The organism is Thermobifida sp. (assembly GCF_017577275.1).
In the GTDB taxonomy this organism is placed as follows: domain Bacteria; phylum Actinomycetota; class Actinomycetes; order Streptosporangiales; family Streptosporangiaceae; genus Thermobifida; species Thermobifida fusca.
The window spans coordinates 1-54,585 of the sequence record NZ_PITY01000035.1 but is presented as its reverse complement, the minus strand read 5'-3'; the positions used below and the strand labels follow the sequence as shown (position 1 = coordinate 54,585).

General features: G+C 68.5%; 47 protein-coding genes and 3 pseudogenes. 21 read left to right on the top strand and 29 right to left on the bottom strand.

Annotated features, from left to right (window positions below):
* The 10 genes from CW348_RS15660 to CW348_RS15615 all read right to left on the bottom strand — a co-directional run.
* The coding region (locus CW348_RS15660) for a non-ribosomal peptide synthetase (protein WP_287464180.1) at window positions 1–6,034 on the bottom strand (6,034 nt) is incomplete at its 3' end.
* 30 nt (window positions 6,035–6,064) lie between these two features.
* Window positions 6,065–6,319, bottom strand: coding sequence for a phosphopantetheine-binding protein (locus tag CW348_RS15655; RefSeq protein WP_011292292.1), 255 nt, complete (start codon window positions 6,317–6,319; stop codon window positions 6,065–6,067).
* A gap of 30 nt (window positions 6,320–6,349) precedes the next feature.
* Window positions 6,350–7,666, bottom strand: a complete 1,317-nt coding sequence (locus CW348_RS15650; protein WP_011292293.1) for a lysine N(6)-hydroxylase/L-ornithine N(5)-oxygenase family protein — start codon at window positions 7,664–7,666, stop codon at window positions 6,350–6,352.
* A 3-nt stretch (window positions 7,667–7,669) separates the two neighbouring features.
* Window positions 7,670–8,335, bottom strand: coding sequence for an isochorismatase family protein (locus CW348_RS15645; RefSeq protein ID WP_011292294.1), 666 nt, complete (start codon window positions 8,333–8,335; stop codon window positions 7,670–7,672).
* Window positions 8,332–9,963 carry a (2,3-dihydroxybenzoyl)adenylate synthase gene (locus tag CW348_RS15640; protein WP_011292295.1) on the bottom strand — a complete coding sequence of 544 codons (1,632 nt, stop codon included), beginning with the start codon at window positions 9,961–9,963 and terminating at the stop codon, window positions 8,332–8,334. The genes CW348_RS15645 and CW348_RS15640 overlap by 4 nt, the downstream gene beginning before the upstream one ends.
* A 20-nt stretch (window positions 9,964–9,983) precedes the next feature.
* Window positions 9,984–11,165 carry an isochorismate synthase gene (locus CW348_RS15635; protein ID WP_011292296.1) on the bottom strand — a complete coding sequence of 394 codons (1,182 nt, stop codon included), beginning with the start codon at window positions 11,163–11,165 and terminating at the stop codon, window positions 9,984–9,986.
* A gap of 75 nt (window positions 11,166–11,240) precedes the next feature.
* A complete protein-coding gene (locus tag CW348_RS15630; RefSeq protein ID WP_011292297.1) occupies window positions 11,241–12,023 on the bottom strand; it encodes a 2,3-dihydro-2,3-dihydroxybenzoate dehydrogenase in 783 nt (260 codons plus the stop codon).
* Between the two features lie 449 nt (window positions 12,024–12,472).
* The gene (locus CW348_RS15625) at window positions 12,473–13,207 is read right to left on the bottom strand and encodes a TIGR03943 family putative permease subunit (RefSeq protein ID WP_016188870.1); all 735 of its coding nucleotides are present in this window, start codon (window positions 13,205–13,207) and stop codon (window positions 12,473–12,475) included.
* Window positions 13,204–14,277, bottom strand: a complete 1,074-nt coding sequence (locus CW348_RS15620) for a permease (RefSeq protein ID WP_011292299.1) — start codon at window positions 14,275–14,277, stop codon at window positions 13,204–13,206. The genes CW348_RS15625 and CW348_RS15620 overlap by 4 nt, the downstream gene beginning before the upstream one ends.
* Before the next feature lie 286 nt (window positions 14,278–14,563).
* Window positions 14,564–15,577 (bottom strand): NADP-dependent oxidoreductase, encoded by a 1,014-nt coding sequence (locus CW348_RS15615; RefSeq protein ID WP_011292300.1) that lies wholly within the window; start codon window positions 15,575–15,577, stop codon window positions 14,564–14,566.
* A gap of 155 nt (window positions 15,578–15,732) precedes the next feature.
* Here CW348_RS15615 and CW348_RS15610 point away from each other — a divergent pair, with 155 nt between their 5' ends.
* Entirely contained in the window at window positions 15,733–16,077 is a 345-nt protein-coding gene (locus CW348_RS15610; protein ID WP_011292301.1) for an HGxxPAAW family protein, read from the top strand.
* A 157-nt stretch (window positions 16,078–16,234) separates the two neighbouring features.
* Here CW348_RS15610 and CW348_RS15605 read toward each other — a convergent pair whose 3' ends face one another.
* The 5 genes from CW348_RS15605 to CW348_RS15585 all read right to left on the bottom strand — a co-directional run bounded on the left by CW348_RS15605 (window position 16,235) and on the right by CW348_RS15585 (window position 21,096).
* Entirely contained in the window at window positions 16,235–17,062 is an 828-nt protein-coding gene (locus CW348_RS15605) for an enoyl-CoA hydratase/isomerase family protein (RefSeq protein ID WP_011292302.1), read from the bottom strand.
* A gap of 88 nt (window positions 17,063–17,150) precedes the next feature.
* Entirely contained in the window at window positions 17,151–17,363 is a 213-nt protein-coding gene (locus tag CW348_RS15600; protein ID WP_061783715.1) for a helix-turn-helix domain-containing protein, read from the bottom strand.
* Between the two features lie 153 nt (window positions 17,364–17,516).
* Complete coding sequence (locus CW348_RS15595; protein ID WP_011292304.1) at window positions 17,517–19,115, bottom strand: ABC-F family ATP-binding cassette domain-containing protein; 1,599 nt, start codon at window positions 19,113–19,115, stop codon at window positions 17,517–17,519.
* A gap of 165 nt (window positions 19,116–19,280) precedes the next feature.
* Window positions 19,281–20,537, bottom strand: a complete 1,257-nt coding sequence (locus tag CW348_RS15590) for an AI-2E family transporter (RefSeq protein WP_234351658.1) — start codon at window positions 20,535–20,537, stop codon at window positions 19,281–19,283.
* A gap of 151 nt (window positions 20,538–20,688) precedes the next feature.
* Window positions 20,689–21,096, bottom strand: a complete 408-nt coding sequence (locus CW348_RS15585; RefSeq protein ID WP_011292306.1) for a YccF domain-containing protein — start codon at window positions 21,094–21,096, stop codon at window positions 20,689–20,691.
* A 603-nt stretch (window positions 21,097–21,699) separates the two neighbouring features.
* Between CW348_RS15585 and CW348_RS15580 the strand changes: the two genes are divergently transcribed.
* Window positions 21,700–21,999, top strand: a complete 300-nt coding sequence (locus CW348_RS15580) for a WhiB family transcriptional regulator (protein ID WP_011292307.1) — start codon at window positions 21,700–21,702, stop codon at window positions 21,997–21,999.
* Window positions 22,000–22,156: 157 nt separating this feature from the next.
* Here the strand turns inward: CW348_RS15580 and CW348_RS15575 are convergent, their stop codons facing one another.
* Window positions 22,157–23,449 carry a phosphoribosyltransferase family protein gene (locus CW348_RS15575; RefSeq protein ID WP_181140036.1) on the bottom strand — a complete coding sequence of 431 codons (1,293 nt, stop codon included), beginning with the start codon at window positions 23,447–23,449 and terminating at the stop codon, window positions 22,157–22,159.
* Between the two features lie 309 nt (window positions 23,450–23,758).
* On the opposite strand from CW348_RS15575, the gene CW348_RS15570 reads away from it, so the two are divergent.
* Window positions 23,759–24,970, top strand: coding sequence for an MFS transporter (locus CW348_RS15570; RefSeq protein WP_104612806.1), 1,212 nt, complete (start codon window positions 23,759–23,761; stop codon window positions 24,968–24,970).
* A gap of 82 nt (window positions 24,971–25,052) precedes the next feature.
* Here CW348_RS15570 and CW348_RS15565 read toward each other — a convergent pair whose 3' ends face one another.
* Window positions 25,053–25,772: an HNH endonuclease family protein gene (locus CW348_RS15565; RefSeq protein WP_104612807.1), complete on the bottom strand. Its 720-nt coding sequence runs from the start codon at window positions 25,770–25,772 to the stop codon at window positions 25,053–25,055.
* Window positions 25,773–25,825: 53 nt separating this feature from the next.
* The gene (locus CW348_RS15560; protein ID WP_104612808.1) at window positions 25,826–26,971 is read right to left on the bottom strand and encodes a YihY/virulence factor BrkB family protein; all 1,146 of its coding nucleotides are present in this window, start codon (window positions 26,969–26,971) and stop codon (window positions 25,826–25,828) included.
* Window positions 26,972–27,428: 457 nt separating this feature from the next.
* Here CW348_RS15560 and CW348_RS15555 point away from each other — a divergent pair, with 457 nt between their 5' ends.
* The 5 genes from CW348_RS15555 to glgX all read left to right on the top strand — a co-directional run bounded on the left by CW348_RS15555 (window position 27,429) and on the right by glgX (window position 33,294).
* Window positions 27,429–29,123 (top strand): nitrite/sulfite reductase, encoded by a 1,695-nt coding sequence (locus CW348_RS15555; RefSeq protein ID WP_104612809.1) that lies wholly within the window; start codon window positions 27,429–27,431, stop codon window positions 29,121–29,123.
* Window positions 29,124–29,160: 37 nt separating this feature from the next.
* A complete protein-coding gene (locus tag CW348_RS15550) occupies window positions 29,161–29,364 on the top strand; it encodes a hypothetical protein (protein ID WP_016188877.1) in 204 nt (67 codons plus the stop codon).
* Window positions 29,361–30,053 (top strand): phosphoadenylyl-sulfate reductase, encoded by a 693-nt coding sequence (locus CW348_RS15545; RefSeq protein ID WP_016188878.1) that lies wholly within the window; start codon window positions 29,361–29,363, stop codon window positions 30,051–30,053. The genes CW348_RS15550 and CW348_RS15545 overlap by 4 nt, the downstream gene beginning before the upstream one ends.
* Window positions 30,035–30,817 (top strand): sirohydrochlorin chelatase, encoded by a 783-nt coding sequence (locus CW348_RS15540; RefSeq protein ID WP_227480889.1) that lies wholly within the window; start codon window positions 30,035–30,037, stop codon window positions 30,815–30,817. Before CW348_RS15545 ends, CW348_RS15540 begins: the two co-directional genes overlap by 19 nt.
* Before the next feature lie 359 nt (window positions 30,818–31,176).
* A complete protein-coding gene (glgX, locus tag CW348_RS15535; RefSeq protein WP_173668163.1) occupies window positions 31,177–33,294 on the top strand; it encodes a glycogen debranching protein GlgX in 2,118 nt (705 codons plus the stop codon).
* A gap of 130 nt (window positions 33,295–33,424) precedes the next feature.
* Here the strand turns inward: glgX and CW348_RS15530 are convergent, their stop codons facing one another.
* A complete protein-coding gene (locus CW348_RS15530; RefSeq protein ID WP_016188881.1) occupies window positions 33,425–33,820 on the bottom strand; it encodes a hypothetical protein in 396 nt (131 codons plus the stop codon).
* A gap of 161 nt (window positions 33,821–33,981) precedes the next feature.
* On the opposite strand from CW348_RS15530, the gene msrB reads away from it, so the two are divergent.
* The 3 genes from msrB (at window position 33,982) to pssA (ending at window position 35,879) form a co-directional block, all read left to right on the top strand.
* Complete coding sequence (msrB, locus tag CW348_RS15525) at window positions 33,982–34,404, top strand: peptide-methionine (R)-S-oxide reductase MsrB (protein WP_011292317.1); 423 nt, start codon at window positions 33,982–33,984, stop codon at window positions 34,402–34,404.
* A gap of 64 nt (window positions 34,405–34,468) precedes the next feature.
* On the top strand, window positions 34,469–35,122 hold the full coding sequence (locus CW348_RS15520) for a phosphatidylserine decarboxylase (protein ID WP_011292318.1): 654 nt from the start codon (window positions 34,469–34,471) through the stop codon (window positions 35,120–35,122).
* 4 nt (window positions 35,123–35,126) lie between these two features.
* Complete coding sequence (pssA, locus tag CW348_RS15515; protein WP_081430420.1) at window positions 35,127–35,879, top strand: CDP-diacylglycerol--serine O-phosphatidyltransferase; 753 nt, start codon at window positions 35,127–35,129, stop codon at window positions 35,877–35,879.
* An 84-nt stretch (window positions 35,880–35,963) separates the two neighbouring features.
* On the opposite strand, the gene hemQ is transcribed toward pssA, so the two are convergent.
* On the bottom strand, window positions 35,964–36,605 hold the full coding sequence (hemQ, locus tag CW348_RS15510) for a hydrogen peroxide-dependent heme synthase (RefSeq protein WP_227481042.1): 642 nt from the start codon (window positions 36,603–36,605) through the stop codon (window positions 35,964–35,966).
* A gap of 56 nt (window positions 36,606–36,661) precedes the next feature.
* Window positions 36,662–38,095 carry a protoporphyrinogen oxidase gene (gene hemG, locus CW348_RS15505; protein ID WP_104612810.1) on the bottom strand — a complete coding sequence of 478 codons (1,434 nt, stop codon included), beginning with the start codon at window positions 38,093–38,095 and terminating at the stop codon, window positions 36,662–36,664.
* 126 nt (window positions 38,096–38,221) lie between these two features.
* Between hemG and CW348_RS15500 the strand changes: the two genes are divergently transcribed.
* Window positions 38,222–39,199 (top strand): DUF4349 domain-containing protein, encoded by a 978-nt coding sequence (locus tag CW348_RS15500; RefSeq protein WP_061783718.1) that lies wholly within the window; start codon window positions 38,222–38,224, stop codon window positions 39,197–39,199.
* A gap of 54 nt (window positions 39,200–39,253) precedes the next feature.
* On the opposite strand, the gene hemE is transcribed toward CW348_RS15500, so the two are convergent.
* Window positions 39,254–40,213: a uroporphyrinogen decarboxylase gene (gene hemE / locus CW348_RS15495; protein ID WP_016188885.1), complete on the bottom strand. Its 960-nt coding sequence runs from the start codon at window positions 40,211–40,213 to the stop codon at window positions 39,254–39,256.
* Between the two features lie 236 nt (window positions 40,214–40,449).
* On the opposite strand from hemE, the gene CW348_RS15490 reads away from it, so the two are divergent.
* The 5 genes from CW348_RS15490 to CW348_RS15470 all read left to right on the top strand — a co-directional run bounded on the left by CW348_RS15490 (window position 40,450) and on the right by CW348_RS15470 (window position 46,871).
* A complete protein-coding gene (locus tag CW348_RS15490; RefSeq protein ID WP_011292324.1) occupies window positions 40,450–41,031 on the top strand; it encodes a DUF3000 domain-containing protein in 582 nt (193 codons plus the stop codon).
* A 94-nt stretch (window positions 41,032–41,125) separates the two neighbouring features.
* Window positions 41,126–42,397 (top strand): HRDC domain-containing protein, encoded by a 1,272-nt coding sequence (locus tag CW348_RS15485; protein WP_016188886.1) that lies wholly within the window; start codon window positions 41,126–41,128, stop codon window positions 42,395–42,397.
* Between the two features lie 270 nt (window positions 42,398–42,667).
* Window positions 42,668–43,417 carry a tetratricopeptide repeat-containing protein gene (locus CW348_RS15480; protein ID WP_227480890.1) on the top strand — a complete coding sequence of 250 codons (750 nt, stop codon included), beginning with the start codon at window positions 42,668–42,670 and terminating at the stop codon, window positions 43,415–43,417.
* A 161-nt stretch (window positions 43,418–43,578) separates the two neighbouring features.
* On the top strand, window positions 43,579–44,781 hold the full coding sequence (locus tag CW348_RS15475; protein WP_011292327.1) for an acetyl-CoA C-acyltransferase: 1,203 nt from the start codon (window positions 43,579–43,581) through the stop codon (window positions 44,779–44,781).
* Entirely contained in the window at window positions 44,778–46,871 is a 2,094-nt protein-coding gene (locus CW348_RS15470) for a 3-hydroxyacyl-CoA dehydrogenase NAD-binding domain-containing protein (RefSeq protein ID WP_011292328.1), read from the top strand. The genes CW348_RS15475 and CW348_RS15470 overlap by 4 nt, the downstream gene beginning before the upstream one ends.
* 82 nt (window positions 46,872–46,953) lie before the next feature.
* Here the strand turns inward: CW348_RS15470 and CW348_RS15465 are convergent, their stop codons facing one another.
* The 5 genes and pseudogenes from CW348_RS15465 to CW348_RS15445 all read right to left on the bottom strand — a co-directional run.
* Complete coding sequence (locus tag CW348_RS15465) at window positions 46,954–47,133, bottom strand: hypothetical protein (RefSeq protein WP_227481050.1); 180 nt, start codon at window positions 47,131–47,133, stop codon at window positions 46,954–46,956.
* A gap of 64 nt (window positions 47,134–47,197) precedes the next feature.
* Window positions 47,198–47,587: pseudogene (locus tag CW348_RS15460) on the bottom strand (Scr1 family TA system antitoxin-like transcriptional regulator); the annotation flags it as partial.
* Window positions 47,493–47,816, bottom strand: coding sequence for a helix-turn-helix domain-containing protein (locus CW348_RS15455; RefSeq protein WP_227481043.1), 324 nt, complete (start codon window positions 47,814–47,816; stop codon window positions 47,493–47,495). The gene CW348_RS15455 and the pseudogene CW348_RS15460, both read right to left, overlap by 95 nt.
* Before the next feature lie 11 nt (window positions 47,817–47,827).
* A pseudogene (locus tag CW348_RS15450) lies at window positions 47,828–48,355 on the bottom strand (DUF6879 family protein).
* 6 nt (window positions 48,356–48,361) lie between these two features.
* Window positions 48,362–48,559: pseudogene (locus CW348_RS15445) on the bottom strand (hypothetical protein); the annotation flags it as partial.
* 371 nt (window positions 48,560–48,930) lie between these two features.
* Between CW348_RS15445 and CW348_RS15970 the strand changes: the two are divergent.
* Genes CW348_RS15970 through CW348_RS15430 form a run of 3 tightly spaced genes read left to right on the top strand, consistent with a single transcriptional unit; the run spans window position 48,931 to window position 50,325 of the window.
* Complete coding sequence (locus CW348_RS15970) at window positions 48,931–49,287, top strand: ThiF family adenylyltransferase (RefSeq protein WP_081638445.1); 357 nt, start codon at window positions 48,931–48,933, stop codon at window positions 49,285–49,287.
* Window positions 49,239–49,832 (top strand): ThiF family adenylyltransferase, encoded by a 594-nt coding sequence (locus tag CW348_RS15435; protein ID WP_258076873.1) that lies wholly within the window; start codon window positions 49,239–49,241, stop codon window positions 49,830–49,832. The genes CW348_RS15970 and CW348_RS15435 overlap by 49 nt, the downstream gene beginning before the upstream one ends.
* A gap of 19 nt (window positions 49,833–49,851) precedes the next feature.
* Complete coding sequence (locus CW348_RS15430; protein WP_011292335.1) at window positions 49,852–50,325, top strand: HIT family protein; 474 nt, start codon at window positions 49,852–49,854, stop codon at window positions 50,323–50,325.
* Between the two features lie 334 nt (window positions 50,326–50,659).
* Here the strand turns inward: CW348_RS15430 and CW348_RS15425 are convergent, their stop codons facing one another.
* On the bottom strand, window positions 50,660–52,855 hold the full coding sequence (locus CW348_RS15425) for an MMPL family transporter (RefSeq protein WP_104612812.1): 2,196 nt from the start codon (window positions 52,853–52,855) through the stop codon (window positions 50,660–50,662).
* Between the two features lie 188 nt (window positions 52,856–53,043).
* On the opposite strand from CW348_RS15425, the gene CW348_RS15420 reads away from it, so the two are divergent.
* Entirely contained in the window at window positions 53,044–53,766 is a 723-nt protein-coding gene (locus tag CW348_RS15420; RefSeq protein ID WP_016188893.1) for a TetR/AcrR family transcriptional regulator, read from the top strand.
* Window positions 53,767–53,794: 28 nt separating this feature from the next.
* Here the strand turns inward: CW348_RS15420 and CW348_RS15415 are convergent.
* Window positions 53,795–54,585, bottom strand: a 791-nt coding sequence (locus CW348_RS15415; RefSeq protein WP_287464159.1) for an ABC transporter ATP-binding protein, incomplete at its 5' end; no start/stop codon positions are given.

Below are 54,585 nucleotides of genomic sequence, written 5' to 3'. Positions count from 1 at the left end.
ACCGGGCATACGACCACACGGCCCCACCACAGCGCACCGCCACCGCCCCCGGCACACGCCGCGCCCACTCAGCCACCGCCCGATCCGGACGCACCGCCGTCACCGGCCGCCCCGTCGCATTCCACTCCCCGAGCATGCGGGACTGTTCTGCCTCCGCGGCTACGCCCACGGTGCCGACGCGGGCCCCCGGATCCGTGGCGATGCGGGTGAGGAGGTCGCGGAAGCGGTCCAGGAGCGCGTGGGCCTGCGCGGAGTCGACCGCGTCGGGGCGGTGGCACAACCGCAGTTGCAGGCGCGGTCCGGGAAACACGTTGACGGAGACCGGATAGTGGGTGGTGTCGGTGACGTCGACGTCGCGCAGCCGCACGCCCGCGTATTCTTCGTCGGCCACCGCGTCCCGGTACGGGAAGTTCTCGAAGACGAGGAGGGTGTCGAAGAGCGGTGCGGTACCGGTGAGCTCCTGCAGCCGGGTGAGGCCGACATGGTGATGTTCGGCGAGCGCGGCCTGTCGACGCTGCAGGTCGATGAGGAGGTCGGCGATGCTCCGGGCCGGGTGGGCGCGGAGCCGTACCGCGATGGTGTTGATGAACAGGCCGAGGATGTCGTCGACCCCGTCGAGTTCGGCGGGCCGCCCGGAGACGGTGACCCCGAAGACGACGTCGTCGCGCCCGGTGAGCCCGGCCAGCAGCAGGCCCCATGCTGTTTGGACGAGGACTCCGACGGTCACGCCGAGGGAACGGGCGGTCTCGGTGAGTCGGGCGGTCTCCTCCTCACTGAGTTCAGCGAAGAGTTCCTGCTGGGCTCCGTCACCGCCGTAGGGGTCGGCGTCGGGGGCGAGCAGGGACGGTCCGGGCAGGTCGGCGAGTTCCGCCCGCCAGGCGCGGTCCGCGGCTGCCAGGTCCCGGTCGGCCAGCCACACCAGGTAGTCGCGGAAGGTGGCCGTGGGCGGCGGGCTGGTGGGGTTGGCGTACAGGGTGAACAGCTCCCGCAGGAAGAGCGGGGTGGACCAGCCGTCGAGCAGGGTGTGGTGGTCGGTGACCACGAGCCGGTGGTGGTCCGGGGCCAGGCGGATGAGGACGAAGCGGATCAGGGGCGGACGGGCGAGGTCGAAAGGGGTGTCCCGTTCTTCGGCGCGTAGTTGCGCGCAGCAGGCCTCCTGGGCTGCCGCGTCCTGTCCGGACAGGTCGACGATGCGCCAGCGGAGCGCCACCTCAGCGGGGACGAACTGGACAGTGTCGGTGCCGTCGCTCCAGAAGCCGACGCGCAGCGACGGGTGCCGGTCGAGGAGGGCAGCAGCGGCATCCCGAAGCCGGTCCGCGTCCAACAGCCCGGTAATGTCCGTGCACGACTGGGTGGTGTAGGCGTCGCGGCCGCCGCTGTAGAGGCTGTGGAAGACTAGCCCGGCTTGGAGCGGTGTGGGCGGCCACAGGTCGACGATCCGCGGGTTGGCGACGTCGGCGTGCTCCGCCCAGTCGCGGGCGATCCGGGTGATGCGCTCCTGGTCGACGGCGACGAGCGGCACGTCGGAGGGGGTGAGGGTGCACACGCCGGGGGTGGCGGCGTAGGTGGTGAGGCTGCGCAGCGCCGCGGTGAACTCTTCGGCGAGGAAAGCCACGTCGGCGGTGTCGTGGACGCCTTCGGCCCACCGCCAGGTGACCGCCAGCTGGGGGCCGCGGGCAGTGTCGCGGGCGGCGATACCGACTTCCAAACCGCAGGTGAGCGGCTGGTCGGGGTCTTCGTCGAGCAGCAGGTCCGCCACCTCTGGGGCGGTCTGCCAGGGCTCGTCGTGGGAGGCGCCGAACCGGCCCAGGTAGTTGAAGAGGATGTCGGAGCGGGCCGCATGCGCGAGAGCAGGCGCGGTCTCGGGGTTGAGGCGGCGCAGCAGGCCGTAGCCGAGGCCGTCGCCGGGTACGGCGCGCAGGGTCTCCTTGACGCGGGCGAGGGCCGCTCCGACGTCGGCGGCCTGGTCGCGGGTGAGCGCCAACCGGACCGGGTGGGCGCTGGTGAACCAGCCGACGGTGCGGGTGGTGTCGGCGGGTTCGGCCAGCTCGTAGCGTCCGTGTCCTTCGACGTCGACGAGCACGCCGCTGTCGGCGTGGCCGTGCCGTGCCCGCAGCCGGGCGGCAGCCACGGCCAGGGCGGTGAGCAGCAGTTCGTCAACGCCCATGCCCAGGGCGGGACCGGTGTCGGTGAGCACAGCGGCCGACAGGTCGGGGTCGACAGTCCACTCCATGCTGCGGCGCGTAGCTACCGTGTCGCCTGCGTTGAGGGGTCTCATGCCGAGCGGCTGGTGGGTGGCGGGGTCGACGGTCCGCTGCCAGTAGTCGAGTTCCGCGACGCGTGCGGCGCGGCGCGCTTCCGCGGCGAGCAGGCGGGTCCAACGGCGCAGCGAGGTTCCGGCCGGGGCGAGGGCCGGGGGGTGTCCTTGGGCTCGGGCTGTCACAGCGGCACGCAGGTCGGGGCCGAGGATCCGCCAGGAGACCCCGTCGACCACGAAATGGTGGATGCGCAGCAGCAGCCGCCCGGTGCGGTGCGCACCCCGGTCGAACCAGACCGCGGCCAGGGTGCGGCCTTGGGCCAGGTCGATTCGGTCAGCGGCGCGCGCGTTCTCCCGGGCCACTGCTGCGGCCAGGTCGGTGTCGGTCCACTCGGCGGCATCCACCCGGCGCAGCAGACCGGAGGGGACCGTGTCAGGCGGGGCGACCTGCAGGGCGGTGCCGGTGGCGTGCAGCCGCAGCGCGTCGTGGTGGCGGACGAGGTCGCCCAGGGCGGCGGCGAGGACCTCTTCGCTGAGGCCGGGCGGGGTGCACAGGACCTGCGACTGGGCGAACCGCGCGGGGGGCACGCCCTGGTCGAGCAGGTCAGCCATGAGAGGGGTGGGCTGCAGGTCGCCGACAGGATCGTCGTCCGGCTCAGCGGCAGAATGCCCGGTGAGGGGGGTGGCGGCCGCGGCGAGCCGGGCCACGGTGGGCCGGTCGAAGACGTCGCGCACCCGCAGCGCCAGTCCGGCGGCCCGGGCCCGGTTGACCAGTTGGATCGCGGTGATGCTGTCCCCGCCGAGCCGGAAGAAGTCGTCGTGGACTCCCACGGTCGGCACGCCGAGGACGTAGGCGAAGATGTCCGCCAAGGTCTGCTGCCGGGGGGTGGCGGGCGCATCGTGGCTGCCGGCGCTCTCCACTCCCGGGTCGGGCAGGGCGGCCCGGTCCAGTTTCCCGTTGGGGGTCACCGGAAGGTCGCTGGTGAACACGACCGCCGCGGGCACCATAGCGTCGGGCAGGTGTTCGGCGAGGTGGGCGCGGAGCTGGTCGGGGGTGAGGGTGACCCCCTGGTGGAGCACCACGTGGGCGCTGAGCCGCACCGATCCGGAGGCAGCGGTGTGGGCGGCGACCGCGCAGCGGGCCACCGCGGGATGGGTTTCCGCGACTGCTTCGATTTCCTCTACTTCGACGCGGAATCCGCGGACCTGGAGCTGGGTGTCGACGCGGCCGAGGTATTCGAGCTGGCCGTCAGCGCGCTGCCGCACCCGGTCCCCGGTGCGGTACATGCGGCTGCCGGGCGGACCGTACGGATCGGCAACGAACCGGTCCGCGGTCTGGTCGGGGCGGCCCAGGTAGCCTCGCGCGACCTGGACGCCGGCCAGGTAGAGTTCGCCGGCCACCCCGACCGGCACCGGCTGCAGCGCGTCGTCGAGGATGCGGACGGCCACGCCGGGGACGGGTCGGCCCACGGTAGGGGTGTCGCTGTCTGCCACGGACGCCACGAGCGCGTCCACCGTGTTCTCGGTGGGCCCGTAGCAGTTGACGGCGCGGGTGGCGGGGAGGGAGCGCAGGCGGCGCCACAGGTCCTCGGGGCAGGCTTCCCCACCGAAGCTGAGGAGGTGCGGCAGGTGCCGCACCTGCCCGGAGTCGAGCAGGCCGCGCAGGTAGGTGGGGGTGAAGTCGAGGTAGTCGATGCGGTGGGCGGAGATGTAGGCGCCGAGGCGGGCGTAGTCGTAGATGTAGTCGTCGCCGAGCAGGTGGAGTTCGTGGCCGTAGAGCAGGCCGAGCAACTGGTCCCAGGACGCGTCGAAACCGAACGACCCGGTGTGGCCGACCCGCAGGCGCTGCGCGGCCGTACCGTCGAACAGGACGTGGCGGTGGGCGGCGACCAGGTTGGCGAGGGCCCGGTGAGGGACGACGACGCCCTTAGGCTTCCCCGTGGTTCCGGAGGTGTAGATGAGGTAGGCCGCGTTGTCGGGGTGCGGCAGGGGCAGCGGTTCGCTGGTCGTGGGGGTTTCCGCGAGGCGGGTGCGCACCTGGGGGTCGGCGAGGTCGATGCGGTGCGCGTCCCCGAAGTCCGGGAAGGGCGCGCCGAAGTCCGGTGCGGTCACCGCCACCACTGGACGGGTGTCGGCGACGATGGCGGCGAGCCGCTCCACGGGGTGGGCCGGGTCCAGGTACACGTAGGCGCCGCCGGCGCGCAGCACCGCGAACAAGGCGACGAGCACGTCCAGGGTGCGGGGCAGGGCGAGCGCCACGATCCGCTCCGGGCCGACCCCGTGTGCGCGCAGGAGCCGGGCCAGCCGGTCGACGCGGTCGAGGAACTCGGCCCGGGTCACACTGCGGCCGTCGGCAACCACGGCGACAGCGTCCGGGTCGTCTGCAGCGAGCTGGTCGAGCAGGCTGGGGATGAGCGGGGGGTGCTCGTCGACCGGTGGTGCAGCGGGCCCGGCCGCGGTGGCGCCGGTGTAGTCGAGGCGTGCCACAGGAGTGTGGGCCGGGGCCGCAGCGGCCGCGTCGAGCAGGCGGACGATCTCGGCGAGTCGAGCTTGGACGTCTGCGGGATCGTAGCGGCGGTCGTTGGCGTTGGCTTCCAGGGTGAGGCCGCCGTGCGGGGCGCGGTAGACCGAGAGAGCCAGATCGTCGACGGGCCCCTCGGACAGGGTCACCGTGGTAGCGGAAACCCCGTCGAAGGACAGGTCGTAGTCGAACAGTTTGATGTTGATCTCAGGGCCGAACAGCGGGCGGTCCGTGCCGACCAGGGCGAGGTCGCGGCGCAGCCATTCAGCGCGGTAGCGCTGGTGGGCGCGCAGGTCGCGGAGCGCGGCCGCGGTGGCGGCGACAACCTGTTCCACCGTGTCCCCGGGGCGGACGTGCACCCGCAGCGGCAGCACGTTGACCACCATGGCGGGGGTGCGCAGCGCGGCCCGGCCGAGCCGCCCCATGACCGGGATGCCGAGGACTACGTCGCGGTGCCCGGTCATCCGGGACAGGTAGGCGGCAGAGCTGGCGATCACGGTGTCCGCCCAGGTGGCCCCGGTGCGCTCCCCCAGTTCGGTGAGCCCGGTGAGAACGTCGGCGGCCACGTCGGCCCGTGCCCGCAGCACCCCGGCGTAGGGCGCCTGCGGGCGGGAGGACAGCAGGGCTGTGGGGTAGCCGTCGCCGAGCAGTCCGGTCCAGTAGGCGCGGTCGGCCGCGCACTGTTCGGAGGCGGCGTAGGCGGTTTCGTCGGCGACGATGTCGGCGAGGCTGCCGAACCGGGACGGCGGCGGTTCCTGGCCGCGTCCCAGGGCGGTGTAGACGTCGGCGACCCGCCGGGCGAGCAGGGTGACCGCGTAGGCGTCGACGAGGATGTGGTGGTAGCGCTGGTACCAGTACCAGCGGCGTTCCCCTACCCGCAGGAGGGCGTAGCGGACGAGCGGCTCGTCCGTGTCGAACCGGACCGGGTGCGCCATGTCGCGGCGCATCCACGCGGCGGCGGCGTGCCGCGGGTCGGCTTCCGCGGTGAGGTCGTGGACCTCCACCACTCCCGCACCGTCGGCACGGATCTCCTGCACGGCGGTGTCGCCCCGGGCCACCGGGCGGGACCGCAGCGTTTCGCTGTCCCGGACGACGCTCTCCACGGCACGGATGAACCGGTCGACGTCGAGGTCGGCGGGGATGTCGGTGTATTGGCCGACGTTGAACACGGGGCTGTCCGGCACGATCTGCTGGGCGTACCAGACTCCGGCCTGTGCGTCGGTGAGAGGCAGCCGAGTGGTGGAGGTGTCCGACATCAGTTACTGCTCCTTAGACACGGGGCGGGGTTAGGGCTGCTGGGTGAGGAGCACCAGCCAGGCCGCGATGGTGGGTTCTTCCGCGAGGTCGGCGAAGTCGGCGGAGATGCCGTCTTTCCGCCAGGTTTCGAGGAGGCTCATCAACCTGATGGAGTCCAGTCCCCGGTCCAGCAGGTTTTCGTGGGGGTCGATGGAGTCGGCGGGTTCGCCGAGCAGCCGGGCGATGTCGGCGCGCATCCGCTCTTCGGTGATCACAGAGTGACGTACCGTGTCGTCGTTGGTCATGGTTGTCTCCGTTGCGGGGGTTTGCAGTGGTTAGGACGTGGCGCGGCGCGCTTCGATGGAGTCGATGATCTCGGCGGCGCGGGTGGCGACGTTGGACAGCAGCACCGAGGAGATCCCGTGCGTGTGCTCGGTGCCGCCCTGCAGGTACAGGCCGCAGGTGACGGTGTCGTCGGTGACGATCCGGTAGTCGCGCTGCAGAGAAGGCCGACCGGCGGCGTCGAACACGCAGTGGTGGCCGAGGTCGCCGAGCAGCGGCCGGATGTCCACCGGCTGGTAGCCGGTCGCGTAGACCACGTGGTCGACGGTGAGCACGGTCTGTTTTCCGCTGACCTGGTCTTCCAGGGTGAGGTCGACCCGGTCGTCGGTCTCGGTAAGCGCGACGACTCGCGTCATGTTGTGGATCTGCAGCCGCGGTTTTCCGCGGACGCGTTCGGCGTAGAAGCGCCGGTACAGTTCAGCGATGAGGTCCGGGTCCACCGCGGAGTAGTTCGTGTTGCGGTGGTAGTGCATGAGTTCGTCTTTGAACTCTTGGGGTGCGTCGTAGTAGGCATCGACTGCCTCGGGGTCGAAGATGCGGTTGGCGAACGGGGTGTCGTCGGACGGGCTGTAGCCGTAGCGGGAGAACACCGCGTGGACGGGGAGGTCGGCGAACCGCTGGTGGAGGTGGCCGACGACTTCGGCAGCGCTCTGTCCTGCCCCCACCACCGCGAAACCGTGCACCGGGGCTGCGGGCAGGTCAGCGAGGCGGTGTAACAGGTGTTCGCTGTGCCAGACCCGGTCTGAGGGGTGCACCCCCTCGGGCATGCTGGGGCGCAGGCCGGGGGCGAGGACGACGTTGCGGGCGCGTTCCACGGTTTCCCGGCCGGCAGTGTCGCGGGCGACGACGTCGAGGTAGACGACTTTCCCGTGCCGGGTGACGGGGCGCAGCGCCACCACGTGCTGTCCGTAGCGCACCTGGTCGCTGACCCGCTGGGCGCACCACACCAGGTAGTCGTGGAATTCGGCGCGCAGCGGGAAGAGCGTCTTGTGGTTGATGAAGTCGTGCAGCCGTCCCATCCGGTGGAGGAAGGACAGGAAGCTAAAGTCGCTGGCCGGGTTGCGGGGGGTGACCAGGTCTTTGAGGAAGGAGATCTGCATGGTGGCGTCGTCCAGCAGCATCCCCTGGTGCCAGCTGAAGCGTTCTTGGCGTTCCAGGAACAGCCCGGTGGGGGCTTTTCCGCCTGCGGCGCGGCGCTCTCGCAGCGCAATGGCCAGGCCCAGGTTGGAGGGGCCGAAGCCGACGCCGACCAGGTCGTGGACGGGGCGTTCGGAGGTGTCGGACACCTCGTGGTCGAGGGACGGTGTCATGGGTCAGCCTCCGGTTTCCACGTCGACGCGGGCGGAACGCAGCGCGGCGAGCGCATCTGCTGTGCTGGTCACCATTGCGCAGCGGGTGGCCGCGTAGGTCAGGGCGAACCGGTGCTCCTCGGCGCTGAAGTCCGCGGTCGCGTCGGCGACGAGGAACGGTTGGATGTCGCGCATGAACGCGTCGGCAGCGGTGAGCAGGCACCCGATGTGGGCGTAGACGCCGGTGACGATGATCTGGTCCCGGTTGAGGTCGGCGAGGCGGGCTGCCAGGTCGGTGCCGACGAATGCGCTGTAGCGTGCTTTGACGACCACCAGGTCGGTGGGTCGGGGGGCGATCCGGGTGTCGATGGCCGTGTGTTCGTCGGTAGCGCTCATGCCGCGCCCCCAGAAGTGGAGTTCCAGGCCGCGTTGTGCCGGGTCCATACCACCGGGTTTTACGGTGTAGATCACAGGGATTCCGAGGGTCCGGCAGGTGTCGGCCAGGGTGGAGATGTTGGTGAGCACGCCCCGCAGCGGATCCGCGCTCTCTGCGTAGGGGCGCAGGAAGTAGCGCTGCATGTCGTGGACGAGGAGCACCGCACGGGCAGGGGTGATCTGCCACTCTGCCCGGTTGGCGGGCAACTGGTCCACGGTGGGCAGCGGATAGGGGGTGATGGCTGGCAGGCTCATCGGGTGGTGTCCAATCTACGTGCGAGTTCCCGGCGGAGTTCGCTGCGGGAGATCTTTCCGACGCCGGTGACGGGGAAGCGGTCCACGAATTCGACCCGGTCGGGGATCTTGTAGGAGGCCAGGCCCCGTTCGCGGAGGAAGCGCAGCAGTTCGCTCCGGCTGGGTGGTTCGGTGCGCGCGATGACGTAGGCGCAGACGCGTTCCCCCAGGTAGGGGTCGCTCATGCCGACCACGGCCGCGTCGTGGACGGCAGGGTGGGCCAGGATGTGGTTCTCCACTTCTTCCGCGGAGACCTTCTCGCCGCCCCGGTTGATCTGGTCTTTGGCGCGGCCTTCGACGACGAGGTGGCCGGTGGGGGTGCGGCGCACCAGGTCCCCGGTGCGGTAGAAGCCGTCGGGGGTGAACGCGGTGGCGTTGTGCTCCTCGGCCCGGTAGTAGCCGCGGATGGTGTAGGGGCCGCGGGTGAGCAGGTGGCCGACTTCGCCGTCGGGCACCGGCCGGTCGGCCTCGTCGACGATGCGGATCTCGTCGTCCGGGCTGATCGGCCGCCCCTGGGTGGTGGTGATGATGTCGTCGGGGTCGTCGAGCCGGGTGTAGTTGACCAGCCCTTCGGCCATGCCGAACACCTGCTGGAGGGTGCAGCCGAGGACGGGGCGGACCCGGCGGGCCGCTTCCGGGGCGAACTTGGCGCCGCCGACTTGCAGGACGCGCAGCGAAGAGAGGTCCCGGTGGCTCTGGGAGCCGTGCTCCACCGCGTCCAGCCACTGCAGCGCGATCGGGGGGACGACCGCGGTGATCGTGACCCGCTCGGTTTCGATGAGGGAGAACGCGGTGTCAGGGGAAGGGTTGGGGGCGAGCACGACGGTGCCTCCAGCGTGAAAGGTGCCGAGGAAGCCGGGGGAGCTCATCGGGAAGTTGTGCACGGCGGGCAGCGCCGCAAGGTAGACGGTGTCGGTGCCGAGGGCGCAGATCTCCGCGCTGGCCCGCACCGAGTACAGGTAGTCGTCGTGGGTCCGGGGGATGAGCTTGGGCAGCCCGGTGGTGCCGCCGGAGAGTTGGAGGAAGGCCGCGTCGCTCGCCTCGGGCCGAGTGAAGACGCCGGGGTCGGGCCGGTCGGCACGGAGCTCGGCCAGCGGGGTGAAGCCGCCCGGCTCCCCGACGACCACCACGTGTTCGGGGGCAGTGCCGGCGTGGCGCAGCTGCGCGGCCATGGTCCGGTAGTCGAAACCGGCGTGCCGGTCAGGGATGATGAGTGCTTTCGCCTGGGCCGTGGTGCACAGGTGGGTGATTTCGTGGGCCCGGTGGGCGGGGAGCGCGTACACCGGCAGCGCGCCGAGCCGGAACAGCGCGAAGACCACTTCGAACAGTTCTGGGATGTTGGGGAGTTGGACGACGACGCGGTCGCCCGCGGCAATGCCGAGCCGGGCCAGCCCGGTGGCGAGGACCGCGGAGCGCTCCCCCAGTTCGGCATAGGTCCAGCGCTGGCCCGCGCCGACCACGGCGAGGCGGTCGGCGAAACGGCGGGTGCGGTCGGTGACGAAGTCGCTGAAAGTCTCCCCGGTCCAGTACCCCGCCTCGCGGTAGCGGACGGCGAACTCCGCGGGCCAGGGGGTGCAGCCGTCGAGCATCAGGGTCCTTTCCATGGGGGTTACCGGAGCTGGTCGGCTCCGAGGGCGAGCAGCAGGGTGCGGAATTTGGCGGTGGTTTCCGCGAGTTCGGCCTCGGGGTCGGAGTCGGGCATGATGCCGCCGCCCGCAAACAGTTCGGCGGTGGCGCCGTGGATGTCGGCGCAGCGGATGGTCACCACCCATTCGCCGTCGCCGGCGGCGTCGGTGTAGCCGACAGCCCCGGTGTAGAAGCCGCGGTCGAACGGTTCGAGTTCGGCGATGGCCGCATAGGCCTGGTCGGTGGGATAGCCGCAGACCGCGGGGGTGGGGTGGAGGGCCTGGGCCAGCACGTGGACGGGGGTGCGCGGGTCGCGCAGTTCGCCGGTGACCTGGGTGGCCAGGTGCCACATGGTGGGAGTGGTGACCGGCTGGGGTTCGTCGGGGACATCCAGGGAGCGGCAGTAGGGGCGGAGCGCTTCGACGACGGCTTCCACGACGACGGCGTGTTCGGCGCGGTCTTTGGCGGAGGCGAGCAGGGCAGCGCCGCGTTCCCGGTCCCGGGTCGGGTCGGTGTCGCGGGGGCGGGAGCCCGCGAGCGGGCGGGACACCACGGCGCGGCCGTGTTTGGCGACGAGCAGTTCCGGGCTGGCCCCGACGAGGGTGCGCGGACGGCTGTCGGGGGCAGGCAGGTCGGCGGCGAAGGTGAACCCGCCGGGGTTGGCTTGCGCGAGGTTGGCGAGTACCGCGGCGACGTCCACGTCGTGGCTGCTGGTCAGGCGGAGGCAGCGGGCCAGGACAACTTTGCGCAGCCGGGTGCTGTCTGGGCTGGCCAGGAGGGCGACGGCGCGTTTGACCGCGGCGGTGTGTGCGGCGGGGTCGGGAACGGGGGTGGCGGTCCAGGTGCCGTTCCGGGGGCGCCGCGCGCGGGTGGCGCCGGTGCCGGGCATGATCGCGGGGCCGCGCTGCACGGTTGCGGGGATGACGAGGCGAGCGGGTGCGGTCCGGTTGAAGGGGAGCGCTCCGACCGCGACGGCGTGCCGTCCCGGCTCGGCGGCGGTGGCGTGCAGTGCATCGGACAGGTCGTCGACCCCGGTCACGGTGGTCAGGACGCCTTGCCCGAGCAGCGACCCGGAAGGGGAGGTGAAGAAGAAGTCCCGGGGACGGTAGGCGTCCAGGAGTTCAGTGACGGTCGCGGCCGGGGTGGCGACGCACTGTCGGGGCATCGTTGGCCTTTCTTTCGGGCACGCTGGGGGAACGGGCCGCGCGGGCCCGCGGTTCACTGTGGGGCAGGGCGACGGTCAGCGCAGGGAGGCGCCGCCGTCGACATACAGGTCGTGCAGGGTGATGTGCCGTGCTGCGGGGGAGGCGAGGAAGCACACGGCGTCGGCGATGTCCTCGGGGCGGGCGATGCGCCCCAGGGGGATGCCGATCCGGTACAGGTCGGGGTCTCCAGCGACGGCGTCGGCTTCGGTGTAGCCTTCCGGGCGCATCGCCCACAGCATGGGGGTGTCAGTGGTGCCGGGGGACACCACGTTGCAGCGGATGCCGTGCGGTGCGAGTTCTAGGCCGAGCGACTTGGTGAAGGCGACTGCGGCGGCTTTGGATGCGGCGTAGGCGGCCATGGCGGCGCGGGGGACGCCGGCCGCGTTGGATGCCACAGTGATGATGCAGCCGCGGCGGCGGGGCACCATCTGCCGTGCCGCGGCGCGGGAGACGGTGAACACCCCGGTGGCGTTGACCGCGATCAGGTCGTGCCAGTCGTGGTCGGGGCAGTCGACGACGGGTCCGGTGCGCAGGATGCCGGCGGCGTTGACCAGGATGTCGACGGGGCCCAGGTCGTGTTCGATCTCGTCGAAGAGGCGCTCCACTCCCGCGGTGTCGGTGACGTCGCGCGCGTAGCCTTTTCCGCGCTGCCCGGCCTGCGCCAGGCCGGTGACGGTCTGGGCAGTGCTTTCGGGGTTGACGTCGACTGCGGCGACCGCGGCGCCCTGCGCGGCGAGAGCCGTGGCGACAGCGCGTCCGATCCCGCCTCCTGCACCGGTGACGACGGCGACCGATCCTGCGATCCCCTTATGGGACACGTCTCCCCCACACAGCTCCGCAAGAAACCAACTAAGGCAAACCTTGCCTAACTACCGCCGACAGTCTCAATGCAGAGAGCCGCGGAAGTCAACCCGCACAATTCCGACATTTGTGCACAAAATGCGCAAATTTGCGAACAAGAAGTGTTCGAGTAATCACACCACTAAGGCATTGCATAATTCGCAGTCAGCACTTCCTGCCCCGACTCGGAGCGACATCCCTCCCGAGGCGAGCACCGCCCCCGCCCCGCGCATCTGCTGACCACAGCAGCAACCGCCACTCAGGGAAACTCGAAACATACTCACAGTGACGAGACGAGGAGCGGGCTGCCGCTGCCCCTTCATACCGGGACCGCCGCTCGCGCCTCGTTCCCGCTCCCGGCACGCCCTCTCCCGGAAAGCGGCGCAGCACACATGGGCGGCCCGGGGTCCCCGGCCGCGGCAGCACGCTACTCGTAGGGGTCGGGAGGATGGTCGACGGGGACCATCTCTGTCACCTCGAACCGGTGGTCGCGCACCCGGCGAATGTCACCCTCCGGTTCCACCCACCGGCCGGTTACGGTCCACCACGAATCCGCGGGCGGCTCCTCCTGGTTGACGATCAGCACCCGGTTCACGATGGCGTCGGCGGCGCAACAGGCGATCTGGAGCCGGGCCAGGTACCAGCCCTCCCCGTCCGGGTTGGGCACCGCGAACCCGGTAAGCCGGATCTCCCGTCCGGCCATGCTGCGCTCTTCGTCGGTCCAGGCCCGCACCACGAATTCGCGCAGCGACATCTCCACCGGCCCGTCCGCATCAGGGGTGTCTGCGGGGACGTCATCCGGCAGGGCGCGTTCCACCGCTGCTGCGGGGTCGGCTGCCGCCGCCGTGTAGGCCCCCAGCGCGGGCGGCGCCACCACGAAGATCACCACGACCGGCAGCAACAGCAGCCACGCCACCACCGGAGCCCGCCCGTGGTCGTGGCCGTGGGCGGGATCATGCCCCGGTTCCGCCTCATCCTCCGGCGATCGCAGTTCCGCGACCACCGCCACCAGGCCGAGCAGCACCAGCACTGCCCCGGCGGCGATCAGGAACGGCCGGAACTCGCCGCGCACGTAGTTGAGGTAGTCCTGGGAGGCCACAGTCACACTCAGCGCAGCCGCTCCCAGCAGCACCATCACCATGCCCTGCGCCAGGCGGTTCACAGCAGCAGTCCTCCCACCAGCACCGTGCCCAGCAGGGTCGCTGCCAGGGTGAGGGGGACGAAGCGGCGTACGAACGCCCAGCCGAACGCCCCGGCCTGCAAGGCGATGAGCTTCAGGTCCACCATCGGCCCAACCACGAGGAAAGCGAGTTTGGCGGTAGCAGAGAACTCGGTGAAGCTCACCACGACGAACGCGTCGGCTTCCGAGCAGATCGACAGCACCACGGCCAGCAGCGCCAGCGCCAGCACGGAAAGCACCGGAGTGTCGGCGACAGCCGCCAGCCACTCCCGCGGCACCAGCACGTTCACCCCCGAGGCAACCAGTCCCCCCAAGACGAGGAACCCTCCGGCGTGCATCAGGTCGTGCCGCATCGTGTCGGCAAACGCCCGCCACCCCGTGGTTCTCCCTCCCCCGGTGCGGGGCAGCCGCAGCCAGTCGGACCTGCCGAATGCGGCCCACAGCCAGCCCACCGCGACCGCGGCCCCCAAGGAAGCGAGAAAACGCGCCACAGCCATCTCCGGCTGCCCGGGGAAGGCGACCATGGTCGCCACGATCACGACCGGGTTGATGGCGGGCGCGGCGAGCAGGAAGGTGAGCGCAGCCGCCGGGGGCACCCCGCGCCGGATCAGCCCGCCAGCGACCGGCACCGACGCGCATTCGCACCCGGGGAGCACCGCACCGGAGAGCCCGGCCGCGGGGACCGCGAGCGCCGCCCGGCGCGGAACGATCCGCTGCCACACCTGTGGCGGGACCAGCGCGGTGATGGCGGCAGACAGCGCCACCCCGAACACGAGGAACGGCAGTGCCTGCAGGCTGATGGCGGTGAAGACCGTGGCCCACGCCAGGAATGCCTCGTGGGTCAACCGTCCGGCCAGCAGCGCCTGTCCCGCAAGCAGCACCGCGATGAACAGCACAAACCACCAGACCGTGGCGGTAGTGCGGGACCGTGGCGGGCGTCCCCACTCCGGTGGCGGGAGCTCCTGGCCGTCAGCAGGCTCGTCCCAGTCGCGGATCAGGGATGCGCCGAGGGAAGGAGTGGAGGCGGGGGTGCGGGAGGGTTGTTCCGACACGCGGAGTCCTCACTGAATGTAGGAAGATCACCACTGCGGGTCATGCTACCCCTGAGTGCGCCGGCTTCTCTGGGGTTTTGGAAAACTCGGCGGGAAACACCCCATGGAATTCGCCACGCCCGAAACCCCGCGGGCAGTGTTCTCTGCCTCCCCAGTCCGCAGCGGGACGGCCGCGCCCCTCGCCCGCACACCTCGGGGAGGCCTGGGACGTGTTCGCCCTATACCCGGCCTGCGGCGCGGCGACACGCCCCGCACGCAGGCCGGTTCGCGGTCTCCCAGCGCAGGGCTACTCCGCGACGCGGACCACCATCTTGCCGATGTTGCCGCCGCGCAGCATCGAGATGAACGCCTCCGGCGTGCGCTCCAGGCCTTCCACGACCGTCTCGCGGACTTTGATCCGTCCGTCGGCGACGGCGGGGGCGACCTCGCGCTGGAACTCCTCAGCGAGGTGGGGTTCGTCGCTCACGATGAAGCCGCGCAGGGTCAGCCGCTTGGTGACGATCTGGAACAGGTTGCGCGGCGCTCGCGGCGCGCTGGTCGCGTTGTAACCCGAGATCGCCCCGCAGATCGCAAACCGCGCGAAGTCGTTGGCGCAGGCGATTGCCGCCTCCAAGTGGTCGCCGCCCACATTGTCGAAGTACACGTCGATGCCGTCCGGAGCAGCGTCGGCCAGTTGTTCGCGCACCGGGGCGGCCCGGTAGTCGAAAGCCGCGTCGAAGCCCAGTTCGTCGCGCAGGTAGGCGACCTTCTCCGGGGAACCGGCGCTGCCGATCACCCGCCGAGCCCCGTACAGCGCGGCGAGCTGGCCGACCATGCTGCCCACGGCACCGGCCGCGCCGGAGACGAACACGGTGTCGCCTTCCCGTATCCCGGCTTTGTGCCGCAGGCCCACATAGGCGGTCAGACCGGGCATCCCCAGCGCTCCCAGGTAGACGCTGGGGTCCACCGGACTGTCGGCGGGGAGGGGACGGACTCGGGAGGCGGGCAGCAGGGCGTGCGACCGCCAGCCCGCGTTGTGCACCACCAGTGTCCCCGTCGGCACCGCCGGATCGGTGCTGGCTTCGACCACGCCCACGGCGCCGCCTTCCATGGGGGCGTTGAGCTCGTAAGGGTCGGTGTAGGTCCGTACCCCGGACATCTTCCCCCGCATGTAGGGGTCGACAGAGAGCACCAGGTTGCGGACCAGCAGCTCCCCGGGACCGGGATCAGGAAGGGTGCGGGTGACGAGCGCGAAGTCGGTCACCGCGGGCTCGCCCTGCGGCCGGGCGATCAGGTGGAACTCGCGTGCGGTTGTCGGCATAGCTCTCCTTGGCTGCTTGTGGGACTGTCCCTCCCCATGTCCCAGAACGACCTTCCCATACCCACCGGTATGGCGCGGTGCGGGGGTGGGGTGTCCCGTTACCCGGTGTTTGGGAACCGCCGCGCCGGGCAGCGTGCCTGCCAGGAGGTGCCCGCATGATGAGCCCTATGGACCGTCAACGGCACGCCGGCGATACCGCCGACATCAGCGCATCGGAGAAACGATACTCGCACTGGGGACGGCCCAGTTCCTGGATTGCTGTGACCTTGATGATCCTCGGCTTCCTGGTCGGCGGGGTCGGCCTGACCCTGGGCCCGCCCCAATGGGCCGTGGTGATCGGCGGCGCGGTGATCTTCGCAATCGGCGGGATCATCGCCTACGCCATCGACATCTTCAAAGACACCGGGGTGGCTGAAGAACCCGAGAAGTACCTGGACGACAGCCTCGAGCACGGAGAACACCCGCTCGGCGCGGAGGAGGAGCACCACCGGGCCTCCTGACGCACGACCGGTTCCGTCCGCCGGCAGACAACTGCATAGGGCATGAGCACCGCAGCGTGGCGTCCGTGCGGCGGGGCCGCCCACGGTGCGGCTCAGGGCAGCGCTGCCCAGCGGTCCGCTGCCTGGTCCAGCCCGCAGGGCGGGCGCGCCGGCGGGTTCAGGGACGGCGCGGCGCCGCGGATGCCTTGGCCAGCTCGGCAAGCCGCGCAAGCTGGGCGGTGCGTTCGACCCGGGCCTGCGTGGCCAGGTCGTTGCGTCCCGCTTGGAGCAGCAGTTCTTTGGTGGCCCGCGCCGCCGCGGCAGGTACAGCGAGGAGCTGCGCCACGAGTGCGTCGACTGCCGCGTCGAGCTCCGCGTCGGCGACCACGCGCTCTGCCAGCCGAAGCTGCGCCGCCTCTGCGGCATCGATCGTGCGGGCGGTCAGGCATAGTTCAATGGCGCGGTTGACCCCGACCAGCTCCACCAAGGGTTGGGTCCCGGTGAGGTCCGGCACGAGGCCCAGCGCCGGCTCTTTCATGCACAACTGGGCGGTGTCGGACAGGATGCGGATGTCGCAGGAGAGTGCAAGCTGGAATCCCGCGCCGATGGCGTGTCCGCGCACCGCGGCGATGGAGACAATGTCGGCGCGTCGCAGCCAGAGGAATCCCTCCTGGTAGGAGGCGATCACCTGGTCCAGGGCCGCGGTGCTGTTCGGATCACGGGCCAACAGGGTGAACGGGGTCGGCTCGCCGTCGACTTTCCCGGCTTGGAACATGTCCAGGTCGATCCCTGAGGAAAAGGTCGGACCCTCTCCCGTGATGACGACAATTCGGACAGCCTGGGGAAGGGTGTGGCCGATACGGGCCAGCTCTGTCCACATCCGGCCAGTCATGGCGTTGCGCCGGTGAGGCCTCGACAGCGTGATCCGTGCGACCTCTCCGTCGATCGTCAGTGTGAGTCCAGCCGCAGCGAGTTCTTCCGCTGTGGGGGCCTTCGTCTGCGCCATCGCACACGCCTTTCACCCAAGGGATCGCGAGCCCACCCGATTCCTACCAACGAGTAACATAGCAGTTCACGGGTTGCCCACCCTAGGGTCACCCCCGGTTGCGTCTGGTCGCGCCTCCCCTGCCCCGCAGTGTCGCTCCCGCTTCGAGCAGCAGCCGGTGCACAAAGCCATAGGAGCGGCCGGTTGCCGCAGCCAGCGCGCGGATGCTCTCCCCGTTGTCGTAGCGCCGTTTCAGGTCAGAGGCCAGATCTGACCGCTCCTCTCCGGTCACCCGGGTGCCCTTGCGCAACGTCTCGGACACAAGTACCTCCCGATGCTCTCGGTACGGCAACGAAGTCGCTTGCTGCCATGATCAGACATGGCGGCTTCAGTGGGCTACCCATTGAGACCGAAAAACCACATACTTCCTCCGGCGACCGTGTTTCGGTTATGGCGAAACTACGTCCAAAATGACTCAAGCCAGCGCCACGAGATCGGTGAACTCCGCGTCCCAGAAGTCCTCCACCCCGTCGGGCAGGAAGACCACCCGTTCCGGTTGGAGGGCCTCCACCGCGCCCTCGTCGTGAGTCACCAAGACGATCGCTCCCCGGTAGGTGCGGAGCGCGTTGAGGACCTCGTCCCGGCTCGCCGGATCCAAGTTGTTGGTCGGCTCGTCCAGCAGCAGCACGTTGGCGCTGGACACCACGAGCGTGGCCAGGGCCAGCCGCGTCTTCTCCCCGCCGGAGAGCACCCGCACGGGCTTGTACACGTCGTCCCCGCTGAACAGGAAGGACCCCAGCACACGGCGGACCTCCACCTCGGGCAGGTCCGGGGCCGCGCTCACCATGTTCTCCAGCACCGTGCGGTCGAGGTCGAGCTCTTCATGCTCCTGGGCGTAGTAGCCGAGCCGTAGACCGTGCCCGCGGATCACCCGGCCGGTGTCGGGCTGCTCGATCCCTGCCAGCAGGCGCAGCAGCGTCGTCTTGCCCGCACCGTTCAGCCCGAGGACCACCACTCGGCTGCCGCGGTCCACTGCCAGGTCCACCCCGGAGAACACTTCCAGTGAACCGTACGACTTCGACAGTCCTTCCGCGGCGAGCGGGGTGCGCCCGCATGGCGCGGGATCCGGAAGGCGGAGCTTAGCGACCCGGTCCGGCCCCCGTTCCTCCTCGACCGACTCGAGCAGCCGCTCCGCCCGGTGGAGCATCTGCTGGGCGGCGCGGGCCCGGCTGGCTTTCGCCCGGAACCGTTCGGCCTGCCGCTGCAGCGCCGCCGCCTGCTTCTCCGCGTTGGCGCGCTCCCGCTTGCGGCGCCGCTCGTCGGCCTCCCGCTGTTCCAGGTAGGCCCGCCAGCCCATGTTGTAGATGTCGAGAGTGCTGCGGCTGGCATCCAGGTAGAACACCTTGTTGACGACGTGCTCGATCAGGTCCACGTCGTGGCTGATGACCACGAGTCCGCCCTGGTAGGACTTGAGGAAGTCGCGCAGCCAGGCGATGGAGTCGCCGTCGAGGTGGTTGGTGGGCTCGTCCAGCAGCAGCGTATCCGCCCCGCTGAACAGGATGCGGGCCAGTTCCACGCGGCGCCGCTGCCCGCCAGAGAGGGTGCGCAGCGGCTGGGTGAGGATCCGCTGTTCCAAGCCCAGGCTGGAAGCGATCGACGCCGCTTCGGCTTCCGCCGCGTACCCGCCGAGCACGTGCAGGCGCTCCTCGAGCCGCGCGTAGGCGCGCACCCCCTGGTCCCGAATCTTGGGGACCTCGCTGGCCATTTTCTGTTCCGCGACGCGCAACTGACGCAGCACCTCGTCGATTCCGCGGGCCGAGAGAATACGGTCGCGCGCCACTACGTCCAGGTCACCGGTCCGCGGATCCTGCGGCAAATAGCCGACCGTGCCGGTTCGGGTGACCTTTCCCGCGGCCGGAATCGCCTCCCCCGCCAGCACTTTGGTCAAGGTGGTCTTGCCCGCGCCGTTGCGGCCGACGAGACCAATGCGATCACCCGGCCCCACCTGGAAAGACGCAGGCGCCAGCAGCAGGCGTGCGCCCACCCGGAGCTCAAGGTCAGAGGCGATGATCATGGGTCGTGAAAAGCTTTCTTCACATCCGGCGTCGACAGCAGTGGGTCGGATAGCAGGCGGCCCTTGGGAAAAGGAGCCGTTCACGCAGGAAAAACCGTCCGGCAGCCGCCGTCACTACAGCGCGGAATCGCTGGTCGTCTCATTTCGACAGCGGCACCGGGCCGATTATTCCCCCTTCTCTGCGGTGCGGTGGGCTTTGTCTGCGTGCTCTCCGCTCCGCTCTGCAGCGCTGTCCCGGGCCGAGGGCCGCGCGCCAGCAGCGGACCGCTCCTCCCCTGCTCCGGGGCGCTGCGGTGTCTCCGCTGTTTCCTGTTCCTGGGCAGAGGCCTCCACCGTGAATGGCCGGTTGCGCAGCAGCACGGCCAGGACGGCGACCACCGGTGTGGCGAGGAACGCCCCGGTGATCCCGCCGATGATCGACCCTACGGAAATCGAGAGCAGGACCACGGCCGACGGCAGTTCCAGGGAGCGCCCGTAGATCCGAGGCGCGATGATGTGGCTCTCCAGTTGCTGCACGGCAATGGTTCCGGCCAGCACCACCACCGCCATCCACAGTCCTTCGACGACCAAGGCCACGAGCACGGAGACCAGCCCAGCCAGGAACGCGCCGATCACCGGGAGGAACGCGCCGATGAAGGTGAGGATGACCAGCGGCATCACGAGGGAGAGGTCATCCCAGAACACGAAGAGCAGGACCGCGCCGATACCGATCGCGTCGATGAGGCCGACGAGAGCGACCCCGCGCACGTAGCGTCCGATGACGTCGTAGGTCAGTTCCCCGGCGTCCCGCAGGGCGCGGCGGGTGGCGGACGGGAAGAGCGAACGCACCCACCGCATCAACTCGTCCCCGGAGTGGACGAAGTAGATGGTGAGCACAATGACGAGGATGATCCCGACCAGCACTTCGCCTACCGCGACCGCACCCGCCCAGGCGCCGCTGATCAACTGGCTGCTGTTGCGCTGGATCCACTGCTGGGCGCTGGCGATCCACTCGTTGATGAGCTGGTCGTCCATCCCGAACGAGGCGGCGATCTGCTGCAGGGTGACCACCGACTCGTTGATGCTGGCCACGATGGCGTCGAACCCGGAGATCGCGGGAAGCACGATGAGGGTGACGACGCCTCCGAAGATGATGACCGCGCCCAGCACGCTGATGGTCGTGGACAGCCCTCGTCCCAGTCCGCGGTCCCGGAGCCACTGGGTGGGTGGCATGAGCAGCGCGGTGACAAAGACCGCGAGAATGACGGGGATGGTCACCACCCGGATGTAGATGGCGCCCCAGAGGATGAGCGCGATCACGACGCCGATGATGAGCAGCCGCCAGGCCACGTCGCTGGCCTTGCGCAGCAGGTCGTCTTCGACTTCGGGAACGGGAGGCGCCTCTTCCACCACCACGCGGACCTCCCGCTCGGGCAATCGCACGCTCCTGGCGGCCTTCCGCAGCGTCCATGTGGTGGGCCAGTTCCAGCGCACTCTGCGTCTCCCTCTTCCCGATGGTCGTGCTTCCGGGTCCTCCGTCCCCGTCAATAGTGGCACTCTGCGGCCCGGACTGTCCGCTTGTTAAAGCAAGGTGTCAGATGCCCCAGGTGCTGCGCTGTGTTCCTACGGGCACGATCTCGTTGCCGAACGGCGCCAGCGCCACCGGGATCAGTTTGAGAGAAGCCCAGGCCATGGGGATACCGATGATCGTGACAGCCAGCCCGATCGCTGTGGCGATGTGCTCCAGGGCCAGCCACCACCCGGCCACAATGATCCAGATGATATTGCCGATCGTGCTCCCGGTGCCCGCTCCCGGTTTGCGGACCAGGGTCCGGCCGAACGGCCAGAGCGCGTAGCTGGCCATCCGGAAGGACGCCACCCCGAAGGGGATGGTCACGATGAGCAGGCAGCAGAGCACACCGGCGAGGGCGTAGCCCACGGCCAGCCAGAAGCCCGCAACGAACAACCAGATGACGTTGAGGATGAACCGCAGCAGAGTCACTGGCCCCACTTTCTCCTGTCCGTTTCGCCGCTCTCGTCTCGCGGCCGTGCCTGCCCGGTATGACGACGAGAGGCCCGTCCTGGTTCCGGACTGCGGTGACCTGCATGTTCCCGAGCCTCCTCGGTTCCGGGCACTACCCTCAGCGCTGGAAGCCAGTCCGAAATTGTGACCTGGTTATCAGAACCGTTCCCTGGAACGGGAACGACTGTCCCCATACGATGGTTTTGTCTGGGCTCCGGCCCGGACCGTGACGTCTTCCCGGCGATGTCGGATCTGCTTCCGGTGCGTCAGAGCGCCGTATCCGGAAAGATCCGATTTCGATAACGGTTGAGCGAGTAATTTCCCTACCCCCGTGCGGAATCGGGAGCGGGGATGGCATGATTACGTACCGGTTCGCGGGGAGAGCGTTCCCACCGCCTCCGCAGCCTCGTGCGTGAGCACCCGCCGGTTCGGCAAATCTGCGCCTACGTGCTCTCAACCTCACGGGAACACCAGAGCAGAGCTCAGCGTTATTGCTGTGCCGGGTCGCTTACGCGGCTTTATCCAATTTGTTCATCAGCTTGCACACAGCTTACTGCGATTTTATGTAGAGGTGGTTCAACCATGTCTCAGGTACGTCGGCAGGCCACGCTGCGCCCCCGCCCGAGCTGGGGGTGGCAGGATGCCGCCGCGTGCCGGGGCGAGGACCTTGTGCTCTTCTTCGGTCCCGACGGCGAGCGTCAGCCGGAACGGGAGATTCGTGAGCGCAAGGCCAAGGAGATCTGCGCTCACTGCCCTGTCCGTACGGAATGTCTCGACTACGCGATCTCGCGTCCCGAGAAGTACGGAACCTGGGGTGGACTCAACGAGGACGAGCGCGCGTCCGAGCGTCGGCGCCGGATGCGTCGCGCTAACGCAGCCTGATTCTGCCGCCCCGGCCGGGAGTAATTTCTCACCGATTCTCCCACACTGATTGATCGCCCGACCATCAGGGTCATTCACCGTGGCGCCCCGACAAGCACGTCGAGGGCGCCACGGTGTGTTTCTTACCCATCTTTATTCCCATTTTTCGCGATTTTCATCACAGAATCCGATCGAACCACTCGGCAGCGCGCACCCCAACCCTGCGCCACTCTTCCGGCTGGTGCAGCAGCTGTTCGGCTCCCGCCACGATCTCGACCGCGGTCGGCCCGGTCATCCGGCCCAGCGTCCACTCGGCGAGCTCCCGAACAAAAGAGTCGGATCCCTGCACGAGGACCAGGGTGGGCGCGCGCACCTGGGTGAGGGCTTCGCCGGCCAGGTCGACGCGGCTCCCGTGGGTGACGACCGCCCCCACCTCTCCGGGGAGCCGGGCAGCCGCATCCAACGCTCCCGGCGCGGCCTGCCCGGCGCCGAGCAGCGCGATCGGCGCACTGGCCACCACAGGGGTGCGGCGGATCCAGCGCACCCCGGCCGCCAGGCGCTCCCCCAGCACTGCCGGGGCCAACTCGTCGGCTTCCGGGCTCGCTTCCGTGGGAGTGAGCAGGTCGAGCAGCAGAGTCGCATACCCCGCGGCGCGCAGCACCGTCCCGATCGCCTGGTTGTGCGGGGCGAGCCGGCCGTGCCCCGAGGCCATGACCACGGTGCCGCGCACCACCGAGGGGACGATGAGCTCCCCTTCGAGTTCGACCCCGCCCGCCGAAAAGCGCGCCGGATACCGGGAATCCCCGCTCTCTCCCAGGTCGCGGTGCTCGGCGAGCAGGGCAGCGACCTGTCCCTCGTCGACTTCGGAGAAATCCCGGTACCACCGGTCCAGCGAGTGGAAGGTCTCGGGGACGGCGAGCGCGACGACGCGGTCGGCCTCCTCCTGGAGGCGTTCCACCGCCTCGGTCGAGGCGACGGGCAGGGCGAGCACCAGCCGCGCGGGACGGTGTCGGCGCACCATACGCAGCGCTGCGCGGGCGGTGCTGCCGGTGGTGGCGCCGTCGTCGACGACGATGACGTCCCGGTCGGTCAGCCGCGGCAGTGTCCGGGCCCCCCGGTACATTTCGCGGCTGTGGGTGATCTTGTCCCGGGCTTCCGCGACGACGTCGGAGAGCCGGTTGCGGGGGATCCGCAGCCGGGCCAGGGCAGTGTCGTCGTAGCAGACGTGTCCGTCTTCGTCGACCGCGCCTAGGTCCACGTCGGGCCGGTCCGGCAGGCTGATCCGGTTGACCACGGCCACATCGAGCGGGGCGTGCAGGACGCGGGCGACCTCGGCGCCCACCGTCACCCCGCCTCTCGGCAGGGCGATGACGACGGGGGTGGCTCCGGTGACGTCGCGTACGCGCTCCGCCAGCCAGTGTCCGGCGACGGTCCGATCGGGGAAAGGCAGGGATACGGGTAGTGGACTCACGGTGACCACCGCAGACTTCTCAGGTAAGCAGGGTGATACTGCCCTACCCGTTCCATGCCGTCGACCAACCCTGCTACTCCTGTTGTTTTGCCTGGTCAAAAGGTAAAGAACCGTTGACTTGCTGCGCGGCTGCACGTCGCGCTGTCTGCCGGGGTGCGGGCGCGGTGCTCCGGCTTCCCCCTGCCGACAGGGACCTGCTCGCCGCGGGGAGTTACGCCACTGCCCTGATTGGCCCTAGGATCACCCCGGATCGCCACCGTGATCCTGTTTTGCGGATGATTCTCCGCAACCGCCGCGCTCTGAGGAGGTTTGTTGTCCGGTCATCGGCTGAATTCCGCGGCGCCTGACCCGGCAGCGCGGCGGGCCCGCTGGGGGGTTGCCGGGCTGTTCGCGAGCAACGGGCTCGGCTATCCCTCTGTAGTGCCGTGGCTCCCCGAGATCAAAAACCAGCTTGAGCTGTCCAATACGGCTCTGGGCACCGCGATCGCTGCCATGCCGCTGGGTGCGCTGCTGACCGGTATGCTCGCCGGACCGTTCATCTCCCGGTGGGGCAGCGGCCGTACCGCGGTGGTCTGCGCGCTGGTGTCCACGTGGCTGCTGCCGGTGATCGCGCTGGCACCCCAATGGGGGGTGCTGGTGGCCATCCTGTTCGTCATCGGCTGCGTGGACACGTGGTGCGATGCGGCGATGAACGCTCACGGGCTGCGGGTACAGCGCCGCTACGGGCGCAGCATTATCAACACCTTCCACGCGGTGTGGAGTGTGGCGGCGGTCGCGGGCGGCCTGCTGGGCGCAGCCGCGGTCGGACTGCGGCTGCCTTTCCTGGTCTTCCTCATCGGGCTCGCATGCATGCTCACCGGACTCGTGGTGGCCTCGTCGCGGCTGCTCTTGGACGGCCCGGAGCACGCCGAACGCAGCGCGGCCTCTCTCGGGGACGGCGCCCGATGGTTTCCGGCTGCGCGAGCAGTGGGGCTGATGGTGGCGCTCGGTGTCCTCCTCATGCTCGCAGCCGCGGTGGAGGACGCGGCAGCGTCCTGGGGTGCGGTTTACATGCGGGACAGCATCGGGGCGACAGCGTTCCTCGCGGGGCTGCCGTTCGTCGCCTGCCAGGCGGCGATGACCGCGGGGCGACTGGCCGGGGACCGGCTGACCGATGCGTTCGGGGCGGTGGCGGTGGCACGGACCGGTCTGCTGCTGTCCGCGGTGGGGTTGAGCGGGGCACTGCTGTTCCCCACCCCGGTGACCACCGTGGTGGGCTTCGGGTTGTGCGGGTTGGGTGTGGCCACCCTGTTCCCGTTGACGCTGGCCGCTGCGGGCGAGATCCCCGGGGTGCACAGCGGGACCGGTGTGTCTATGGTGGCCTGGCTGGCCCGGCTCGGTTTCCTGGCGTTCCCGCCGCTGGTCGGCCTGGTCGCGGACGCGACTTCGCTGCGGGTCGGCCTGGCCCTCTTCCCTGTCGCCACGCTCATCGGCGCTGCCTTGGCCACCAGTCTCCGGCCCCGCACCTCGGAAGACGGGTGACCCCGCAGGTACGCAGGCACACCGCGTCTGCGGGGTCAGCAGAAACGGGATCCGATCCCCGGACTACCCGGGCCGCACCTGCTTACGCGCAGGTGTCGAGCATGGCGGAGAGCCCTTGGTAGTCCTCTGGGGAGACGGGGAGGTCGTACCGGTAGAGCACGTCGATGTAGCGGATGGCGTAGGTGCACTGGAATGCCTCGTGGGGCTGCCATTCGCCGGGGCCGGCGTCGCCTTTCTGCTGGTTGGCCGGGCCGTCAGAGGCCAGGAGGTTGCCGGGGTCGTTGGCGAACTCGATGCGGGTCTCGCGGTCCCATTCACTGGCGCCCATCCGCCAGGCCAGGGAGAGCGGCACGATGTGGTCGATCTGCACGGCCCGCGGGTCGTCCGCGGTGAACTCGATGGTCTTCCCGGTGTACGGGTCGTGCAGCGTACCGGAGAGGACTTTGCAGCCGTCGGAGGCGAGCTGCACATTGTCGAGGTCGCGGGCAAGGATGTCGTTGCGCGTGGAACACCCGTTGCTGTCGGTGTCGATCCAGCCGTGGCCGAACTCTTCCCTCCGGTAGTCGCCGCGCGGAGCAGGTTCCGCGAGCTGCAGTGACTCGAGCTGCTCCCAGGCCGCGGCCGCATCCAGGTCTTCGCTTTGCGGGGCATAGGGCTCACTTGGCGACGGTGTGGCGAGCCCGTCTTCCAGTTCGGCGAGTACGTCGTCGAGGAACTGGCAGCCGGCCGTGGTGAAGAGCACTGCGGCGGCCGCCGCTGCGATCCCGATCCGCGTTCTGCCGAGGCGCTGCGTGGGGGGCATGGAAGCTCAGTCTCCTGTCATCACTACGAGGGGGTACCGCGATCTACTCTGCCTCAGCGGCGGCGCCGGCGCGGGCGGGCAGGCCGCCGGCGGGCTGCGGCAGCGCGATCGGGCCGGGGGGAGGACTGCACTTCGGAGTTTTTCCCCGCCCGGCTTTCAGCAACCCTCGTGTCCTGCTCGCGCGCCTGGGCGATCCGCTGCAGGGCCTGCTCGTGGCGTTCTGCGAGGCGGACCGCGCTGGCCTGGCGGCGGGCGGCGAGCTCGGCCCGGGCCCGCGCGGTTTCCGCGACCGGCCACATGGCGTCGATCTCGGCGTTGAGGGAGGATCCGACCAGCACGGCGAGCGCGGTCAGGTACAGCCAGATCACGATGATGATGGGCGCGGTGAGCGGACCGTAGAGGTTCACCTGTCCGAAGGAGGCTTCCAGGTAGAGCCGCAACCCTACGGTGCCGCAGAGCAGGATGAGGACGGCAGCGATCGCTCCCGGCAGTTGGCGGACCAGGGAGGTGCGCACCGGGACGCTCAAGGTGTAGAGGGCCACGATGCTGCCGAGGCTGAGCAGTCCCACCAGCGGCCAGTAGCCCAGGTGGAGGTAGGTGTCGGCTGCGGGGAGCAGGGCGCGGAGTGCGTCCGGGCCCGCGACCACAGCCGGGAGCACGACCAGCGCGAACAGCAGCGCCCCGAGGTAGGCAACGAACGCGAGCAGGCGGCGGCGCAGGTAGCCGCGCATGCCTTCCAGCCCGTAGGCGATGGTGATGGCCTCGATGAACACGCTCATGGCGCGGGAGCCGGACCAGAGTGAGACGAGGAAGGTGAGCGAGAGCACCCCGCCGTGGGCGCCACCGAGAAAGTCGTCGACAAGGGGTTCGACGGTGGTCTGCACGGCTTCAGCGGTCAGGACGGTGGCGGCCAGGTCCAGCATCCAGGCGCGGATCTCCACTACTGTCTGGTGGCCGAGCACCGAGCTGAGGTGGCCCAGGGTGCCGACGAGGCCGAGGAGGAGGGACGGCAGGGACAGGAGGGAGAAGAACGCGGACTCGGCGGCCAACCCGATGATGCGGACTCGCAGCGCGGACCGCACCGTGCGGGCGACCAGCATGGCTGCGGCGCCGGAGCGGGGGTGGCGGTCAGGCCAGGTTCTGACCGCTTCCTGGAGCCGCTCGAGGTTCGCCCATTGAGGTCGCACACCTTCGAACATAGCCCTGAAATGTCCGTTTTGCCGTATGCCCTGCGGGGATCGTCGTGGTTTCCTCGCTGTTCCGTTGACGAACCGTAATTCGGAGCCGCCTTCGACACTGTGATACGACTCACGAAACTTTTCCCACTTAGTGGGTAGACAAATCATTGACGGCATGACATGGTCGTTGCCATGATCGCTGCCCTCGACCCCATGCTCTGCGTGCGCCGTCACGTGGACTACCTTCGGGTCCGCAGCGCTCTCTGTCGCAACGTCGCCTCAACGCCTAGTTGCTGAGCACCAGTTCCGCCCTGGGCGTGCTCGCACCGACGTTGCCCCTCCTCTCCGCTGTTATGTGCCGCATTACAGCCCGGTCGGACGGGTGTCGGGCCGCGACGCGCCCAGAACGCGATTGACCGGACTCGCAGAGTCACGGTCCGCGCCCCGGTGGACGACATAGACTCGGAGGACTTCACCCATGCCGTCCGCACCCACACCGACCGGCCGTCCCGCCAGGAAGACGACGCGCCCGCGCCGCGGCGAGGGGCAGTGGGCTCTCGGCTACCGCGAGCCGCTCAACAAGAACGAAGAGATCAAGAAGAACGATGATGGGCTCAACGTCCGCAAGCGCATCATCGACATCTACTCCAAACAGGGCTTCGATTCCATCGACCCTGCCGACCTGCGCGGACGATTCCGCTGGTACGGACTCTACACCCAGCGCGCCCCGGGGATCGACGGCGGTAAGACAGCGGTGCTGGAGCCCGAGGAGCTCGACGACCGCTACTTCATGATGCGGGTCCGCACCGACGGCGGACAGCTCAACGTGGCGCAGCTCCGCGTGCTCGCGGAAGTATCCACCGCCTACGGCCGGGACACCGCCGACATCACCGACCGGCAGAACATCCAGATGCACTGGGTGCGTATCGAGGACGTCCCCACCATCTGGGAGCGGCTGGAAAGCGTGGGGCTCACCACCACCGAAGCCTGCGGCGACACCCCTCGCGGCCTGCTCGGCTGCCCGCTGTCCGGGATCGCCGAAGACGAGATCATCGACGCCACCCCGCAGCTCCGCCAAATCGTCGCCGACCACATCGGCAGCCCGCTCTTCTCCAACCTGCCGCGCAAGTTCAAGACCGCGATCGACGGGTGTGCCGTGCACTGCACCAACTACGAGGTCAACGACGTGGCTTTCGTCGGCGTCATCGGACCCGACGGTACGCCCGGTTACGACCTGTTCGTCGGCGGCGGCCTGTCCACGAACCCGATGTTCGCCCAGCGGCTCGGCGCGTTCGTCCGCCCCGAACAGGTCAGCGAAGTGTGGGCGGGCGTCTGCTCCGTGTTCCGCGACTACGGCTACCGCCGGCTCCGGCACCGCGCCCGCATCAAGTTCCTCATCAAAGACTGGGGTCCGCAGAAGTTCCGCGAAGTACTGGAGAAGGAATACCTCGGCTACTCGCTGCCGGACGGCCCCGAACCGGTCCTCGACCCGGGCACCCGCCGCGACCACGTGGGCATCCACCGGCAGAAGGACGGCCGCTTCTTCGTGGGCTTCGCCCCTCGGGTGGGCCGGGTCAGCGGCACCATCCTGGGACGGATCGCCGACATCGCTGAAGCGCACGGCTCGAACCGGGTGCGTACCACCGCCGACCAGAAGCTGGCGATCCTGGACATCACCGAAGACCGGCTGGACTCGGTCGTGGCCGCGCTCGAAGCCGAAGATCTCCAGGTGAACCCCAGCGTCTTCCGCCGGCAGACCATGGCCTGCACCGGCATCGAATACTGCAAGCTCGCCATCGTCGAAACCAAGAACCGCGCGATGGCCCTCATCGACGAGCTGGAGCGCCGCCTCCCCGACTTCACCGAACCGCTCACCATCAACGTCAACGGCTGCCCGAACGCCTGCGCCCGCACCCAGATCGCGGACATCGGGTTGAAAGGCCAGCTCGTCACCGACGCCCACGGCAACCAGGTGGAAGGCTTCCAAATCCACTTGGGCGGAGGACTGGGCCTGCAAGCCGGGTTCGGCCGCAAGGTGCGCGGGCTGAAGACGACCGCCGCGGAACTCCCCGACTACATCGAACGGGTAGTGCGCCGGTTCGCGGAGCAGCGGCAGGCCGAAGAGACCTTCGCGGAATGGGTGGCACGCGCAGACGAGGCGGACTTGAAATGAGCGCTCAGCGAAGCCACGCCACGGAAAGGGAACGCCGGTGAGTGAGCGCGCTGTCCCCTTCTACTGCCCCTACTGCGGGGACGAAGACCTCCGGCCGCACGAGGGCGACGGCACCCGGGGCCAAGGCTATCCGTGGGTCTGCGGCTCGTGCGCCCGAGTCTTCCGCCTCTCCTTCGTCGGGCTCCACGCCGCGGCGTTCCCCCCTTCCACTACGACGCCGACCGGGGAGGAGCAGCGTTGAACATCACGGCCGACGGCGCGGCGTTCGCCGCTGAGGCTGCCGCCCGCCTGGAAGAAGCCAGCGCCACCGAGATCATCCAGTGGGCCGCCGACACGTTCGGCGACCGGCTGTGCCTGACCGCGTCGATGGCGGACGCCGTCATGGTGGACCTGGTCTCGAAAGTAGTCCCGGGCATCGACGTGATCTTCCTGGACACCGGCTACCACTTCCCGGAGACGCTGGGGACCCGCGACGCGGTCGCGCAGACCTACCCGATCAACCTGATCACGGTCACCCCCAGCCGGACCGTAGCGGAACAGGATCGCGACCTCGGTCCCCGGCTGTACGCCCGCAACCCCGACCTCTGCTGCTACCTGCGCAAAGTAGAGCCGCTGCAGCGGGCGTTGCAGTCCTACGACGCCTGGCTGACCGGGCTGCGCCGCGACGAGGCGGTGACCCGCCGCACCGTGGGGGTCGTGCAGTGGGACGCCCGCAAGAAGAAGATCAAAGTCAATCCGATCGCCCGCTGGACCCAAGAGCAGGTGGACTCCTACATCGCTGAGCACGGGGTGCTCGTCAACCCGCTGCAGGACGACGGCTACCCCTCGATCGGGTGTGCGCCGTGCACTCAGCGGGTGCCGGAAGGCGCCGACCCCCGCAGCGGTCGCTGGGCGGGAACAGGGAAAGTCGAATGCGGTCTCCACAGTTGAACAGCGCCCCGGCCGGGATCCCGCTTGTCGCGGTCGCCCACGGCAGCGCTGACCCGCGGGCGGCAGCCACCGTGGAAGCGCTCTTCGCCCGGGTGCGGCACCAGCGTCCGGACCTGGACGTGCGGGTGAGCTATCTCGACCACGTTGCTCCCCCGCCAGACGAGGTTTTGGCTGCGCTCGCCGCGGAAGGAGCGGGGGAAGTCGTGGTGCTGCCGACCCTGTTGACGGCCGCCTACCACAGCAAAGTGGACTTGCCCCGCGTCCTGGAGCGGGTGCGTGCCGACTCTCCGTGGCTCCGGATCCGCTACGCCACCACCCTCGGCCCGCACCCTCTCCTGTTGGATGCGCTCGAACGGCGTCTCGCGGAGGCGGGGGCCACAGCCAACCCGGACACGGCGGTGGTGCTGGCCGCTGCCGGGTCGAGCGACCCGCACGCCAACGCCGTGGTCGCCGCGGCAGCTCGCGACCTGGCTGCCCGCGGTCCGTGGCGTGAGGTGCGGACCGCGTTCGCGTCCGCGGCCCGCCCGTCCCTCGCCGAAGCGGTGGAGGAGCTGCGCACGGCGGGCGCCCAGCGCGTAGCAGTCGCCAGCTACCTGCTGGCGGAAGGCTTCTTCGCGGACCGGGTACGGACCCACTGCACGGCTGCGGGGGCACAGATCGTCTCCGCTCCTCTCGGGGACTGCCCGGAGCTCGCTGCGGTGGTGCTGCACCGTTACGACGAAGCGCTCCGCGCCGCACCCGTGTCCGAATCAGCCGCCCCGTAGCAGCATCTCCTCTCGGGGCATCCGGGTGTGCAGCACCGGGTGCCCCGCTTCTGTTTCCGGCTCATAGCGGGGCTGCTGCTCGCGTTCCCGGACGTGGTGCGGCTTCGGACAGCTTCTGCTGCCTCACGGGGCGGTGCCCAGCCTCAACGGCGCAGCCCAGCGCCACCGGACTGCGCTGCCAGGGCTCGCTCCTGTTCGCGGATATTTCCGATGATGTGGCACGCCCGAGGGTACTAGGACCCACACGAGTCCCCACAGGACGAAAGGGGGTGCCGACGCCCAGTCAAGGCATAGACCTCCGCGAGAGCGGAACAACGCTTCTGTCCGAGTCCACACAGCGCAGAAGGGCGCCGATGCCCATGGTGGAAGTCTGGCCTGGTCACGCGTATCCGCTCGGGGCGACCTACGACGGGTCCGGAACCAACTTCTCGCTTTTCTCCGAAGTCGCGACCGGGGTAGAACTCTGCCTGTTCGACGACGACGGGGCGGAGACTCGGGTTCCGCTCACCGAACAGGACGGCCACGTCTGGCACGGCTACCTGCCGACGGTGGGTCCCGGACAGCGGTACGGATACCGCGTCCACGGACCTTACGATCCGGAACGTGGCCTCCGCTGCAACCCCAACAAGCTCCTCGTCGACCCCTACGCCAAGGCCATCGACGGGCAGATTCACTGGCACGAGTCCCTCTTCGACTACCACTTTGCCGACCCTGGCCGGGTCAACAACCACGACAGCGCCCCCTACGTCCCCACCTGCGTCGTCGTCAGCCCGTTCTTCGACTGGGGGGCCGAACAGCACCCCAACATCCCCTACCACGAGACGGTCATCTACGAGGCCCACGTCCGCGGGATGACCATCCGCCACCCCGACGTGCCGCCGCCGCTCCGCGGCACCTACGCCGGAATGGCGCACCCCGCCATCATCGAGCACCTTCTCTCCCTGGGCGTCACCGCGGTGGAGCTCATGCCGATCCACCACTTCCTGCCGGAGCACGCCCTGGTCGCCCGAGGGCTCACCAACTATTGGGGCTACAACACCCTGGCGTTCTTCGCGCCGCACAGCGGATACGCCGCCACCGGGACCCGGGGCCATCAAGTCCAGGAGTTCAAAACCATGGTCAAGGCCCTCCACCAGGCGGGGATCGAAGTCATCCTCGACGTGGTGTACAACCACACCGCGGAAGGCGACCACATGGGCCCCGCCCTGTCCCTGCGCGGCATCGACAACCTCGCCTACTACCGGGTGCGGGAAGACAATCCGCGCTACTACCTGGACTACACCGGCTGCGGCAACAGCCTCAACGTGCGCCACCCGCACTCGCTGCAGCTCATCATGGACTCGCTGCGCTACTGGGTGCTCGACATGCACGTCGACGGTTTCCGCTTTGACCTCGCCGCCGCCCTCGCCCGGGAGTTCCACGACGTGGACCGGCTCAGCACATTCTTCGACATTGTCCAGCAGGACCCGGTCATCTCCCAGGTCAAGCTCATTGCCGAACCGTGGGACGTGGGCCCCGGCGGCTACCAGGTCGGTAACTTCCCGCCCCTGTGGACCGAGTGGAACGGGAAATACCGCGACACTGTCCGCGACTTCTGGCGGGGCTACCCCGTACTGCCGGAGCTCGCCTCCCGCATCTCCGGCTCCTCCGACCTCTACCAGGCCGACGGGCGCCGCCCCGTGGCTTCCATCAACTTCGTCACCTGCCACGACGGCTTCACCTTGGCCGACCTCGTCTCCTACGACCGCAAACACAACGAAGCCAACGGGGAGGACAACCGGGACGGCACCGACGACAACCGCTCGTGGAACCACGGCACGGAAGGCCCCACCACCGACCCTGCCATCGCCACGCTGCGCCGCCGCCAGATGCGCAACATGCTGACCACGCTCATGCTCAGCCAAGGCGTGCCCATGCTCTCCCACGGCGACGAGATCGGCCGTACCCAACACGGCAACAACAACGCCTACTGCCAGGACAACCCCATCTCCTGGGTGGACTGGGAGCTCGCCCGCCGCAACGCCGACCTGCTCGACTTTGTGCGCACCCTGTCCCGGCTGCGCCGGGAGCACCCGGTGTTCCGGCGTCGCCGCTTCTTCCAGGGGGCCCTCCCCGGGCGGGGCAAGCAGCGCGACATCGCCTGGCTGCGCCCGGACGGCACGCTCATGGAGGATGCCGACTGGGGGCGGGGGTGGCGCGCCCTCGGCGTGTTCCTCAACGGCGACGCGATCACCGAGCCGGACCGGATGGGCCGCCGGATCCGCGACGACTCGTTCCTCCTCCTGCTCAACGCGGGGATCAACGACGTGCAGTTCACCCTGCCCGGTCCCAGCTACAGCGCGGCGTGGGAGACGGTGGTCGACACGGCCGACCCTGAGGTGGCCGGCCGCCCCTACTTGCCCGCCGGCAGCGACGTCACCGTGATCGACCGGTCGTTCCTGGTGCTCAAGGGGGTGACGAAAGCCCTGCCCTCCTGAACCTGCGCGGCGGCTGGAAGGCAGCGGAAAACCCGGGATCCGTCCTGCCCGCCGCAGCGTCTGACCGGATAGCGCGCGGACCGCGACAGGGCGGGCTGGAGAGGACGGCTCCGGCCCGTCCCGTCCGTTCTCACTCTGCGGTGCTGCGTCTTCCGCGGCGCCGACGCAGCTCTCCTCGCACGGGAACCAGTGCCACGGCGAAGAGCGCGCTGACGAGGACTGCGCTCAGCAGCGCGGGGATCAGATCCCCGGAGGTGCTGGCCCACGCAGCGAGGGCTTCAGCGGTCAGCAGTGCCGCAGCCACAGCCACGACGCTGAACGCCATCAGGATGAGCATCAGGCGGCCATCGGACATCGGGTACCGGTGTGTCCAGTCCAGCGACGTCAGCCACGCCTTGATGCTCCGCTTCCGGGGCGCGGCCCCGCGGTTCTTGGCCCGCCTGGGATGTGCGGCGCGCTGCCGGATACGTGCTCCCTTGGCAGGCGAGCGGCGGCGGCCCACCGCTTGCCGGTGTGCGACGGACATGCCCACCTCCGTACTCTCGTTCGGCGGGCCGCTACCCGACCACCCCCGACCAAGAACCTCCCACATATGAAGAAAAGGGACATGAAGCTCTAGAAATCCCTTTACGTTCCTCAGAGGTGGAAACCGGTAAAGAATCCTGGGAAGGGGTAGCGTCATTACCCATGAGCGAACAGAATCCACCGGTCCAGCGATCCGAAGAAGAATGGCGGGCGATCCTCGACCCTGAAGCGTTTGCCGTACTCCGCCTCGGTGCCACAGAACCACCGTGGAGCGGCGAATACGTGTCGACGACAGCCCAGGGCGTCTACCGCTGCCGGGCCTGCGGGGCGGAACTCTTCCGTTCCGAACACAAATTCGACGCCCAGTGCGGGTGGCCGAGCTTCTATGATCCTGTAGACAGTTCCGCGGTGACCCTGCACGAGGATCTCTCCCACGGCATGGTGCGCACCGAGGTCCGCTGTGCCCGATGCGGCTCCCACCTGGGACATGTCTTCTACGGGGAGGGTTATCCCACCCCTACCGATGCCCGTTACTGCATCAACTCCATCGCTTTGACGTTGGAAGCAGAGGACACAGTGGAATAGCATCCTTCTTCATGTCACCCCTCCCCTTACCCCTGTGGAACATCTCTGACGAAGGTTCTCCCCTATGACCCCCAAGCGTCATCCAGCCGGACCACGACGGCTGGTTCCGCGGATGGCTCGCGGCTCCGCCCCCTGGCTGCTTCCCGCCTTCACTGCCGCGGGTCTGGCCGTACTTACGAGCCGGGGTTCGCGAACGCGCAAGGCGCTCGCAGTCCCCGTAGTAGCCCTGGCGGCGGGGATGGCCTGGTTTTTCCGTGACCCCGACCGTGGCCCCGCGAGTGGTCGCTTTCTCTCCGCCGCCGACGGTGTCGTCCAGAGCGTCGATCCACTGCCCGATGGCAGGACCCGGATCGCGGTGTTCATGAACCCCCTGAACGTTCACGTGAACCGGGCTCCGATCGCCGGTGTGGTCACCGGGGTCGAACACCGTCCCGGCGGCTTCCTCCCGGCCTTCGACAAGGACAGCGAACGTAATGAACGCGTCATCTGGACCTTCGACACCGAAGTGGGCGAAGTCACGGTCATCCAGATCGCTGGGGCGATGGTCCGCCGCATCGTCCCGTATCACCCGGTCGGTGCGAAGGTCGAGCAGGGCGAGAGAATCGGTCTCATCCGCTTCGGTTCTCGAGTCGACGTCTACCTCCCCCCGGGCATTGCGCCTGCGGTGGAGGTCGGACAGAAGGTCCGCGCCGGCGAAACCCGCCTCGACCGCGACTAATCCGGTGACCGCACCACCGGATACGGCGGTTCGGACGGAACCGCGCCTCTCCGTAGCCGACTGTCTCACACTCGGCAATGCGCTGTGCGGGTTCATGGCGGTCTGCCAGCTCGTCACCGCACAGCTCGCGCACACCGCGTCCGGTGCCCTGGGACCGCTGCCCCGCGAAGCGGTCACGATGCCCATCATCCTGCTGCTGGGTGCGGCAGCCTTCGACCTGTTCGACGGGAGGGTGGCGCGCCGGCTCGGCGGCAGCGCAATGGGCGCCGAGCTCGACAACCTGGCCGACGTGATCAGCTTCGGGTTCGCCCCGGCGTTCTTCGTGGTCACCTGGGGTGCTTTCACCCACTCCGCTGGTTCGGTGCTGGTGCTTGTGGTCGCGGCGGCAGTCCTGCTGGCGGTCGTGGTCCGGTTGGCCCGGTTCTCCTGCCAGTCTCCCGGGGACCGCCACTTCACCGGCCTGCCCAGCCCGTTCGGTGCGATGACGGTGATCGTCATCGTGCTGCTGCACCCGCCGGTGTACGTGGGGAGCCTCGCGATCCTCGTGGTGGCCTGGCTGATGGTCAGTTCGATCCGCTACCCCAAGCCCCGCGGCCGGTCGGCCTACACCGTTGTGGCGTCTCTCGTGGGAGGCGCGGGATGCCTGGTGGCGTGGGCGATGGACGCTCCTGGCGGGCTCCTGCTGCTCTACTCCAGCGCGCTGTTGATGCTGCTCGTGCTGGTCTTGGCACCGATGTCGCTGCGGCGGCGCCCCTGACCGGACGGTTTCTGGGGTGCGGCGTCTCCGCCTCGAAGGCGGAGGCGCCGCACAGCCAGGAACGGGGCGGGACGGCCGCCTCGACTAGGGCAGGGCCTCCACCAGTTCCGCGACGCTCTTGCGCTTGCCCGTGAAGAACGGGATCTCCAGGCGGGTGTGCCGGCGGGCTTGGGCGGCACGCAGCGCCCGCACCAGGTCAACGATGCGGTGCAGTTCGTTGGCTTCGAAGCCGAGCAGCCACTCGTAGTCGCTCAGCCCGAAAGTGGACACGGTGTTCGCGCGCACGTCCGGGAAGGGTGCGGCCATCCGGCCGTGCTCGGCGAGCATCTGACGGCGCTCCTCTTCCGGCAGCAGGTACCACTCGTAGGACCGCACGAAGGGATAGACGCACAGGTATTCGCGCGGTTCCTCCCCGGCCAGGAAGGCGGGGACGTGGCCCCGGTTGAACTCCGCCGGACGGTGGATGCCGATCGCCGACCACACCGGGGTGCTGGCCCGGCCCAAGGCGGTGCGGCGGAAGTCGGCGTAGATCGTCTGGAGCTGTTCCGGGGTGTCCGCGATCCACCAGAACATGACGTCGGCGTCGGCGCGGAAGCCCTGCACGTCGTAGACGCCCCGGGTGGCAGTGCCTTTCTCCGCGGCCGCGTCCAGCAAGCCGGTCAGTTCGTCTCCGGCAGCGGCGCGGTCCAGCGCGGTGATGTCGCCGACCCGGAACACCGACCACATGGTGTAGCGGATCAGCTTGTTGAGTTCCTCAACGTCGGGAGTGGTGGTTTCCGTACTCACCTGTGACTCCTTTGTCCTCCGGTTGTGTGAGTGATACGGCGCGCGGCCTCTTCAGCACTGCTGAGGCACGCGGGGATACCCACGCCGTTGTAGACGGCGCCGCACACGGCGAGCCCGTCGATACCGTCCAGGGCCGACCGGATCCGGGCGACCCGATCGCGGTGGCCCACCGTGTACTGGGGGAGTCCGGCGTTCCAGCGGGTGACGTGGCTGTCCACTGGCGGTCCGGACACCCCGCACAGGTCTGCAAGGTCGCTGGTGGCCCGGGCCACCAGCGTGTCGTCGTCGTAGTCCACGACTGCGTCGTCGCCGAACCGGCCGAGCGAGCAGCGCAGCAGCACAATCTCTTCCCCCGGGTTGGCGTCGCGCAGCTCCGCGGCGAGCCACGGCCACTTCACACTGCTGAAGGTCACCGCTTTGATGGTGCGGCCTTCCACGCTGGGCACCAGGAATCCGCTGGCGGTAGGCGGGGCGGGGAACGCGGAGAGCGGGTAGGCGAGGGTGACCACGGCCATGCTCGCGTAGCGGACACCGCCCAGTTCCACTGCGGCGCTCGGGGCGATCGTGCGCAGCAGGCGTGCCGCCTCCGGCGCGGGGCAGGCCAGCACGACCGCGTCGGCATCGACCGTTTCGGCAGGCGGGTCGCCCACGGCCAGTTGCCACCCCTGCTCGGTGCGGCGCAGGTCCCGGGCCGGGGTGGCGGTCCGGACGGTGACGCCTGGCTGTGCGGCAAGGGCGTCGATCAGGGTGGCCAGGCCGCCGCGCAAGGTGGCGAAGAGCGGAGGCGGTGGCTCTGCGGTCGGGCGGGCGGTCCGGGAGTGTGCGTCGCGTGCGATCGCTGCCAGGGACCGCTGGGTGCGGGCGGCCGAGGCGAGCTGCGGCAGGGTGGCGTCCAGGGACAGTTGGTCGGCGCGGCCCGCGTAGACACCGCCCAAGAGCGGTTCCACGAGACGGTCGACGGTTTCGCGGCCCATCCGGATCCCGATGTAGGTGGCGACCGGGACGTCCGCCTTGACGGGGGTGGCGGGCCAGACGAGGTCGCGGGCGGCGCGCAGCACGCCGAGCGGGGAGAGCACCCCGCTGCGGGCTAGGGCCGCGAAGTCGCTGGGCACTCCCATGACATGGCCTTCCGGGAAGTCCCGGAGCTTGCCGCGACTGTAGATCTGCGAGGTCACGGTTCCTGGGTGGGTGACCCGCTCGGTGAGACCGAGTTCGTCAATGAGGGAGAGCGCCTCGGGACGGCGGGCCAGGACTGCTTCCGCGCCGACGTCGGCGGAGACCCCTGCGACTTTCTCCACCGCGAGTTTGCCGCCGGGCCGTGCCGCGGCTTCCAGCACGGTGACGCGGTGTCCGCTGCGGGCGAGCCGGTGTGCGACGGCCAGACCGGACACGCCGCCACCGACCACCACGGTGTGTGGTGTGGTGTCCATGCCGCCAGCTTCCCAGATACTTTTAGAAGCCTTGCACCACCCCCCGTTTCCAAGCGGCTACCCCGTGACCGTTATGTGACCAGATGACCAGGAACCTCCGGGGCTGTGGGGGTCGTCACACCAGCCATGAGCACCAACGTGTCCCCCCGGCCGCGGCAGCGCCGCAGGGGTGCCGCATCGATCGTCACGCTGTTTGCCGCCCTGCTCCTGGCAGGGTGTGCCTCCTCCAACCTGGCCGGGGACTCGGCCGGTGAAGTCCCCGCTGTCGCAGAGCCCGCCGACGCCGCTCCGGAAGCGCTTCCGGCGGACACGGACGGCCTGCTCGTGCTCCCCGACCAGCGGATGGTGGTCCACTCCGCGTCCATGAGCCTCCTCGTCGAGGATGTCGACGAGGCTGCCGCGGAAGTCAAAGAGTGGGTCCGGCAGGCCGGCGGGTACGTCGCCTCCGAGACGGCGAATGCGGCGTCCGGACGCAACCCGCAAGTACGGCTGAGCCTGCGGGTGCCGGTCGACTCCTATGAGGAGGCGCTCAACGCGTTCGCCGCGCTGGGGACCCGGCAGAGTCTGGAGCGGAGCGTCACGGACGTCACCGAAGAGGTCGCTGACGTCGACAGTCGGGTGGCTTCCGCGGAAAAGTCCGTGGCGCGGTTGCAGGAGCTGCTGGACGAGGCGGACACGATCAGCGACATTCTGGAGATCGAGGAGCAGATCAGCTCCCGCCAAGCCGAGTTGGAGGCCATGCAGGCGCGGCAGCGGGTCCTGGCCGATCAGACCTCGTATGCCACGGTGGACGTGGAGTTGAGGCTGCCCTCTTCAGCGGTCCCCGTGGACGACGGCGACTCCCCCGGCTTCGTCGGGGGTCTTGCTGCGGGCTGGCGCGCTCTGCTGACCGTGGTGGACGTGGTCGTCGTGGTCATCGGCTGGCTGCTGCCGTTCACCGTGGTGGCTGCGGCGGCCGCCGTGCCCGTGGTGTGGCTGCGCCGTCGGCGCTCCCGACGCAAGGAAGACACCGCAGCAGGTACGGGCACGGACACACCGGTTACCCATGAGCCTTCCGCAGCCCAGGAACAGGATCCAGCCGCCCCTGGCCAAGACCGGGACTAGCCCCGTGCCCGTCCGGCCGTTTCGGACGGGCACGCACTGGGCTTCTTCGTGGTCTCAGTTCGCGGTCTGCGTGTGGACGTACTCCACCAGCCGCTCTAGGACTGCCGGGTCGGTGGTGGGAAGCACTCCGTGGCCGAGGTTGAACACGTGGCCTTCGGCGGCCTTGGCGCGGGCCAAGACGTCGTCGGTGCGTTCCGCGACCACGCTCCACGGGGCGAACAGCACCGCCGGGTCGAGGTTCCCCTGGAGTGCGGTGTGGGGACGGACCCGTCGCGCTGCCTGGTCGAGCGGCACCCGCCAGTCCACGCCCACCACGTCGGCACCGGCCTCGCTGAGCAATCCCAGCAGCTCGCCGGTGCCGACCCCGAAGTGGATGCGGGGCACGTCGAACTCGGCGAGCTGGGCGAAGATCCACGAGGAGTAGGGCAGGACGTTGGCCCGGTAGTCCTCCGCGCTGAGCGCTCCCACCCAGGAGTCGAACAGCTGCACGGCGCTGGCCCCCGCGGCGATCTGCACCCGCAGGAATTCCAAGGTGATGGCGGACAGCCGCCGCATCAGTTCAGTCCATACCTCGGGCGCGCCGTACATCAAGGCCTTGGTGTGCTCGTGGTGCCGGGAGGGCCCGCCTTCAATCAGGTAGGAGGCGAGCGTGAACGGCCCTCCGGCAAACCCGATGAGTGGACGGCTGCCGAGTTCCCGCACCAGTTCGCGGATCGCCTCGGTTACGTACGGCACGTCGTCGGGTTCGAGGCCACGCAGCCGCCGAGTGGCGGCAAGGTCGCGGATCGGCTCGGCGACGACCGGGCCGACGCCGGGTTTGATGTCGAGGTCGACGCCGATGGCCTTGAGCGGGACCATGATGTCGCTGAAGAAGATCGCGGCGTCGACGTTGTACCGGCGCACCGGCTGCAAGGTGATCTCGACGATCATGTCCGGCCGGGCGCAGGCTTCCAGCATGGGCACGCCTTCGCGGAGCTTCCGGTACTCCGGCAGGGAGCGTCCGGCCTGGCGCATGAACCATACCGGGGTGTGCGGGACGGGCTGCCTGCGGCAGGCCCGGAGAAAAGCAGAGTCTTGTAGCGTCACACTTCTGATCGTGCCATGCTCTCTGAGTGACCGCGCGGCATGTCCCAAGATCATCACGAAACTCCGACACGCCGGCAAAAACTTCCAGGAGCTGCCAGGAGTCGTGACACTGTCGTCAGTGTGCTCTTTCCGGTGACCCGAAAAGATTAAGGCTGAACTTCCACATGCCCCCTCACAGTAGGTCTGATGAGGCTCCGCCCGCGTTCCTGCGGGCAGTGCAGAGTCTGCACACCCGAACGGTGCGGCCTGAGATCGTGGTGGAGGACATTCCTGCGCCGCGGCGCCTTGCCCCGTATACGGTCGCAATGGCGGCGACGGTGCACACCGACGAGGGGGACGCGGCGTTCGGACGGTTGATCGTGCTGTACGACCCGGAGGAGTCCCGAGGCTGGCCGGGGCCGTTCCGGATGGTGGCCTATGTGAGCGCCGAACTGGAACCGGACTTGTCAGGGGACCCGCTGCTCGGCCAGGTGGCCTGGAGTTGGCTGACCGAGGCCCTGGAGGCGCAGGGCGCGGACCATCGCGCACTGAGCGGGACGGTCACCCGCGCCACCACGGAGGGCTTCGGCCTCAAAGCGGGGGAGCCCACGACGACGGAGGTGGAGGTCCGGGCTTCGTGGACGCCGACGGAGGCCGAAGACCTGTCCGCGCACCGGGCCGCCTGGCTGGATCTGCTGTCCGTTGCCGCCGGACTCCCCCCGGTGGATGTGACGGATATCTCTCGCAGGGCGCGTTCTGATGCTTGACGGTTAGGGTGGGGCTTGTACGGCCCCGCCTCGGCCGGGGCTTGTCGGTTGGGGCGGCCCCCAGGCGGCAGCGGGGAGCACATACCGTAGGGGTGTGGCGAACGTGCTGAACTCCAAGACCGAAGAAAGCCCCGATCCTGAGTCCACTGCCTCAGAACAGACGCCTGAAGCTCCCCTGCTGAGCGAGCCCAGAGACGGGATTCCCCCGGTCGTCGCCGACGATGAGGAACTGGCACGCGTGGCCGCCAAGTTCGCCGCGGGCAGCGGGCCGGTCGCGGTGGACGCCGAACGCGCCTCGGGATACCGCTACGGACAGCGCGCCTACCTGGTCCAACTACGCCGGGCCGGGGCCGGCACGGCGCTGATCGACCCGGTGGCCTGTCCTGATCTGTCGGTGTTGCGGGACGCGGTCGGCGACGCCGAGATGGTGCTGCACGCGGCCCACCAGGACCTGCCCTGTCTCACCGAAGTGCACCTGCGCCCGCGGCGCTTGTTCGACACCGAGTTGGCCGGGCGGCTGCTCGGCTACCAGCGGGTCGGCTTGGGTGCCATGGTGGAGCGGGTCCTGGGCGTCCGGCTCGCTAAAGAGCATGCTGCGGTGGACTGGTCGACCCGGCCGCTGCCGGAGGACTGGCTGCGCTATGCCGCGCTGGATGTCGAGGTCCTCATCGAGCTGCGGGACGCGTTGGAAGCTGAACTGGCTGAGACGGGCAAGCTGGAGTGGGCACGCCAGGAGTTCGCGGCGGTACTGGCCGCTCCGCCGAAAGAGCCGCGTCCTGATCCGTGGCGGCGCACTTCGGGGATCCACCGGGTCCGCAGCCAGCGCGGCTTGGGTGTGGTTCGGGAACTGTGGCTGGAACGCGACCGGATTGCCCGGGAGCGCGACCTGTCTCCGGGCCGGGTGCTGCAAGACTCGGCGATCGTGGAGGCCGCCCTGGCCATGCCCAGGACCCCGCAGGAGTTGACCGCGATCAAAACGTTCACGGTCCGCCTGGCCCGCCGCTATGTCCCGGTGTGGCTCAAAGCCATCAACCGGGTGCGGGACATGAAACCGGCGGAGCTGCCCCAGCCGAGTCCGCCAGGCTACGGGCCCCCGCCCACGAACCGGTGGGCCGACCGGGATCCAGCCGCGGCGCGGCGGCTCGAGGCGGCGCGTTCCGTGGTCGCGGAGATCGCGGAGCGGGTGGGCATGCCGACGGAGAACCTGCTGCAGCCGGATGCGGTCCGCCGTCTCGCCTGGTCGCCGCCGAGCCAGGTCAGTGTCGACTCGGTGGCCGAGCACCTGCGCACGCACCAGGCCCGTGACTGGCAGATCGAGTTGACTGCGGCTGCGCTGGCCGAGGCGCTGCGTGCCGCGGACCGTTGAGGCGCAGCACTTGAGGTGACCAACCCCATAGCCGGTGGCGGACTGTTTCGGGTACCGTGCACCCCAGACACATGATGTTATTGAACCGTGTCTGTTCTGGAGCTGAAGAGAAATATTCGCACGGTTCTCAGCAGACTGGCGTCCCTGGTTTTCTCGTGGTTCTCAGCCGTTCGGCGGGCAGTGTCGTGCGGTTCCCCTACCGCTCCTCCTAGCCTTCCCGCCGGAGGGGAGGACATTGACGCAGCGGAACAGACCGCGGCTTTGGAGCGCGTGCTGACCGAATGTGCTCAGCGGCACGGCGAGGAGCATCCGGACACCATTGCTGCGCGCAACAACCTTGCCGGCCGGTATGCCGCTACTGGGCGGCGCGATATCGCCGTCACCGAGTTCGAACGGGCGTTAAGCGACGCGGTCCGGACGCTTGGCGAGCACCACGTGCTGGCCGAGGTCGTCCGGGAGAACCTCGCCGTGTGCCACGAGGATGCCGACCGTTTCGGCGACGCCGCGCACCATTGGCAACAGCTCGTAGCGCAGCGGGCTGCGCGGCTGGGTCGGCATCACCCGGACACGCTGCTGGCCCGGGCCCGGCTCGCGGTGGCGTGCCGGCGTGCCGGACGGCTACGCGAGGCAGCCGACCACTACCGTGACGTCCTGCAGCATTCGGCGGCGTTCTCCGCGGAGGATGTGGAGGCGTGGCGGTTGGGCTTGGCCCGGACGTTGCGGCGGATGGGTCAGGACGACGAGTGCCGGGCACAGCTCCGGCTGGTGGTGGCCCAGCGCCGCCTCCGCCTCGGTGTGCGGCATCCGCGCACGCTGGCCGTCCACTACCAGTTGGGGTTGTCGTATGCACGGTCCGGCCGTCCCGAGGAGGCGGTGCGGGTCCTGCGCGAGGTCTACCGCCACTGCCTCGCTGCAGTGGGAGATCCGGAGGTGCGCCGGCTGGCGCTGCGGGTGCGCCGTGAGCTGGCAGCGGCGTACCGTGCCGCGGGACGTCCTCAGGCGGTAGCGGCACTGCGCTGACTCCGCTGCGGTGTCCCGGTCTGCGGCTGCGGTGGGCAACGCCGCGGGTTACTGCGGAGTATTCCCCGGAAGGCGGCTTTCTCCTATACTCGCAGCATTAGTTACTGATGAGTAGCATAGGGGCGACAACCCGCCATCCGCCTGATAAAGGAGGGGCAATCGTGCCGCGAACTGCCCGCGACGTCGTATTCGTCGACGGGGTGCGCACTCCGTTTGGTAAGGCCAATAAAGGCCTTTACACCGAGACCCGCGCGGACGACCTCGTCGTCCGGGTCATCCGCGAACTGCTGCGCCGCAACCCCGCACTGCCCCCGGAACGCATCGACGAAGTCGCTATCGCCGCCACCACCCAGATCGGCGACCAGGGAATGACCATCGGCCGCAGCGCCGCCATCCTCGCCGGACTGCCCCGCAGCGTGCCCGGCTACGCCATCGACCGCATGTGCGCGGGCGCCATGACCGCGGTGACCACCACCGCGGCCGGCATCGCTTTCGGCGCCTACGACGTCGTCATCGCCGGCGGTGTCGAACACATGGGCCGTCACCCCATGGGCGAAGGCGTGGACCCCAACCCGCGCTACCTCTCCGAGAAACTGGTGGACCCCTCCGCCCTGATCATGGGCAACACCGCCGAGAACCTGCACGACCGCTACCCCACCATCACCAAGGAGCGCGCCGACGCCTACGCGGTGCGCAGCCAGGAGAAGACCGCCAAAGCCTACGCCGAAGGCAAGATCCAGCCTGACCTGGTCGAAGTAGCGGTCCGCAGCAGCGAGAACGGCTACGGCCTGGCCACCGTCGACGAACCGCCGCGACCCGGCACCACCATGGAGGCGCTGGCCACCCTGAAGACCCCGTTCCGCCCGCACGGCCGCGTGACCGCGGGCAACGCCGCGGGCCTCAACGACGGTGCCACCGGGGCGATCCTCGCCGCCGAAGACGTCGCCGCGGAACTCGGCCTGACCGTCAAGATGCGCCTGGTCGACTTCGCGTTCGCCGGAGTGGACCCCGAGGTCATGGGTGTCGGCCCCATCCCGGCCACCGAGAAGCTGCTCGCCCGCAACGGCCTGACCATGGACGACATCGGCCTCATCGAGATCAACGAGGCCTTCGCCGTCCAAGTGCTGGCCTTCCTGGAGCACTTCGGCATCCCCGACGACGACCCGCGGGTCAACCCGTGGGGCGGCGCCATCGCGATGGGCCACCCGCTGGCCTCCTCGGGCGTGCGGCTGATGATGCAGCTGTCCCGCCTCTTCGCGGAACGCCCCGATGTCCGCTACGGCCTGACCACCATGTGCGTGGGCATGGGCATGGGCGGAACGGTCCTGTGGGAGAACACCAACTGGGAGGGGAACGCCAAGTGATCAGCGCGATCGAGGCCGCGCGGGAACAGTTTGCCGACGAAGTCGTCACCCGGGCACTCTCCCGCGACGTCGAACTGCCCTACGGGGCGGGCAAGGCCGTTCTCATCACCCTCGACAACGGCCACGACCACACCAAACCCAACACCTTCGGCCCTGCCGGCCTGCTGAGCCTCAACGAAGCGATCGACGCCGCTGCCGCACGCACCGACATCGTCGCCGTAGCGATCACCGGCAAACCGTTCATCTTCGCTGTAGGCGCCGACCTCAACGGGGTGCCCAAGATCCAGAACCGGGAGCAGGCGCACGCCATCGGCAAGCTCGGCCACGACGTGTTCCGCAAGCTCGGCGAACTCCACGTGCCGACCTTCGCGTTCATCAACGGCGCGGCCATGGGCGGCGGTGTGGAAGTGGCGCTGCACTGCACCTACCGCACCGTCTCCTCCGGGGTGCCTGCGTTCGCGCTGCCCGAGGTGTTCCTGGGCCTCGTGCCCGGCTGGGGCGGCACCTACCTGCTGCCCAACCTCATCGGCGCGGAAAAGGCGCTGAAGCTCATCATCGACAACCCGCTGGCCCAGAACAAGACGATCAAGGGCCCGCAGGTCTACGAGATGGGCATCGCCGACGCGATCTTCGAACCCGCCGACTTCCTCGAAGAGTCGCTGCGCTGGGCCGCCAAAGTGGTCACCGGGGAGATCACCGTCGAGCGCCCCGAAGTCGACAAGGGCGAGGCATGGGACCAGGCCGTGGCGACCGCGCGGTGGACCGTGGACGCCAAGCTGCACGGGGCCTCCCCCGCCGCGGTGCGGGCGATCGACCTGGTTGCCGAAGCGAAGAACCGCACCCGGGATGAAGGCTTCGCCGCCGAAGACGAAGCGCTCGCCGACCTGATCCTCAGCGACCAGCTCCGCGCCGGACTGTACGCCTTCGACCTGGTGCAGAAGCGGGCCCGCCGCCCCAAGGGCGCCCCCGACAAGTCGCTGGCCCGCCCCGTTACCAAGGTCGGCATCATCGGCGCGGGACTCATGGCAAGCCAGCTGGCGCTGCTGTTCGCCCGCCGGCTGGAAGTCCCCGTCGTCATGACCGACCTGGACCAGGAGCGCGTGGACCGCGGCGTGCGCTACGTGCACGACGAGGTCGACAAGCTGCTCGCCAAGGGCCGGGTCAACTCCGACAAGGCCAACCGGATTAAAGCCCTGGTCACTGGGTCGCTGTCGTACGAGGCGTTCGCCGACGCCGACTTCGTCATCGAAGCCGTCTTCGAGGAGATGTCGGTCAAGAAGACGGTGTTCGCCAAGGCGGAAGAGCACATCTCCCCCGAGGCGGTGCTCGCCACCAACACCTCCTCGCTGTCGATCAGCGAGATGGCCGCGGACCTGAAGCACCCTGAGCGCGTGGTCGGCTTCCACTTCTTCAACCCGGTGGCGGTGCTGCCGCTGTTGGAGATCATCCGCGGCGAACGCACCGACGACGCCACACTGGCGACTGCTTTTGCTGTCGCCAAGCAGTTGAAGAAGACCGCGGTGCTGGTCAAGGACGCGCCCGCGTTCGTCGTCAACCGGCTGCTCACCCTGTTCATGGGTGAAGTGCTGTCCTCGGTGGAGGAAGGCACCGAACCGGAGGTCGCCGACCGCGCGGTCGCGCCGCTCGGCCTGCCCATGTCGCCGCTGATGCTGCTGCAACTGGTCGGCCCGGCCGTGGCCCTGCACGTGGCCGAAACCCTGCACGCCGCGTTCCCCGACCGGTTCCGCGTCTCAGAGCAGCTCAAGGCAATGGTGGAGGCGGGCAAGACCACGATCTACGCCCCCGACTTCACCATCGACCCTGAAGTGCGGGCGTTCTTCACCGGCGGCGACTCCCCCAAGAGTGAGGAGGAGATCCTCAACCGTGCCCTGGAGGCGCTGGCCCGGGAGATCAAGATCATGCTCGATGAGGGCGTGGTCGCCGAGCCCGCCGACATCGACCTGTGCATGATCACCGGTGCGGGCTGGCCGTTCCACCTGGGCGGTATCACCCCGTACCTGGACCGCACGGGAATCTCGGAGAAGGTCAACGGGGTCCGTTTCCACCCCGACGGTTTGAAGGCGCTGTAGCCCGCACCACGGCTCCCGCGCTGCGGCCCCGCTGCTCCCTTGCCGGGCAGCGGGGCCGTGCCATGTCCCGGCCCCGGTCTGATCATGTCCGGCTGGTGGGGGCGTTCCCGTCTTCCATCCCCGTCCGATCCGGGACAAGCTGGTACCGAGCTCGGGCCACCAGACGGAGCGCTGCTTGCCTGCGCAGCGCTGCCCGGGACAGTTCCGCGAACACGCGACGGTAGGGCTCGATGGCGTTGTGATCGGTGAGAGAGCTCCGCACCAATGGTTTCTACGTTCACCCGGTCATCGTCGAAAATCCAGAAACCGTGTTCGGGAATCGCGGGGAGTCGGACGTGCAGCGGCACAATTCCGATCACCGTGCCTTTGCGTGCGATGAGCTCCACGATACGGTCCAACCGACCGACCATGACCCTGCTTGGACAGATCCGCGCATACAGGACTGGCTCCCCAAGAACGATGTCCAATGTCTTTTCCGGATCGTCGAGAATACGGGCACGCTCCATCCGGGCTCGAACGCCGGCCTCGACATCGTCAGGCGCACCATGCAGGGGCCACCACACTGTGCAGGACCCACCGGGCATAGTCGGGGTCTGCAACAGTCCCGGAACCACCGAGGTCTCAACAGCCCGGAGCTGGCGTGTACGCCTCTCCAGATCGCCGAAAACCGCTTGTTTGGCTCGGGTTCCCAGCGAGTTGACGACGCCAGTTCGCATAGTGGGTTTCCAGTGTCCTGCGCATAGCGAGCAGTTCGGCAATGGAACCTGGAGCGCCACAGGCTCCCGCCCATGCCTTCAGGTCCTCCACCGAAGCGGTCTGCCTGCCCAATTCCAGCTTGGACACTTTCGACGGATGCCAGCCCAACGCCTGAGCCAGTGCCCGGCCAGACAGCCCGGCCGCTACCCGGATCTCCCGCAAGCGCGCCCCAAGAGAGGTACAGGCCATCTGATAGTCGGTCATTGCACTCTGGTCGCCAAGTAGTCGGTATAGGTCAGCGCATGATGCCACGCCGCGTCTCGCGTGGTCACCGCAGCGACGACAGTTTCTGGAGTATCGTCGAGCCAGATGCCAGCGACGTCATCGCCGTCGAACTCAAACCGCGCGCCTATGCGACTGTCAAAGATCCAGAAATCCTCGTCGGGGAGTTCCGCGACCACCGGATGTTCCCGGGGTAGGTAGCGGATATCCTCGCCTGCTGCGAGATTTCAAGGTGTCGCCCGCAACTCCCAACGCAGGTAGTCTGAGGGCGGATCGTCAACAATCCGCACCCTCTCCATCCGCTTCCCTTTGGCGAGCTCTTCCCACACCATGGTCAACCACGGTTTGAGCCACTCGATTCCGGGGTCTTTTCCGGCCAGCCATTCTTGAAACGGCTTGTCCTCCCCCACGTTTCCGTACCAGCTTCGGGTTTCCAGACGCCACGCGGTGTACCGATAGGCCCGGAAAAGATCAGTGAATTCATCATCGCTCACATATTCCCGCACGCCGTTATCCTTGGGGGCAAAGCGGACCATCAGCTCTCGAGGGACGACGACAGCCGCCTCGTTAGGCAACACATTTTCCAACTGAGCCAGTGCCTCAGCGTCAACAAGCCAATAACCCTGCACAACGATGTCTCCCGTGTCGGTTTCGTACAGGGTCGGGAACTTCCCACTCACTGACGTCGTACCAAGCTTGCGAAGTTTCATGTCCTCTCCTTCGCAAGGATAGTCCCCGTTTGTCTATTGTGAAGAAGGATTGCTAGAGATTTCCCTCCCCTGCGCGAGCAATCTCGAGCAATCTCTCCCCCGTTCTTCTCCGAGGCCTCTACCGTTCATGGTGGGAAACATAGAATCCACCGAACGTTTCAGAAAGGCGTCCACTGTGGACCGGTGTGCAGTTGAGGAATCTGAGAAGCACGTGCTTACCCCCTACGTTCGAGTCGGTGTCCAGGACGGTCGACTCTTTCTCGGATCCGGATCCATTCAACGAGTCTTCAGCACCACATCCGTCTGGGAGCCGCTGATCCGCCTCGTCGGCTACTACTCGATTCCCCGAACCTTAGCGGAGGCAAGAACCTCTGGAAGGAGAATGCGGATTTTCTTCTCAACTTTCCCAGGAGCTCGTATCGATCCTCTACAACGGCCCTTACCTCATTCTCGCCGACTCCTATCACCCGGTAGACAGGTATAGTCGACATTCTTTATTCCACTGGCTCTCAGGAGCCGACCCGCAAGAAGTTCAAGAACGCCTGGCAAGAAGTCACGTTGTCTTCCTGGGATGCGGTGGTATCGGGAATCTGATGTCCGTCAATCTGGCCACTGCTGGAGTCGGCCAGGTGACCCTTGTCGACAGCGATCTCATCGAGAAAAGCAATTTGACGAGACAATACCTGTTCATCGGGGCCGAGTCGGTAGACCCAAATGCGAGGTTTTAGCACGGGAATTGCGCTCCCGTAACTCCGCCGTCGAGATTTCCCTCATGCAACGGCGTATCATCAACCGCGCGGATCTTGATACCCTTACCAAAGCCGACCTGATCGTGCTTTCAGCCGACTCTCCAGGGATCACCGAACTCGTCAACGCTCACTGCGTCACCACCGGACAGGTCTGGCTTAACGTGTGTTATGTCAATGACATTGCGGTATGGGGCCCCTTAGTCATCCCTGGTGTGACCGGGTGCTGGGCTTGTCAACGACTCACTGCTCGGGACTCCTCAGGGAATACAGAGCTCGATATCCTGGTATCCCGCATCAACAGTCGCTATCAGTCTCCCTCTCATGGCTCGACCAATATGCCTGCTGCTGCGCTCGCCAGCCTTGACGTCTTGAAGTACCTGGGCGGCTTCGGTTCTGTGCAGTCATTGAATCGGAAAGTGGGATTGTGGACCCACGAACTACGGCTAGACGAACAGTCCAGTCCGCGCAACCCTGAATGCCCGGCATCCGGATCGATACGGGCTTCGTCCAAGAGCTCTGTCTAACCTCGGGGGTTCATTTCCTTTGTCTTCTTCCTGTATCTTCTGTGCGATCGCTGCCGGACAGGCACCCTGTCATCCGTTCTGGGAGGATGACCACCATTTGGCATTTCTGTCGATCTACCCCAATACCGAAGGGTTTTCGGTGGTCATCCCCAAAATCCATCAACCTAGCTACGTGGTCCAGATGGACACCGATGCCTATCTCGCCCTTCACCTTGCCGCTCGTGAGGCGGCTCGATGCCTCGACAATGCGTTCGAGGATGTGGCACGCACCGGAATCATGTACGAGGGCTATGGCGTCGACCATGCCCACGCGAAACTCTTCCCCATGCACGGCACAGCAGGAAACGAAGGCGCCTCCTGGAGAGCCGTGCACTCCTCAGTAGACATTTATTTCCACCGGTACGAGGGCTACCTGTCCTCTCACGACCACGCCCGTGCTGATGACACAGAACTGGCTGCGTTAGCCGAGCGCATCAGGAGCGCACGCCAGTAAATCGAATAATCCCCTTTAGAGACCAGAGAGAATCTGGTCTCTAAAGGGGATTTTATAGACAACGAAGGGGTGGAAGTTATTCCCATCCACCCCCTCACGGTCTTTATTTTCGCTGCTAGTTGCTTCCGTCTCCGTTCATCGAAAACCTCCCCTTCCACTCTGCAAAGAACGATAGGACGATTTTCGAGGCCCTCTTACGTCGTCCTGGAATGAAAATAACACCGACTTCCTGGAAGAAAAGAGAGGTTTCTTGAGATTGCTCTGCCGCGTGCCCTGGACGCCGGTTCGCGGGCCGCCCGGGCGTCCAGGGCGCCTTATCGGTCGGGTTGCGCGGCTAGGAGCCGACTTTCGCCGCCGCGGCCGTGTCCTGCGTGGACTGCGGGGCCTCGTCGCTCTCGGTAATCCCGATACGGTCGTGCAGCCAGCGCAGCGGGCCAGGCAGCCACCAGTTGGCCTTGCCGAGCAGCCGCATCGTGGCGGGCACCAGCAGGGCGCGCACCAGGGTGGCGTCCACGACCACCGCCACGGCCAGGCCGATACCGACGATCTTGAGGAGCAGCAGGCCGGAGACCCCCATCGCGAGCAGCACCACGATGAGCAGCAGTGCGGCACTGGTGATGATCCGCCCGGTGCGCTGCAGCCCCACCGCGACCGAGTGGGTGTTGTCGCCGGTCGCCAAGTACTCTTCGCGGACCCGGCTGAGCAGGAACAGCTCGTAGTCCATGGCGAGGCCGAACGCGACGATGATGATGAGCACCAGGTAGGTGGGGTCGATTGTGCCGACCGGGGTGAAGGCCAGCACGTCGGCCAAGTGCCCTTCCTGGAAACCCCAGATGACCGCACCGAGGGATGCGCCCAGCGACAGGAAGCCCATGATGACCGCCTTGACCGGCAGGACTACCGAGCCGAAGGCGAGGAACAGCAGGACGAGGGTGGTCAGGGTGACGAACGCCAGGGTGGTGGGCAGGGTCCGCACGATTGCGTCCGTGTTGTCGAGCTGCTGCGCGGCTGGGCCGCCCACCAGCACCTCGTCCGCGCCTGTGGGAGGCTCCGCGGCGCGGACGTCCCGCACCAGACTGGACGTGGAGTCGTCGTCGATCTCGCCCTCGTAGGTCACGGCCAGGTGGGCGGTCTCGTCGCCGGTGCGGAGAATCTGGGCGCCGTGCGCGCCGTCCAGGTCGGCGAGCTCCGCGCGGAAGGCTTCCAGGTCGTCGTCGGTGACACTTCCGGTGACGACCACGTCGATCTGGCTGATCCCGCCTGCGGGGAAGTCCTCGCGGAGCATCTGCGTGGCCTGGCGGCTGTCAGCGTTGTCGGGCAGGTAGCGCTGGTCGGTGGAGCCGACGTTGAGAGAGGCCAGCGCCGACGCGAACGTGACGAGCACGGCAGCGACCGTGACCAGGTAGAGGATGGGACGGCGCATCACGCTGTGGGCCAGCCGCGACCAGCCGCCTACCCGGTCGTCGACGTCCGTGCCGGAGCTGCGCCGCACGCGGATGGGCAGCCGCAGCGCGTCGATGCGCGGGCCGACCACGGCGAGCAGAGCGGGGAGGACGACGAGCGCGGCCACGAGGTCGAACAGGACGACAGCGATCCCGCCCAAGCCGATCGATCCCAGGATGGGTTGCGGGAAGAACAGCAGCCCGGCAAAAGCGATGAGGACGGTAATCCCGGAGAAGGCGACGGTCCGCCCCGCCGTGGCCAGGGTGGCGGGCAGGGCGCTGGTGACCTGCCCGGTGCGGCGCATCTCTTCGCGGAACCGGTTGACGAGGAACAGACCGTAGTCGATGGCTAGGCCCAGGCCGAGGATGCTGGCGACGTTGACGGCGAACGCGGACACCTCGGTGACGTAGGTGAGGGCGCGCAGCAGAACCAGGGCGCCGAGGATCGCCAGACCGCCCACGGCCAGCGGCATCAATGCGGCGACCACACCGCCGAAAATAGCGACGAGCAGGACGAGCACCAGCGGCAGGGAGATGAGCTCGGCGCGGACCACATCGGTCCGGGCCTGCTCGGACAGTTCGTTCTGGATCGCTATCGGACCGCCCACGTAGGTGTCCAGCGGTCCGGCGTCCAGGTCGCGGGCGATCTGCCGGAAGGACTCCATCCGCTCCACCGCGTCGTCCCCAGCGAGAGTGATGGGCACGTACACCGCGTGGCGGTCTTCGGAGATGAGCACGCCCCGTTCGAGGTCGCTGAGCCCGTCGTCCAGGTAGGTGGTGGCCGAGACCACGTACTCGTCAGGGAGTTCGCTGACGGCTCGCTGCACCGCCTTGGCGAATGTGGGGTTGTCGAAGGTCAGCTCGTCGCTGCGGTAGACGGCTACCACGTCCACCCCGTCGTGGCCGAGCCTCTCCTCGATCACCTCGGCGGCTCGGGTGGACTCTGCCTCAGGGTCTTCGAAGCCCCCGTCGCTGACTGCGTCGAACAGCCCGGTGCCCCAGCCGAGCGCGAACACGACGAACGCCGCCGTGCCTAGGAGCACCCAAGCCCGACACCGGTAGGCGAACCGGCCGAGCGCAGAGAACATGAATGTCTCCCTCGGGTGTTCATTTGTGATAAATGGCGGTAACGTTAGCAAACACCGTTAACCATAAAGTACGGCGCTTACTGTACAGGGACCTTTCCACCAGCCACAAATCCCACCGCGAAGGACTTTCCGTGCCTAAAGACACGACCTTCCCCGCGAGGTGCGAGACCGGGGCCGCGTCCGTTCCCATGTCTCGGCGGATGCGGATCCGCGCAGCCACGCTGGCGGAGATCAAAACAATCGCCCGCAACCTGCTCAGCGCGCACGGCCCCGGCGGGGTCTCGCTGCGCGCGATCGCCCGGGAGATGGGCATGACCGCTCCCGCCCTCTACCGGTACTTCTCCAGCCTCGACGACCTGCTGCTCGCTCTCCGTGCCGAGTTCTTCGCCGAACTCAGCGCGCAGATCACCGACGCCAGCGGACGCCTCCCCGCCGACGACGTCGACGGCCGCCTGCTCGCCGCACTGCGGGCCTTCCGTTCCTGGGCACTCGCCAACCGGGCCGAGTTCATCCTGCTTTTCGGGCCCCGCGACGAACCGTTTACGACCACCGAACCGCACTGCGCCGCGCTGCAACACGAAAAGCAGCGGTTCGCCGCGATCTTCCTCTCCCTTTTCAACCGGCTGCTCGAAGAGGGGCGGGTACCGCTCCCCGACACCGCGTCTTTCTCCCCCGAGCTCCGCGCGCAACTGCACCTCTTCGCACGTGACGCCGGGTTTGCCGGGGCGAACGCCACCGAGGGGGCGCTGCGCGTCCTCACCGCATGCTGGGTCCGGCTCTACGGACTGGTCTGCATGGAAGTCTTCCGCAGCATGCCGTTCACCGTCGGCGACCTGGAACCGCTGTTCGAAGCGGAGCTCTGCGATGTGCTGACGTCGATCGGGGTCCGCTACCGGGCGCCGCACTCCTGACCGGAACCGGCTGGCACCCCGCAACGTCTCACAGAAGTGCCCGCCCGGAACACCCTGCTCGCTCGCCGTTGAGCAGGATGTCCGAATAGTGTGGGCTTCTCCGCTGTCCACCCCCGACGACGAAGGACCCCCCGTGGAGACGCCTCGCGGCGGCGCTGCCGCCCCGGATCCGACCCCTCAGGCTTCTTCTCAGGACGACACTCCAATCCCGCCTTCGGTGACGCAGCACAGCAGCCCCGTACCCCCGCTTCCGGGGACGGGAGCCGCGGAACCACGCGCGGATGCGAGCCCTCTCCCGGCTTCCTGGACGCCCGCCGGGCCCCCGCCCTCCAGTTTCCGCCCGCTGCCCCCCCACCCCCCCGAGGCCCCCCCCCGCCCGCCGCTGGCGATCGGCCCGGGGAACCCCCCGGAGGGCCAGGCCGTACCCGATGTTCTCCGCCACCGTCAGATGGGGGAAGAGGGCGTACTCCTGGAACACGAAGCCGACCCGGTCCCGGCGGAGGAGGGTCAGCTGCCGCTCGCTGAGGCGGCCGATGTCGACGTCCCCGATGATGGCGGTGCCGCTGGTGAGGCGGTCGAGCCCCGCGGCGCACTGCATGAGCGTCGACTTGCCCGAGCCCGACGGGCCCATGATGGCGGTGAACCGCCCGGCCTCGACGTCGAGGTCGATCTCGTCGAGGGCCACGACCGCGGTGGGGCCCTGGCCGTAGACCTTCGTCGCCTTGACGGCGCGCGCCGCCGGCGGCGCCGCGGTGGCGGTGGCCGGCGCGTCCTGGAGGTCGCCGGACGTCGGCGGGGTTGCCGCAGGGTTCTCCATGG

What these genes read in the sequence shown, in the direction of transcription:
- msrB (WP_011292317.1), top strand. Translation starts at nt 33,982, where the DNA reads ATGAGCGAACAGAATCCACCGGTCCAGCGATCCGAAGAAGAATGGCGG.
- hemE (WP_016188885.1), bottom strand. Translation starts at nt 40,213, where the DNA reads ATGCGCCAGGCCGGACGCTCCCTGCCGGAGTACCGGAAGCTCCGCGAA.
- CW348_RS15580 (WP_011292307.1), top strand. Translation starts at nt 21,700, where the DNA reads ATGTCTCAGGTACGTCGGCAGGCCACGCTGCGCCCCCGCCCGAGCTGG.
- CW348_RS15425 (WP_104612812.1), bottom strand. Translation starts at nt 52,855, where the DNA reads ATGTTCTCTGCGCTCGGCCGGTTCGCCTACCGGTGTCGGGCTTGGGTG.
- CW348_RS15635 (WP_011292296.1), bottom strand. Translation starts at nt 11,165, where the DNA reads ATGCCCCGACAGTGCGTCGCCACCCCGGCCGCGACCGTCACTGAACTC.
- hemG (WP_104612810.1), bottom strand. Translation starts at nt 38,095, where the DNA reads ATGGACACCACACCACACACCGTGGTGGTCGGTGGCGGCGTGTCCGGT.
- CW348_RS15540 (WP_227480889.1), top strand. Translation starts at nt 30,035, where the DNA reads ATGCGGTCTCCACAGTTGAACAGCGCCCCGGCCGGGATCCCGCTTGTC.
- CW348_RS15490 (WP_011292324.1), top strand. Translation starts at nt 40,450, where the DNA reads ATGCCCCCTCACAGTAGGTCTGATGAGGCTCCGCCCGCGTTCCTGCGG.
- CW348_RS15500 (WP_061783718.1), top strand. Translation starts at nt 38,222, where the DNA reads ATGAGCACCAACGTGTCCCCCCGGCCGCGGCAGCGCCGCAGGGGTGCC.
- CW348_RS15560 (WP_104612808.1), bottom strand. Translation starts at nt 26,971, where the DNA reads ATGTTCGAAGGTGTGCGACCTCAATGGGCGAACCTCGAGCGGCTCCAG.
- CW348_RS15530 (WP_016188881.1), bottom strand. Translation starts at nt 33,820, where the DNA reads ATGTCCGTCGCACACCGGCAAGCGGTGGGCCGCCGCCGCTCGCCTGCC.
- CW348_RS15595 (WP_011292304.1), bottom strand. Translation starts at nt 19,115, where the DNA reads ATGATCATCGCCTCTGACCTTGAGCTCCGGGTGGGCGCACGCCTGCTG.
- CW348_RS15640 (WP_011292295.1), bottom strand. Translation starts at nt 9,963, where the DNA reads ATGCTCGACGGCTGCACCCCCTGGCCCGCGGAGTTCGCCGTCCGCTAC.
- CW348_RS15420 (WP_016188893.1), top strand. Translation starts at nt 53,044, where the DNA reads ATGTCTCGGCGGATGCGGATCCGCGCAGCCACGCTGGCGGAGATCAAA.
- glgX (WP_173668163.1), top strand. Translation starts at nt 31,177, where the DNA reads ATGGTGGAAGTCTGGCCTGGTCACGCGTATCCGCTCGGGGCGACCTAC.
- CW348_RS15655 (WP_011292292.1), bottom strand. Translation starts at nt 6,319, where the DNA reads ATGACCAACGACGACACGGTACGTCACTCTGTGATCACCGAAGAGCGG.
- hemQ (WP_227481042.1), bottom strand. Translation starts at nt 36,605, where the DNA reads ATGTGGTCGGTGTTCCGGGTCGGCGACATCACCGCGCTGGACCGCGCC.
- CW348_RS15520 (WP_011292318.1), top strand. Translation starts at nt 34,469, where the DNA reads ATGACCCCCAAGCGTCATCCAGCCGGACCACGACGGCTGGTTCCGCGG.
- CW348_RS15650 (WP_011292293.1), bottom strand. Translation starts at nt 7,666, where the DNA reads ATGACACCGTCCCTCGACCACGAGGTGTCCGACACCTCCGAACGCCCC.
- CW348_RS15565 (WP_104612807.1), bottom strand. Translation starts at nt 25,772, where the DNA reads ATGCCCCCCACGCAGCGCCTCGGCAGAACGCGGATCGGGATCGCAGCG.
- CW348_RS15645 (WP_011292294.1), bottom strand. Translation starts at nt 8,335, where the DNA reads ATGAGCCTGCCAGCCATCACCCCCTATCCGCTGCCCACCGTGGACCAG.
- CW348_RS15610 (WP_011292301.1), top strand. Translation starts at nt 15,733, where the DNA reads ATGATGAGCCCTATGGACCGTCAACGGCACGCCGGCGATACCGCCGAC.
- CW348_RS15605 (WP_011292302.1), bottom strand. Translation starts at nt 17,062, where the DNA reads ATGGCGCAGACGAAGGCCCCCACAGCGGAAGAACTCGCTGCGGCTGGA.
- CW348_RS15615 (WP_011292300.1), bottom strand. Translation starts at nt 15,577, where the DNA reads ATGCCGACAACCGCACGCGAGTTCCACCTGATCGCCCGGCCGCAGGGC.
- CW348_RS15455 (WP_227481043.1), bottom strand. Translation starts at nt 47,816, where the DNA reads ATGGCCTGTACCTCTCTTGGGGCGCGCTTGCGGGAGATCCGGGTAGCG.
- CW348_RS15555 (WP_104612809.1), top strand. Translation starts at nt 27,429, where the DNA reads ATGCCGTCCGCACCCACACCGACCGGCCGTCCCGCCAGGAAGACGACG.